This is a genomic window from Fictibacillus sp. FJAT-27399 (assembly GCF_001510655.1).
In the GTDB taxonomy this organism is placed as follows: domain Bacteria; phylum Bacillota; class Bacilli; order Bacillales; family Fictibacillaceae; genus Fictibacillus_C; species Fictibacillus_C marinisediminis.
The window spans coordinates 1,480,260-1,537,930 of sequence record NZ_LMVC01000002.1 but is presented as its reverse complement, the minus strand read 5'-3'; the positions used below and the strand labels follow the sequence as shown (position 1 = coordinate 1,537,930).

The window sequence follows — 57,671 nt, the reverse complement described above, 5'->3', positions numbered from 1 at the left end:
TGGTTGAACTCTCTGTTAAACCTTCAATCTCCTGGCTCATGGACAGCACACCATTTGGGATCAGCATGAGTGAGGTGATCACGTTTTGTGTGGTTTTGACGGAATATAATTTGTCCGGGCTTTCCGCGGCTTCTTCGACTGTAACTGAGATTCCCGGATCAGCTGTCCGCAGCTCATTTTTAAAAACATGTTCCCAGTTGGACACCAGCTTTGGCAGATCGATTGAAGCATCTGCAGGTAAATAGATTACAGCTTCGGCTTCCCGAGGGATCGCATTTGATTTCAGCCCTCCATTTATTGAATGAAGGCTGAAAGGGAACTGGACGGAAAGCTCATGCAGAATTCTTCCAAGGAGCTTGTTGGCATTGCCTCTTCCTTTTTGGATGGACATGCCGGAGTGGCCGCCGAAAAGCCCGCTCAACTGGATCTTGTAGCCTTTAAGCTCTTTTGGAGCAGTTTCCCATTGTATAGGAAGAGCTTGCATGGCAGTTATGCCGCCTGCACTGCTGACCAATAATTTGCCTTCTTCTTCTGAATCAAGATTAATAAAAATTTCTCCAGAAAAAATTTCAGGACTGGCTTCTAGCGCGCCTTTCATGGTTGTTTCTTCTTCTGTAGTGATGATGATTTCAAGGGCAGGATGAGGAATACCACTCGAATCTAGGATGGCGAGGGCATAAGCAACGGCTATCCCGTTATCCGCTCCGAGTGTCGTATTGGACGCATAGAGCATGTCATCTTTTAGCTGCAGAGAGATGGGGTCGAGTTCAAAATCATGGGCCGTTCCTTTGTTCTTTTCACATACCATATCCATATGGCCTTGCAGAATGATGGCAGGGACATGCTCATAGCCTTCTGAAGCGGTTTTTTTTATGAAAATGTTAAGCGCTTCGTCCTGTACCGCTTCAAGGTTCCTTTCTTTTGCAAAACGCAAGAGGTAATTACTGATTTCTTTTTCGTTGCCGGATCCGCGGGGAATGGCGGAAATTTCGGCAAAATAATGAAACACCGGGTGCTTTTTTACATCTTCAAGTGTTGTGTGCATATAATTCATCCTTTGCATGAATATTTTTGGACATGAACTTATGTATAAATATAGAGTAGAGAAAGAGGGTGAAATAATCAACCTGCTCAAACAAAAGGCTTTTCAAAAGGCTTGCAGTTTTGTATAATACACTTTGTTGACCATAAATCTTGGCTCCGTAGCTCAGTGGATAGAGCGTCGGTTTCCTAAACCGTGCGTCGCAGGTTCAATTCCTGCCGGGGCCGCCACTTTAATGATATCAACTGTTTCAAGGCTTTTTGTCTTACAGTTGCTTTACTAAAGGTACACGGTCTAATACCTGAATAATTACATAACCGAAGAACGTCTTCTTACGTTTTCTTGTCTGTTGGCAAGCATATGTAAGGAGGCGTTTTTTTATTTTGTCTAGATCAACCGTTAGAATAAAGATTGAAACTTCTCCAAAGCGTCCCATCCCTGTATGGTTGTCACTTTACAATGATTACCCCCCTTATTCTAGAAGATTGTATTAATGTCGTGTTATAAAAAAACAGCCCAATATTTAAAAAGGGCTGTTTATCTCAAAACTATTTTCATGACTTTTCCACGAACTGCCTATTGTTTGGCTGCCTTCACTGCTTCATACGCATTGACATACCCCGCGCCTGCCTCATATTCTTCATATCCGGACATTGGATCTGCAGTAGACTGCATCAGCTGCAGAACACGGTCTGGCTGAAGGGATGGATTGGCTTCCAGCATAAGTGCCGCTACTCCGGATATATGAGGTGTTGCCATGCTCGTTCCGCTTGCTGTTGTGTAATATGGTAAATGCTCAGGTGCAATGTAGGTGGCGTCTTTTTTGGTGCCGAGCAAGTTCATAACCATGCCTGTACTGGATTTTGTAGATACAATGTCTACACCCGGAGCGGTAATGTCAGGATGCAATAATGGATCCCCCTTTACGCCTCTTGAGGAAAAGTCAGCAAGTTGTTTGTCTTTTGTTCCAGCTGCTACGGAAATAACCCATGGGGCGACAGAATAAGGATTGATCGTATTTTCATCTGGACCTTCATTTCCTGCTGCAAAAGATACGACCATTCCTGCATCGTGTGCCTTTTTGCTCGCTACGTTGATCGGGTCTTTTGCTGAATACGTTCCAGTGGTTCCCCAACTGTTGCTGATTACATCAATTCCGTATTTCTGCTGGTTTTCAAGCGTATAATCAAACGCTTCAAGTGCCCAGAGGACAGAAATAGCTTCTCCTGTACCTAAACCTACGAGCTTGGCATCAGGAGCAATTCCTTTATACAAGCCATCGCTTTGAGTACCGTTGCCGGCAATGGTTCCTGCTACATGTGTACCGTGTCCTGAGGTGGTATCGGTATTTGGTATATTTTCTGCATACAGCGTTTTTGAAGATTCAAACAGGCTGTTCCCTGTCAAAAACTTCACATTTTGCACTACTTTATCACCAATTGGAAGATCCTTATGGGTAGCATCAATTCCTGAATCAATAACAGCAACGGTTGTCCCTTTGCCCGTATATCCTAATTCATTCCAAACCTTTTCAGCTCCGATTAATCCTCGGCTGTCTTTTAATTTGTACTCCAATTTTTTGTTATAGTATATGGATTCTGCACCCAGGTTTGCGTTCAATAACGAGTTGATGTCAGCTTTCGTGCCCTTTACTGCCACCATCGGAAGTTTATGGAAGGTCCTCGTCTGCAAACCTAAATCCTTCAATTGGTTAAGTTGAGACACACCAGGCATTTGACTGTAAGTGATGACACCATCTACTTGAACTGAGTCTGAAACCTTATTTAGCACTTGTGTTAATGCTGGATCCACCTCTAAAGTGGCCGCGCTAGCTTTTTCTGGTGTTTTAAAGTTGCCTGCTATTGTACTGATGAGCATCAACACCGCAAATATGGATAAAATCCGCTTCATTTTAATCCTCCTCTGAATTTTCTGACTATTTAACAATATAAAGTATAAGGTACATGCGTGGTCGTGCCTATGAACCATAAGAACGAATTGACACAGTACGACCTTATACGACTTTTATCTTAATAAAGACTTATAATGCTAGTACTAAGGCAGTGTGAAGGTTAGGTATATGATTGTTAGGAATCTCAAATAGTGCCCTATCCCAATGTTTATAAGATTCGATTGCAGTGGCTTATGAACTAAAGCTTATTGGGAAATAAATAGTTAAAGTGGTAACGAAAGGAGTATATACTTTGCTGACTTTAATCCTTAAGCTCACTGTTTCATTTTTTGCCGTTATGAATCCGCTTGGGAATATTCCCATTTTCATGTCTCTTACTAGCGGTTATTCTCTTAAAGAAAAACACCGAACCGCAAGAAAAGCAGCTATTATTTCGTTTATCATTCTTACTGTTTTTCTACTTTTAGGAAATTTAATTTTTTCGTTTTTTGGGATTACGATCCATGCATTTCGAGTAGCTGGGGGAATATTAATCTTTGGAATCGCATATAACCTGCTCCATGCTAAAACATCAAAAGCGCAAAGCCTTCATCACCAAGAACAAAAGGAAGCAGAGTTAAAGGACGATATTTCCATAACGCCTCTTGCGCTCCCCATCATAGCAGGCCCTGGAACCATAGCTAGTGTTATGGCACATACTTCCTCCCATTCTCTTGAAAATCTAGGGAGCGTATTTATTAGCTATATCCTTGTATTAGCAGCTACCTTTATCCTTTTTTTTTACTCAACCTCCATTATTACAAAGCTTGGAGAAAATGGTTTAAATGTTATTTCCCGACTAATGGGACTTATACTTGCCGTGATGGCGATACAAATGATCGCAGAAGGTGCCTATGGATTATTTCTACACTTGAAATAAATAATGGAGCATAGGTTGATGAAGATAAAAAATATATAACTATTGAGAGGGTATGTCGACGGTATGAAGCGCTATTTATAGCGCTTTTTTAAATGCTGAAAAATTAGAACAAACACCCCAAAAGTTAAGTTTTTACTCTAACTTTTGGGGTGCAGTATAAAATTGCAGTGCTTTTTTCACTTGCTAATTTATATGCGATTTACGATGTTTTTTAACTTTTTGTACTCCAAAAGTGAACCCGTTACCTTTTTAGGGAAGGTCTTTTAAATTAGCATTCTAAAAAGAACTTGCATTTTATTTAATAGATTTTTCCAGCTTGTCCAAACGGTTTACTAGATTTCTGCATAAGATAAAGTGAGAGACAAGGTTAAACCTTTTTTCTCAATTTATAACGTTTGGAGGGATTTTTTTGTCGTCCAAAAAGAAAAAACACTGTGGTTGTAAGCGTTCCTCTAAAACAGTCATGTTAAAATGTAAAAAAGTGAAAAAGCGCCGGTCCAGTTCAAGCTCAAGTTCAAGTTCAAGCTCAAGCTCAAGCTCAAGCCCACGTACACTATTCAATAGAGGATGCTGACAGGCCCTATAGTGGTGATCCCTGCAACTAAAGTATAATAATTCTCACAAAATAAACGCGAAGCAATTAGCTTTGCGTTTATTTTATTAATTGGTTGTTTCCCTTCTGTTTAATAGTATCGTCAACATTGAGATAACCGTTGTTAGTTGAACAACATGATAAAACCAACAATGTATACGAATACAGCCTTTTTAAAACACCCTAGACATTTCAATTTTTGGCGAAATTAATATGGAACATATGAAGAGGAAAGGGATAAATGAAGAAATTATTCAAGATGCTAATTATGATTGGTATAATCGCAGTGTCAAATAAATGTTTATTTCCGCTTGTCAAAAAATCTTCTTCAAACTACTGTTTGGATGTTAAAATTAATCTGCTAGATATTTATGTAACCAATCCTTCGATTATATTTCTCTTTTTTATTTCCTCATTGAATTACATATACAATGCCTTCTTTAGCAACAAACTTTGCGCCATTTTTATTTACTCTGGACATTGTGACTAATGCAGCAGTCTTTTAATAAACAATTAAAAACATATATGTTAAAAAATAGTAATCAATGATATTTTTTAATAAAAGGGATATTCAGGGGGAGGAGTAACATGGTTATAATTAGATTAATCTTTATTATTTTGAGTTTACTCTTTTTTTTAGTTGCATATTTCATCTGGAAAAAACAAAATTTTTCTTTACTAGCCGGATACACTAAGGATTCCGTAAGAGATGATGACAAACAAAGATTTGCAAAAGTTAATGGAGTGATGTTTGTAATTTACGGAATTCTGTTGTTTTTATATGCTTTCATTTATACAAAAGTTAACTTTTATGTAGCATTTGTTGGGTTCATCATTCTTTGCTTTATACATATTGCTGTTGTAAATATAAAATTTAAAAATAAGAATTTTTAAGTTGAAAACGGGGCTGTCCAAGAAGTCTGTAAGCTGTTGATTTCCGTTCCAGGCTGCTCGCTTTCCGCGGGGCGTGCGGTGAGCTTTACCGGCGTGAACGCCTACTTTTTGGTGCAAGCACCGGCGGGAGTCTCACCTGTCACGCTAGTCCCGCAGGACAAGGAAGGCTCCGGCAGCTTTTTATNGCTAGTCCCGCAGGAGTCTCGCATCTTCCACTTCAATTAACTTTTCATTGAAGATTTTTCAAGCCAAAAAGAGGCTGCCTGAAGGTCAATTTTCGACTTTCTGGACAACCCCGTTTTATTTTATCCTACAAGCGTTATCCTCGCAATTGCCTACTGGTACAATATTTCTTTTAGTCGCAAAATAGTCATATGCTTTATCTCCAACTTTTATTATTTGAGAGTAAACGGAAAGTGGCGCTTCTACAAGAACATACTAGATCAAGTCTAAGGGATAGAGCGATGGTAGAGACATTATATTCCACAGGTGTACGGGTAAGTGAATTAATAAATATCACCTTAGAAGAAATAAAATGGGAAACGAGACAGATTTGGATAAGGATAGGGAAGGGCAACAAAGAGCGCTTTGTCCTTTTTACACATGAATGTTATGAACGTATAAAAGCATATCTGAGCGACCGGGAAACGGATAGCAAGTACCTTTTTACGAATCGACAAGGAGGAAGGTTAAGCCGAGTTTTTATAGAGTATCAGTTTCGGCAATTTTCTGATGCTTTAGGATTTAGAATAACGTTTGCTGCTCATTTGGCAGAGAAGAATATGCCACAGAGATATATCCAGGAATTGCTCGGCCACGCCAATATCAATAGTACTCGTATTTATACACGCCTTATGGAATCCGCCCGAAAAAAACAATATGACAAATATCAATAGGAGGAAAAGAAATTGGACAAGTATTGGGAGATTACGACTTCTTTACCCAACTCTTCTAACACAGAAGTCGTCAACGACTTTTTGTTGAGTTTAAAATTAGCAAATAGTAGTCAAGGAACCATTCTTCAATATAGGTGTTTTTTAGAGCTCTTTTTTAAAAAAATAAAAGATTCATTCTCGTCTCTTTCCTCAGAAATGATCCATCATCTTCCTTTTACGTATTTTGCGTTCAAGAAGAGTATATAACGCAGGAGGGAGAAAGAAAGGGCTGTCATTGAGGTACTGGGAGTGTATTCAAGTTCTGTTGGGACATGAAAATCCGCATCAAACGCATTTGTATGCACGTCTATTTGATGATGCTCGAAAACATATATATGAGGAATTAATGTAAAATATTATTCTGTATAATTCATTTGGACAGGAAACCTTTGAAACACCATTAATGTGACATATAAAAACCGAAACAGCATAGCCTTTTCCGGTTTTTCTATTTTTTAGCTTTTTACTCTTGGTTTCCTTAATGCATAACAGAACATAAAGGGCCTTAATGTCTGAAACATACTCAAGCTTAAGTGTTTAATTGATTACCGTACCTCTTTGGGTTTTATTATCGAGCATACTAAAAATAAACAACTGGGCAAAAGGAGAATAGGTATGCAAAATAATAAAGATAATAAAGGTAGTAAATCTTTTTCCAAACCTTAGATTAAAAATAACTATAATAAGGAATTGATTGAACTAAAAAAAACCATTAATTTATATTTAAAAGAAAGGTAAATTAGAATAATCATCGTTGCGGGTCTATTCCATTAATGGATATTTTTGTATACAGCCGCTAGAACCCGTTATAATCAAATCAACTAGAGGGAACGGTGAATAAGAAGTGAATATGTGATGTAGCCGGAATAAACCGAACAAGCTACTCATCTTGCTTCAGATTTCATTTATAATCTGCCATTCTTCTCATTATTTTTGCGAAAGGAACAAACAAGACACTTTTAATATAGACCGTTATCCTGTATAATACAAAAGCGAACCAAAGAAAGTTAGATAATGCTGATATGGCAGTGCTTTCGGCTGGCTCCGTAGCTCAGTGGATAGAGCGTCGGTTTCCTAAACCGTGCGTCGCAGGTTCGATTCCTGCCGGGGCCGCCACTTATAAACAATACGATGGCAGCACGCGGCTGTCTTTTTTTATGTCTGACGAGATTTGAACGATTATTGAACAGTATAAGAACATAATGTGACATTTATCACAAACTAGTGTTAGGTCTGTTAAAATAGAGACATACTATATGATAGATATGAAAAGATGGTGATTTTATGGGTGAAAATGCTGCTCCAAGCATTTTAAAAGACTATATACAAATAACAAAGCCGGGTATTATCTTTTCTAACCTGTTAGGAACAATTGCTGGCTTTTGCATCGGTGCGAGAAATCTCTCTTCAAGCCTTAGCTTATGGGAGCTTTTCTTCTGGACAGTTCTAGGAACCGTTTTTGTGATCGGTTCATCTGCGATCGTGAATAATGTTTACGATGCGGATATCGATAAGTACATGGAACGGACAAAGAACCGGCCGATTACCAATGGGAGAATACCGAAACGAAATGCGATCTTAATGTCGCTCATTTTTATTATCATAGGTGAGGCCATTTTAGGCTTGATGGTAAATCCGGTTGCTGCGCTTGTAGGTTTTATTGGATTTATTTTCTATGGATTTGTTTATACAATTTCTAAAAGGGTGACAGTGATCAATACGGAAATCGGATGTATTTCAGGCGCTACACCTCCGATTATTGGCTATACGGCAGTTACCGGACACTTTGATTTGATCGCATTGCTCTTATTTGTATTCATGTTCGCATGGCAGCCTCCGCACTTCTTTGCACTGGCAATGAAACGGGCAGAAGAATACAAGAGTGTAAATGTACCGATGCTGCCAAACAAAGTGGGCTTTAAGCAAACGAAGGTTCATATTTTAATCTATACCATATTTGCGGTAGCAGCTTCTCTTCTCTTGTACTTTTTTAACGTACTGGGAATCTGGTACTTAATCGTTGCGGGTATTTTAGGAGCAGTCTTCCTTTACCGTGCGATCCAGTCCTTTAAGTACAAAGAAAAAGAAACGGAAATTGCGTGGTCAGGAAGAATGTTTAAATTCTCCATTATGTATTTAACGCTCATGTTCGTGACCATGATGTTTGCTCCGATTTTCAGCTAATAGCTTAACAATAAAAACCCCTATTGAAATGGTGCCTGGCACCGCCTCAATGGGGATTTTTTAATCCAGCTCCAGCGCCAAGGGCTGATCGTGGCGCTGGAGCTTTTTTTAATGGCTGATTTCTTTCGTTGATGAGGGAATTGGTTTGGATTTTACGGAAGGTGACCAATTTCTCTCGGAGACAAAACATAGTGTCTCTGCCAACAAGAAGGCAGCGAACACATCCAGTATGACATGCTGTTTAACCATCAGAGTTGAAACGATAATAATCACGGAAAAGTACGTAATCATACTTCTGTTCCAGGTTGTTGAGAACGGTGCCTTGCGCATTACCCGGACCAGCAGGTAGCTGGAAAAGCAATGGATGCTTGGAAAACAATTATAAGGGGCATCCATCTCGTAAACCCGGTTTACAAGAGATTCCAAGAATGAAGAGCCAGCAACGAGCGGCCTAGGAACGGTGGTCTGAAAAAGGCTGTATACCGTATAGCAGACCAGCAGGCCTGCAATGTAAACAAACAGTGTCTTGAAGTACGTCTTCTTATCTTTGAAATAGAAATAAATCAAGGTTCCGTAAATATATAAGGTCCACAATAGGTAAGGGATAATAAAAACAGCAGAAAATGGTATGTTCCTGTCAACGGTTGTAGCTAGGTTATGCACTTCGCTCCCGGGGTGATTGACCCAATCATAGATCAAGGAGCAAATCGGCAATAATCCTAAAGAAAGCAGCGGGAATAGGTTTTGCAGCGATTTCTTCATAATTTCCTCCATGGCAGCTAACTTCTTTTGCCATTTCCCTAGTATACATCAGCTCAAACAGAATAGGGCAAATGGAAAACAGTGCTTGCTAAATGATAAGGCTGCTGGTTTAAGGGTAAGCTAAAAAAGGTATTTATCCTGTAATCCAAGCATGTTCAGGAGGTACAATCCATGCAGATAAGTAAACCAGCAATTGTTCCGCGTTATACATTTTCTGAAATTTACGGTCCGAATCTCATTTTTAATCCGAGGCCTTCATTCGCTCATAATAAGTGGATTCCCGATTGTCCAGTAAAGCTTGATCTTCTGACGGGAAGCCAGTTTGCGGTATTGGGAAGCATGCCGGTCATCTGCAACCGGTCGGTAACTACCAAAAAAGCAACGGAGCTGTATGAACGGGCGGGTCTCCTGCTTCGTTTTCCTGTTCACGAATATTCGACAGAGGCGGGTTATCGAAACATTTTCGGCCGCTTAGAAAAAGAGCAGAAGAAGATGGTAGTTCAGCATATTCACCCAGAAGAAGAAATGTCATCAGAGAATTATTGGATCGATCCGCGCCTTGTTCAGTATTTAAACAATAAAGCGAATTTAGAAGAGCTGGTTCCTTCTGGACATGCTCCGAAACGAAAATCAACAACAGCTGCGGAACTTCATGATCAATTAGAAACCTTCCCATTTCCATGTGTGGTTAAGGCAGCGACAAATGAGGCAAATGCGGCAGGTTTTGATGTATTTATCTGCAAAAATCAGGAGGACATTGACAGGGCAGCAAACTTTTTCGCCTCCTGTGAAGGAATTGTCATAGAAGAGTACTTGGAGATCGAGCACAATTATTGCGTTCAGTTTGCCTGTACAGCAGATGACCGTCTGATTTATCTGGGCAGTACGGTCCAAAATATTACGGAAGACGGAAAATATAAAGGAAACTGGGTCGATAAAGAGTCAGAACCCGATGATGAGGTCATCAAGGTCGGGAGAAGAATTATGGAAGAAGGCTGTAAAAGAGGCTATAAAGGGATTGCAGGATTTGACATTGCGGTAACGGCTGATGGAAGGAAAATAGCCTTTGATTTAAATTATAGAGTCAACGGTTCTACCGCCGCACTTCTTATGAGAGACAGTGTTGAAGAACAGCTCGGTAAAAAGGTAATCAAATTCGTTTCCTGGGAATCCAAGGGCGGTATAGAACCCCTGTATGATGAAGTGAAACGGGGGATTGAAGATAGATATTTCATTCCGCTGTCGATCTATAATGGCAGTGAAAGCCCTTATGAAGATGCCGGCACGCTTATACAGGGCCTCGTACTGGGAGACACAAGGGAAGAGGCGGATCAAAAGGAATATATTTTTCAAAGAGCCGGTCTATCCTAAAAGAGAAAACCATCTAAAACTCCCCGGCATTTGGAGGGGAGTTTTCTTATCCTTATGATGACACCTGTTTACAGATATAGGGTTGGGGTAAATACTAGTAAATAAAATCAGACATTGATTAGGAGGCAATACATATGAGCAAAATGGTGATTGGAGTGTATGAAACAGAGAACGAAGCTGTTGATAGTATACAATCCCTGGTGAATCAAGGATACAATGCAAAGGACATCTCCATCCTTGCTAAAGATGATGGAAAGATGGATCGAGTTGCCGATAAAACGAATGTTTCAGAAGAACATCTGGACGAAGATGTAAACGAAGCCGCCTATGGAACCATTGCAGGTTTTCTGACTGGTATCGGCGGAGCCATCGCGGTGCCAGGCCTTGGTGTTCCCGGTATTGGTCCGCTGCTTGCTGCTGGTCCATTTGCATCCATGTTTAATGAGGATTCAGAGGATGATTTAAAAGAAGTTCTCATGTCCCTGGATCTTTCAGAACGGACCGCTGAGCGTTATGTGCAAAAAATAGAACAGGGCAGCATTATGGTTTTCTTAGAAAAAGATGCGGTGAAACTTTAACAATAGAGTAATTTTAAGAGGTGCCTGAACGCATAAAATAGTCCGTCACATGAAAGGATATGTACATAAAAGCAAGTTAAAGTGAGGGCGGATATGAAAAAAGAGAATATGGCAATTCTAAGCGGCGTTATGATAATGGGTATTGTAGCTTTAAGACTAATGAACAGGCTTCGTAATGATGATCATTGGATGAAACTTGACGGAATGGGAAGCTTGGCTATATTTTCAGCACGGGGCGGAGGTTTCGTGGATTTCTTTCTGAGAAGTTACTCTTTTCTTGGTTCTGGATTTCTGTTGATTCCTGCCACTATTTATTCTGCATACAGATACAGGAAAAAAGGAAAGAGAAACATTGTTTTTTTATTAATAGCCAACCTGATCGGATGCCGTTGGATTAACTCTGTTTGGAGAAAGAATTGGAAGCAGCGGCCTCCATCCACTAAACCTTTTTACATTAGGTATGGATATCCGAGTGCTCATGCGATGAATGCAACAGCGCTTTATGGTCTTTTTACACTCTTATCAAAAAAGTTTGTTAGAACGAAATTTTGTATATTGGCAGTGCACCTTGGATTTATTTGCTGGAGCAGAATTTATCTAGGCATTCACTATATTACGGATGTACTGGCTGGAGTTGCCGGAGGAGCAATGTGGCTGGCTTTTATGGCTTCAGTGTTTTTATTCCGATCAGAGAACTCCGAAAAAAGATTTGACATCGACTTAGATCATGGTATAAGATAGGTCACATCAAGTAAATATGAACGTGTTTCTTATCCAGAGAGGTGGAGGGATATGGCCTTGTGATACCTCGGCAGCGGGTTTTTCTTTTGAAAAACACTGTGCCAATTCCAGCAAGTTCTTTTAAGGGCTTGGAAGATAAGAAGAGCAGCTCGTTTCCTTATGGATACAAACATCTCTTCTTTCTTTAAGAAGAGATTTTTTTATTTAATTGAACATTATATTTGTTTCTTATCCAGAGAGGTGGAGGGATTGGCCCTTTGAAACCTCGGCAGCGGGTTCCCGGTTTAATGGGAATACTGTGCCAAGTCCGGCAAGCGATTAGCGCTTGGAAGATAAGAAGAGATCAGCCACTCATCTCGATGCGTCAGGCCTCTTCTTGTTTTCAAGAAGAGGCTTTTTTTGATGTTTTAACAATAGCGAGAAAGGAGATCACATCATTGATTCGATTTGAAGAGGTAACCAAAATTTATGAGAGTGGCAAAAGCCAGGTAAGAGCGTTAAACAATGTGAGCTTTGAGATAAAAAAAGGAGAGATCTACGGTGTTGTCGGATACAGCGGAGCAGGAAAGAGCTCCTTGCTGCGATGTGTGAATCTTTTGGAGAAGCCGACATCAGGGCACGTCTTTGTAGGAGAGGAGGACATGGCAAGATTGTCTCCGAAGGAACTGAGAAAAAAACGGAAAAATATCGGTATGATTTTTCAGCATTTTAATCTGCTGAACGCAAAAACGGTATTTGATAATATTGCGACACCGCTTTATCTTCTCGGCATGAAGAAATCATTCGTTAAAGAGAAGGTGAACGATCTGTTGGAATTTGTTGGCTTGTCCGAGCACGGGCATAAATATCCCGACCAGCTCTCCGGCGGACAAAAACAGCGGGTAGGCATTGCCCGGGCGCTCTCCACTGATCCGGAAGTGCTATTGTGTGATGAAGCAACATCGGCATTGGATCCGCAGACGACCTCCAGTATTTTAAAGCTTCTGAAAAAAATCAATAAGGAATACAACATTACGATTCTGATCATCACGCATGAGATGAACGTCATTCGTGAGATATGCGATTCCGTCGCTGTTATGGAGAGCGGAGAAGTGATTGAGAAAGGGAGCGTTTTTGATGTATTTGCAAGGCCACAGACTGAGACGGCAAGGCGCTTCGTCAGTTCAGTTCTTCAGGATGAATTGCCTGAGTCCCTTAAAGACCTATTGAAGAAGCAGGACAGGAATCATCAGATCTTCAGGATTGTATTTACCGGAGCATCCACAGGACAACCGCTGCTGTCACAGATTGCCAAGAAATTCAACGTGGACGTCAGCGTTCTATACGGCCATGTCACAGAACTTCAAGACGTCCCTTTCGGAAACCTTGTTGTTCAATTGATCGGCGACGAACAGGAAATCAGAAGAGCGATCTTTTTCGTGAACCTGAGTGAAGTCGAAATAAGGGAGGTTGCACCTTATGCAAGTTGATTGGAGTACATTTTGGGTCGACATTTTAAATGCGGCCGGTGATACCTTAACGATGGTTGGATTTTCCTTATTGTTCTCGGCTGTAATCGGCATTCCGCTTGGCGTCGTACTCGTAGTCACGAGGAAGGGGCACATTCTTGAAAACCTGGCCGTCTTTAACGTTTTGAACGCGATTGTAAACGTTCTGCGTTCGATACCGTTCATCATCTTAATGGTGGCGATTATCCCGTTTACAAGATTAGTAGTCGGTACCTCTATCGGGACATCGGCCGCGATTGTGCCATTGATTGTATATGCCGGCCCCTATATCGCAAGGCTCGTGGAAAACAGCCTGCTTGAGATCGATCCGGGCATTGTAGAGGCCGCAGAAGCCATGGGAGCTACTCCTTGGCAGACCATCTTTCGCATACTGCTGCCGGAAGCATTCAGTTCACTGATCCTGTCGTTTACGATCGCAACGATCGGCCTGGTCGGAGCTTCGGCGATGGCAGGGGCTGTTGGTGGAGGAGGCTTGGGCGATCTGGCCATTGCCTACGGCTATCAGCGATTTGATACAGACGTGATGATTGTCACCGTCGTTCTGCTAGTCATCCTTGTTCAAGGCTTGCAGAGCACAGGAAATATACTGTCCAGAAAAATTAGAAGAAGATAAAAAGAGAAAAGGGAGAAGGAAAATCGTATGAAAAAATATTCATTGATCATTTTAGTCATCGGGGTTTTAATGTCGGCATTCTTGAGCGGGTGCAGCGGCGGAGATAAAAAAGGCCTTGAAAAAGTAAAGATGGGCATCAGCGGATCTGACAGTGACGTGTGGAAGTATATCGCTAAAAAAGCAGAAAAAGAAGGCATCGATTTGGAAATCGTAGAGTTTTCCGATTATGTCCGTCCGAATCAGGCATTGTCTGACGGGGATATTGACGCTAATGCGTTTCAGACCATCTCTTACTTCAATTCGTTTAAAAAAGAACATAAATTGGATTTAGCACCGATTGCAACAACCGTCATTGCGCCTATGGGCGTTTACTCAAAAAAATACAAGAACATCAAGGATATCCCGGCTGGATCAACCATTGCTTTGCCGAATGAAGCTACGAACATGGGCCGTGCATTGCTTCTTCTGCAGAGTGCCGGGCTAATCAAACTGGAAAAGAACTTTGATGGGAATGGTGATCTGAAAAAAGTGGTGGAGAACAAAAAACACTTGAAGCTTAAACCAGTAGTTGCAGGCCAGACACCACGGGTGCTTCCTGATGTGGCCGCTTCAATCATTAACAATGGCGTTGCTGTCGACGCTGGAATGAATCCGAAGAAAGATTCGATCTTCCTTGAAAGCAAGACTGCAAAGCCATATATCAATATCATTGCAACAAGAACTGAAGATAAAAATAAAAAATCGCTGAAAAAAATTGCGAAGATCTATCAATCAAAAGATACAGCCAAGAAGATTAAAGAAATCTATAAAGGTGCAACCATTCCTACGTTTGTACCACTAAGTGAAATTGGAGAGTAATAGAGAGAGAAAGGATCTGAGATCATGACTGTAATCAGCAGAACTGCCCGAGAAATCCAGGAACAAATCCGTACGAACATTGATGTAAACCAAGCGGCTTACATTCAAACTTCTCACGAGATCCATGATAATCCAGAAATCGGAAATGAAGAATTGTTTGCATCCAGCCTGCTGGCATCGCTGCTCGAAAAAGAGGGGTTTCAGGTAGAACGCGGAGTGGCCGGTCACGAAACGGCATTTGTTGCCCGTAAGCGTTCTATTCTAGATGGGCCATCCGTTGCCTTTTTAGCAGAATATGATGCCCTTCCCGGCATCGGTCATGCATGCGGCCATAATATCATCGGTACATCAAGTGTGGCAGCGGCCATCGCTCTTGCTTCCGTTATCGATGAGATCGGAGGAGAAGTAGCTGTTTTTGGAACGCCTGCTGAAGAAGGCGGAGAGAACGGAAGTGCGAAGGGAAGTTTTGTGAAACACGGTTTGCTGGACGGCATTGATGCTGCGTTAATGTTCCATCCAGGTAACGCTAACCGCATTACCGGGACATCGCTTGCCGTTGATCCGCTGGATTTTGAATACATCGGAAAGCCCGCTCATGCGGCTGCGGCACCGGAAAAGGGAATCAATGCACTTGATGCAGTTATTCAGTTGTTTGTCGGGATTAACGCACTGCGCCAGCATGTGGCGGACGATGTGAAAATTCATGGCATCATTACACACGGGGGAGACGCTCCTAATATTGTGCCTGAATATGCGAAGGCCCGTTTTTACATTCGTGCTTCCACAAGAGCAAGACTGGATGAGACAACGAAAAAAGTAAAAGCCATTGCAGAAGGTGCTGCCCTTGCAACAGGCGCAAAGCTTAATGTTATTGCTTTTCAGAATCAGGTGGATAACCTTTTATTAAATCGATCGTTTGATAAAGTGTTTCAAGAACAGCTGGAGAGTCTGGGTGCAGAAGTAGATACCTCACACCGATGCGGACTTGGTTCGACTGATGCCGGTAACATCAGCCAGGCCGTGCCGACGATTCACCCTTACCTTCAGATCGGGCCGGATACGTTAATCGGGCATACGGATGAGTTCAGGGAGGCGGCAAAGTCAGAGCAGGGCGACCAGGCGCTTATTCTCGGTGCAAAAGCACTCGCTTTGACCGGTTTTCAGCTGCTCACTAACGGTGAAGCGCTGGCTGGCATCAAGAAGGAATTTGAATTGAATAAAGCTAAGGAACTTGCTTCGGTCTAAAGAGCGATTTTGTCGATATTGAGCTTATTTTTGATTAATTGAGCCGAACTCAACATTTTTGAGCTAAACTTCAATTAATTGAGCCAAATCAGAAATAATTGAGCCTAACTTCAATTAATTGATCCTATTTCATTATTCAGACTTCTTTGCAAGATTTTTGTTAACTCTTAAAAGCCCTCAATCTCCCTGGAGGGCTTTTTTTTTAGCACTTTTTTTCATTTTCTCCAGCCAAGTGGTACCATACAAACAAGGAGGCGGTACATATGATAAAAAGTATTTCTGATACAGCTGTATTACAAAACGGTTTAAAGATGCCATGGCTGGGTCTTGGGGTATATAAAGCAGAAGAAGGCCAAGAGGTTATTGACGCAATTAAACATGCGGTCGCCGCCGGCTACAGAAGCATCGATACAGCTTCGTTCTATAAAAATGAAGAAGGTGTAGGAGAGGCTGTTAAACAGGTGGATGTCCCGCGTGAAGAGCTTTTTATTACGACCAAGGTCTGGAATACAGAACAGGGATATGAGGAGACGCTGCGCTCATTTAAAGAGAGCCTGAAAAAGCTTGATATGGATTACGCAGACCTGTTCCTTGTTCATTGGCCGGTGTCTGGCAAGTATAAAGAGACGTGGAAAGCATTAGAAACGCTTTATAAAGAGGGTAAGACAAAAGCGATTGGTGTTTGTAATTTTAAAATTCACCATCTGGAAGACCTTATGAAAGACTGTGAGATTAAACCGATGGTCAATCAAGTGGAGTACCATCCCCGCCTTACACAAAAAGAACTGTTGGCTTTCTGCAAAGATCATCAAATCCAGCTGGAAGCATGGAGACCGCTGTTAAAGGGTGAAATCTTTGATGAGCCGATCCTGATGGCATTGGCAGAAAAGCATAATAAAACGGTAGCACAGGTTATTCTCCGCTGGGATCTTCAGAATGGAGTAATTACCATTCCTAAATCAGTGAATGAAAACCGTATTAAGGAAAATGCCGATATCTTTGATTTTGAATTAAGCATGGAAGACATGGAGCAGATTGATTCATTGAATAAAGATCTTCGAAACGGCCCAGATCCGGACGAGTTTTAAGAAAAACTAAATTAGACAATGAGGTTTTATTAGGGTGAAAGGGAATTGAATAGCCATTTGAAAAGCAGACAGGGATCAGCTCGCTGATCCCTGTCTGCTTTTCAGACTTTTCATTTGTTTCACAAATCAGCTGGCTCAAAAAAGAGCCAGCTATTCCCTCCTTCGGTGTTTGTATGTAAAAGACTTGAGGGCTGCTTTCAAGCAACAGTGTGCGATGTCCGTTACGAACGAAAATCAATCTTCGGCTTTAGCAAAACTTAAGAGTTTGATAACTAAATATTTGCAGACTTTCAGTAAAATCGTCCTTAGTAAGGTCCTCTGTTATAGAACAGAGGACCTATTTTTATTTTTTTTAAAAAAATGTGTTGCACAAATTATCTAAACTGTTATATATTATTTTACAAGATAAATATCTGTTTTATAACAGAAACCCCATCTCGTAATAAGGAGGAGAAATCGTGATGAATTGTGCCAGCTGCCATGGGAATGGTGAAGAAACATGCTTAGAGTGCAACGGATCAGGAATGCATCAAAATGGAAACTGCCCGGATTGCATGGGCGAGGGATGTGTCTGCTGCAAGCGCTGTAATGGAAACGGAATCATTGACTGAACAGGAGGTTAACACATGGATAATTCGGTAGTAACATCTAAAACACAAACTGTTGCAGTACAGGGAGGTGTGGACCATGAAATACTGTCAGCAGAAGCCATGGCTTTTCTTGAAAAGCTTCATGATCGTTTTCAGAATGCAAGATTGCAACTCTTGCAGAACAGGGTAAACAGACAGAAAAAAATAGATCAAGGTGAGCTTCCAGATTTTTTGCCTGAAACAAAGAAAATACGGGAAAGCAATTGGTCTGTTGCAGATGTGCCTGATGATTTGCAGGATCGAAGAGTAGAAATTACCGGGCCAGCTGGTGATGCAAAGATGGTCATCAATGCTTTGAACTCAGGAGCCAAGGTCTTCATGGCAGATTTTGAAGATGCCAACTCTCCGACGTGGGAAAACAGTCTGCTCGGACAGGTGTATTTGCGGGATGCGATTCGGGGAGAGCTGGAGTATACTTCTCTGCAAGGAAAAGAGTACCGCCTGCATGAGAAAACAGCGACTCTCGTTGTACGGCCCAGGGGCTGGCATCTTGAGGAGAAGCATCTGTCGTATAAAGGAGAGCCAATGTCTGGCAGTTTAGTAGATTTTGGACTTTATTTTTTTCATAATGCTAAAGCGCTGATCGAAAAAGGCTCCGGCCCCTACTTTTATCTGCCGAAGCTTGAGGGGCATCTGGAAGCCAGACTTTGGAACGAAGTGTTTGTCTTTGCCCAAGAGGAAATGGGAATTCCTCAAGGGACGGTCAAAGCAACTGTTTTGATTGAAACCATCCTAGCGACCTTTGAAGCGGAAGAGATTCTTTATGAATTACAAGAACACAGCGCGGGATTAAATTGCGGACGCTGGGACTATATTTTCAGCTACATCAAAAAGCTTAAGAATCATACGTCCTATCTGCTGCCCGACCGAGCACACGTCACGATGACGGTGCCTTTTATGAGAGCGTATACACAGTTTGTCATTAAGGTCTGCCATAAAAGAGGTGCCCATGCCATCGGGGGAATGGCGGCACAGATTCCGATCAAAAACAATCCCGAAGCCAATGAAGAAGCACTGCAAAAAGTAAAAACAGACAAAGAAAGAGAAGCGGCTGACGGGCATGACGGCAGCTGGGTAGCCCATCCCGGATTAGTGCCGGTCGTCCTTGAAGTATTTGACCGTCTGATGCCTTCGGCAAATCAATTGGAGAAACAGCGGAATGACGTAGTAGTAACAGCTGAGGATCTTTTGCAGCCGACGATCGGGCCGATTACTGAAAACGGCCTGAGGACCAATATCTCTGTAGGAATACAATACATTGCTGCATGGCTTACAGGCCGCGGAGCAGTACCGCTTAACCATCTGATGGAGGATGCGGCTACAGCTGAGATCTCCAGAGCTCAAGTCTGGCAATGGATCCGCCATACGCAAGGCGTCCTGGAAGATGGCAGACAGGTAACCCTTGAGCTTGTGGGACAAGTGACGGAAGAAGAAGTTCAGAAAATCAAAACAACACTGAATGAGCAGCAATGGGAAGATGGCCGGTTTGAAGAAGCCATTACTCTCTTTGAGCAGCTGGTTAGACAAGATGAGTTCATCGAATTTTTAACATTGCCTGGTTATACCCATATTAAATAAGGAGTGAAATAGAATGAATCAAAAAGATACGGCAGCACAAATTAATGAGAATTGGAAAGAAAAACGGTGGGAAGGAATCGAGAGGACGTATACGGCAGAAGATGTTGCCAAACTGAGAGGCTCGGTACAAATTGAACATACCCTGGCCAAAAGAGGAGCAGAACGGCTATGGAAATCACTCCAAGACGAAAATTATGTTCATGCGCTTGGAGCACTGACGGGAAATCAGGCAGTTCAGCAAGTGAAGGCGGGGCTTAAGGCGATCTACTTAAGCGGCTGGCAAGTGGCGGCCGATGCCAACCTTTCCGGACATATGTATCCTGACCAAAGCCTTTACCCTGCAAACAGTGTACCTAATGTCGTGAAAAAGATTAACCAGGCGCTGCAGCGTGCCGATCAGATTGAATGCTCCGAAGGAAAAACCGACATCGACTGGTTTGTTCCAATTGTCGCGGATGCCGAGGCAGGATTTGGCGGAGCGCTTAACGTATTTGAGATGATGAAAGCGATGATTGAAGCAGGAGCCTCAGGGGTTCATTTTGAAGACCAGCTTTCTTCGGAAAAGAAGTGCGGTCACCTTGGCGGTAAAGTGCTCCTGCCGACACAGCAGGCGGTGCGCCATCTGGTTTCCGCCAGGCTGGCAGCAGATGTGATGGGAGTAGATACCATCTTAATCGCACGTACGGATGCCAATGCCGCTAATTTAATCACGAGCGATGTGGATCCTTATGACCATCATTTTTTAACCGGGGACAGGACTACTGAAGGGTTTTACAGAACGAATGCAGGGATCGACCAGGCGATTGCCAGAGGGCTTGCTTACGCGCCGTATGCAGACCTCATCTGGTGCGAGACATCGGAACCAAATCTTGAAGAAGCGCAGAGATTTGCCGATGCCATCCACGAACGTTTTCCTGGTAAAATGCTAGCCTATAACTGCTCTCCGTCTTTCAACTGGAAAAAGAAGCTGGATGATGAGACGATTGCTACCTTCCAGCAGCAGATTGCATCGATGGGTTACAAGTTCCAGTTTGTTACTCTTGCAGGATTCCATACTCTTAACCATAGCATGTTCGAACTGGCAAAAGAATATAAAACTAGAGGAATGGCCGCCTATTCAGAGCTTCAGCAGAGGGAGTTTGCAAATGAAAAAAATGGATACACGGCAACTCGTCATCAGCGTGAAGTAGGCACAGGTTACTTTGATGAAGTGGCACAAGCTGTCTCCGGCGGGCTTTCCTCTACTACAGCACTTAAAGGTTCAACAGAAGAAGAACAGTTTACAATAGCTAAATAAAGTGAAGCAGCCTTTAATGAGGCTGCTTCCTTTTTCATATTTGTCTAGCTCCCTTTGTTTATAGACAAATAACGAGATTTGGACAATAATTAAGGAAAATGCAAGAAGAAGAAAGGAATTACGCAAAAATGCTGCAGCAAGCTCTTGATCGAAGCGATATTGGAATTTATATGATTGACAAGGATTATAAGACCGTTTTTGTAAACAAAAAATGTGAAGAAATGTTAAACATAAATAGAGAAGATGCCATAGGTGTACATATTGATGAATTTTTAAGCCGAATTGATGGCTATCGCAGGTTTCTTTCGCTGTCACTGGAAAACAGAGAGGAATATGAAAAAAGCCGTTTTGAATATATTTGGAATGGAGAAACCCGAATCTTTACAGCCAAAACAAGAATTTTAAAAGATGGTGATACGATCATCGGAGCTTATGTGGAGTTCATTGAGGTGACCAGCCAGGTCCTAAAGGAAAGGGAACTGGGGCGGATCATTAAAGAGCTTTCTTCCAATATTATTCCTGTCATGGATCGGATCGGGGTCCTTCCGATGCAGCCGACAGTTGGAAATGACCAGATATTTTTGCTGACTGATTACACATTAAACCGCTGTTCTGAATTAAGGATTGAACATTTAATCATTGATTTAACCGCTATATATTCGATAAATGACAGCCTTGTATCGGAACTTACACAGCTGATTGCAGCTCTTCAATTACTGGGGACTGAGGTATATGTCAGTGGAATTCAGCCAATGGTTTCAGCCGCGATCGTTTCTTCGGGTTATGCTTTTCCTGTTAAAGATGGCCGTACTTTTGCTCATTTGAGCCAAGTTTTGAAGGAACTGGGTAATGATTGAAGCTGAACAAAGGCATTACTTTGATTGAAAAAGGTGGGGATACAAATGTCCGCTGAAGTCAGCCTGTCTTTCTATCAGCCTGAGCATAATCAGGAGTTGAGTACATTTGAACTTCCAAAAGAGCAGCTGCGATTTACGGCACTTCCGTTAACGGCATTAAAGGTCTGCGAAGAAGACCAGAGCAGACATCCGGTGGTCATTTTGTACGAGGGGAAGCCCGCCGGTTTTTTTGTGCTCCATCATGGACCGGGCATCACCCCCTTTACAGAAAATCCGAACGCCCTTTTCATCCGTGCACTTTCTGTTCATCCGGAATACCAGGGGAAACGGGTAGCAAAACGGGCGATGCTGGCCCTGCCTGGCTTTGCCTCCGTCCATTTTCCATTTTGCGATGAGCTCGTGCTGGCGGTAAACAAAAAGAACATTGCCGCACAGCAGCTGTATTTTAAAACGGGCTTTGAGGACAGAGGACAAAGAAGGGCTGGCAATATTGGCATTCAATATATTTTGCAGCTGCCCTTATAAAGGAGTATTTTTCCGAACAGCTAGCTGGTTTTTTATCGTATGCGAGAGGGGCCTGTCCTATGGGGATAAGGGCTTTTTTTTATAGTTTTTGACTGTTTGATATTTCCATTTTTATGTGAGAAAATATAAAAGATATTTTATTAATATGCTAGGATGGTAACTTTTTGTACTACATAAGGGGGTTTTTAGCTTGGCATTGGAGCTGCAGTATCTGCATAAATCTTTTAGGCATACAAAGGCAGTGTCTAATCTTTCACTTACTTTGCCGGCCGGGGAAGTACTTGGGCTTTTAGGAAGAAATGGTGCTGGTAAGACGACAACCATTAAAATGATTCTCGGCCTTCTCGTACCTGATCAGGGGGAGATTCTGTGGAAAGGCAGCCTGCTCGACCGCAGCCAAGTTTCGATCGGCTACTTGCCGGAAGAAAGAGGACTCTATCAAAAAAGCAAAGTTTCTGATCAGCTTCGATATTTTGCAGAGCTTGAGGGGATGGACAGACAAAGCGCCAATAAAGCTATCGATTATTGGCTTGAAAAACTGCAAATTCCGGAACACAAACATAAAAAGGCTTCCGATCTTTCCAAAGGAAATCAGCAAAAAATACAGCTGATCGCCACACTTATTCATGATCCGGAGCTTTTGATACTGGATGAGCCGTTCAGTGGTCTCGATCCTGTTAATGCGAATATGCTGTCTGCGATTATAGAAGAACAGGTGAAAAAGAAAAAAACAGTGATCCTTTCCTCGCATCGTATGGAGCAGATTGAATCATTCTGTGAAAATGTTTGTCTGATGAAAGATGGGCAAGCGGTTATACACGGCAGGCTTAGCGAGATTAAACAGAACTACGGATACCGCAATCTCACGCTGTTTAATCATGAAGATATGGAAGAGAAGCTGAAGGCATGGAAGGTTTCCTACGAGAAGAAGATGAACGACTTGCTTGTAAAGGTAAAGGATGATTCAGAAGCCTTCGAACTGTTTAACCGGCTACATCAGGCGAACGTTCCCATTCGATATTTTAAAATGCTCGAACCTACACTGAATGAAATCTTCCTGGAAAAGGTGAGATAAGATGAAAAAGTTTTCAACCGTATATAAATTTCATTTAAAAGAAAACCTGACTTCCAGGGTTTTCAAAATATCAACAGCCATCATCTTTGTGGCCATTCTGGCTTTTCTTGGCTACTCCAACTGGGCAAACAGCTCTGATAGCGGCAATAAGGATAAGATCTCGCTGATCAATGAAACGAGCAACGAGATTAATATTCAGGCATTAAATAAAACGCTAGAAGAAACAAAGCTGAATAAAGCCGGCCAAAGCCAGGGGAAAAGCTTAAGAAAGAAGGTAGAGCAAGGAGATCTGGATGGAGTTTTAATTGTTAAAGATCAAAAAGGTGTACCAGGTTTGACCTATATTTATAAAAACTTCCCGAATAATGAAGTTGTTCCTGTCGTATCTCAGGCATTGCAACAAGCATATATATCGAATACGATCACCAAAAATAAAATTAATGCAGAAACGGCTTCTTCTTTGCTGGCAACAGTACAAGTGAAGGATGAAGTATTAAAGGATACGAGCAACACGTTTGGAATTGTTTATCTCTTTGTATTCTTTATGTACATATTTATCATGGGGTTCGGCCAGATGATTGCAACGGCCATCGCAGCGGAAAAATCCTCGCGCGTCATGGAAATCATGATTCCAAAAGTAAAGCCGATCATGATGATGTATGCCAAAATAGCCGCTATCCTGACAGGTGCAATTGTTCAGATTGCGTTTATCGGAGGGGCTGGCGGAATTGCTTACTTGGCAGGCTGGCTTAATGCCGATCAATTGTCGATTTTCGGTGCAGCTATCGATCTATCGAATTTAACACCGGGCGTCATTACAGCTTTCATTTCGTATTTTGTACTGGGGTATTTATTGTACGCCATGCTTTATGCGGCAGTCGGGTCAATGGTAAGCAGGACAGAAGACTTGGGCTCATCTCAGTTTCCGATCATTATCCTGATCATGGGAGCATTCTTTATCGGTATGCGCTCATTGTTCGATCCCTCCACTACACTTGTTGTTGTCAGCTCGTACATTCCGTTCTTCTCACCGATCGTTACATTTTCAAGAATTGTAGCGGGAGAAGCGGGAGCGATGGAGATAAGTATTACAATCGGAATACTTCTTGTTTCATTATGGATTATCAACCGGATTGCAGGGCGCATTTATGTGCATGGTGTGATGCATTACGGCGGCAAAGTGAAACTGAAAGATATGATCCAAGTCGCTAAAAATAGTTAATAAAGTGAAGCCGGCTATTGAAAACCGGCTTTTTTTATGTCCTCAAAAAAGAGTGATACAATCAAAAGGACTTCGATTTGAGAGGGAGGCGCACAATGTTAATCAATTGGAAACAAGAACACAAGGATCAGGCCATCCGAGATATTCAGCAGTTTTTTTACGATGAACGCGGGGAGGAAATAGGAATTATCGCAGCAGAAAATTTTCTTGATTTTTTCGCGAAGCAGATCGGATCTCATTTTTATAATCAGGGAGTCAGAGATTCACAGAATGTCGTAAGAGACAGACTGGCTGCTGTAGAAGATGATCTATATGCACTTGAAAGGAAATAAAAATAGGCCAGGCACCCATGCCTGGTCTATTTTTAATTAGCGAGCCTTACGATTGCAAGAAGTTTGAAGGAATCGCTCATCCGTATTCTGCCGGCTTGCTCTGTTGATGCATACAAGGTATACCGGGCAACCTCCAGGTTTTCGGTTAATTCCTCCGATCCAGTAACGGTCGCCGTGTTCTGCTGCTGAAGGTCCTGAGTCGTCTGAGAGTTCTGTGCCACAACAACTTCTTGATTGCGCCTGACGGTCAGTGTAATTTCTGCTGGTTCACAAGGGAAGCCAGCCGTCCACCCGGCTGATGCCGTTAATTCTACCTTATCCCCTTTGGAGAGCTGGGTAAATTGCACGTAAAGGAGCGGAACCTCTTCATTGGCTGGCAGAAAATCACTCGGGCTGTTCAGGTCCATTTCCTTGTTGATTGAAAGCTTCTTTTTAAACGTACTGTATTTTTTCGCATCCGTTTTCCCGTTGCCAAAATTAAATTTCATCCATTTACCTCATTCAAAGTGTTGTGAATTATGGTATGCGGTGTGGGGGACAGAGGCTTGGACGGGTGGATGTGGTGCCTGGCATCTAAAGAAGAAGGATTCATCGTTGGAAAGTGGAAGAATAATCAGTCTGTACAAAATATGGAGGTGAGTGGTTATGCAGATTTTATTAATAAGGCATGGGCAATCAGAAGCTGATATCCTTAATGTTCATGAAGGAAGGGCGGATTATCCCCTTACAGGCTTGGGCAGAGAGCAAGCACGTCTGATGGCAAAAAGGGTGACTGAAGACTTTAGACCGGATGTCATATACGCAAGTACGCTTTGCAGGGCATCGGATACACCATCCATTTTGTCAAAAGCATCTGGTGCACCATTAAATTTTGAAGATAAGCTTCGTGAGCATGATAATGGAGTGCTCGCAGGAGTTCCATTTGAGGAAGAAAAAAAGTATTTTATCCCTAAAACCATGTATGAAAGGTTTGAAAAAGGAGAATCTGCCATCGAATTTCGAATGAGGGTGGAAAGTATCTTTTCCAACTGGTGATACGGGCATTCATTTGCTTGAGATAAAAGGAGCCAAACGAATTATTCATTTTCTAAATGATACGTCTCACACTGCGGCAATACCATCAACAGTAAAATAAAGGGTTAGCAACGTCTTTCCTCATGGATCGACGTTTATTTTTTTGAAGGAAAAGGAATAACTACGGGTGCAGGAGAGAACAAGCATATTCATTGAAATAAAAAGAAAAAGTAAGTATCTTTTAAAACATACTTTCAAAAGGAGTGAAGCAATTGTCTGCTAAAAAAGTATTAATCGTTGTGACGAGCCATGATAAAATCGGTGATCATAAAACGGGACTATGGCTTGAAGAGTTCGCAGTTCCTTACAATGAATTCAAAAAACAAGGATACGATATTAAGATTGTCAGCATTGAAGGCGGAGAAGTGCCTCTCGATCCTTACAGCCTTGAAGGAGATAATGGAGATTTTGAAGAAGCGAAATCGCTGCTGAAGGATACACCACCTCTAACAAGGGAAGAAGCACACGGTTTTGATGCAATTTATCTTCCAGGCGGGCATGGTACCGTTTTTGATTTTCCGAACAGCAGGGATCTTCAAGTGGTTGTTTCCCAATTCGCACAAGACGATAAAGTAATTGGCTCCGTTTGCCACGGTCCAACAGGGCTCGTGACAGCAGCCTATGAAGACGGAACGCCTATTGTTAAAGGGAAAAAAGTATCAGCGTTTACCGATTCTGAAGAAAGAGAAATGAAACTGACGGAAGAAGTTCCATTTCTTTTGGAAACAAGGTTGCGTGAACTTGGAGCTGAATTTGTGAATGGCGGCAACTGGACAGACTTTGCGGTTGTGGATGGCAAGCTTGTAACAGGCCAGAATCCCCAATCCAGCCTCAGTGTAGCGCGAAAAGTAATTGATGTGCTGGAAAGCTAATTTTATAGTTTTATTTTGATTGCCGGGTATTTTAAAATACCCGGCAATTTTTTATGTGCAAAAAACCTTCAGCACCTATTTTGGGGGAAGATAGGTGAACAATGATGCACTTTAGTTGGGGTGGAATAAGATGTATGGACAAAGGAGGAGTAATTTTGAACATAGACAAAGATATAAAAGCAACAGAATATTCGATGCCATCTGCTCCATCAGTAGGAAAAGAAGGTTCCCATCATCATTATTATCTATTATGCCAGCATTTTGTTGGACAACATATTGAGCTTGAAATGATCGATGGCAAGATTTATCATGGCAGGCTTCAAACCTATGACAATGAGAATATGTATATGGTAATGCCGTTGAGAAGTGACGAAATGGCGGACAGCCGTTTTCCGATTTTATCAGGCGGAGTGTTTCCAGGATACGGCTTGTACGGTTTTCCTTTTTATGGGATACGGCGATTTCGGCCTTTTTGGTAAAGTTTAAACGTTTACTGACTTAGTTGGAAGCGATGCTTTTTCATTCATAATGGGGGTTAAGGAATGAGGAATTGTCTGTTTGCGGGTGTTGCAGTAGCTGCCATCATTATATTATTTGCCTGGTTTACGGATCGATGGATATTTATATTAGAAGTTGCAGGACCTGTAGGATTTGGAGCCTTTTTGTTATCAGGCATTATGCTCTGTCTCTTTCTTGACGGGAAAATGATTAAGAAACATCCAAGAAAGAAAAAATGGAAAGAATGCAGAAGTGATTATTCGTTTCATATTTTGTTATTCGGATTACCAAGCGCTGCTGCTGCTATTCTTTATTTGATGAGATAGAATTCACACTCTTAAACGCATAAAGGCCTCTTATCAGGATTTTGAAGATCTGATAATCGGCCTTTATGTTTCTGCTGATTCAATTTTTCCCATTTTGTTTTAGTTTTTCTCGTCCTCAAATCTTTGAGTGCATAGATACCGCGATTGTCCAAAGGATTTCTTCTTCCGTCCCTTATTAGTCGTTCTCTTTGTTTTCTTGCTTTGCTTTTGCTCATTGTAAATCACTCCTTTTCTTTATTATACGATAAATAAAACGAAAATGATTTTGCATCTGTCGCCAGCTCTTAACATTTTCCGGGAAATAATTCATTTTTCGTGTCGGATTTTATCAAAGCAAGCAATATATAAGGGGGATTCCGCTAAATTGGCGATGAAAGCTGCCGGAAGCAACAATGAGCTATCTTCACTGACAACCTTCTCGTCTGTCCAGGAGGCGGTAAAAAGTTTTCAAAAAAATTAATAATTTCAATAAACAAAGCGGCAGCCATATCGGCCTGCCGCTTTTATACTATTTGATATACATCATACGGTTTGTCATTGCCATACCTTTAGGATATTTAAAGCCGATTACCATCCAGGAAATAAATAGAGCAAAGGACAGAAAGATAAATATAACCAAGAAACTGTTCCAAAATAGTTTGCTTTTTTCTTGTTTGAATTTATATTCGATGTGCCATTTGCCGTTGCCCATTCCGAGTGTATCATTTACTTCCTTTCCAGCAGTCGAGAAAACATAATCAGGAGGGCGTTTTTCCGATCTTTCTGTTCCTTGTTTTTCTGAAAATACAGCCAAATATTCCAATCCATTAATTTCAGAAGCCAATGAGGTGATCTTTTCTTTAACAGCGGGTGTCAGCGCCTCCGCATTCTGATTCTTCAGCAACTGAAAGATTTCGTCCGGGTTATGTGATAATAAGGTTGTGTGTTTAAAATCCTGCCACATGAATACACCGAAAATAAGCATGCTAGCCGTAATAAACAGAAGTGTAAGACGGAGAAGCAGGCGGGCAGGACCTGCTTCTTTACGCTCTTTTATTCGTTTCCTTCTTATATAATCCGAAAGAAGAATGACTTTCTGATGATCAGCAGACATGGCAAATTGTCCTCCCTTTTAAAAAATGTATAAAACTCAGCAACAAAAGACCTAGAGTGCTCTGCTGCTGCCTTTTTGCTTCAAATAAAGAGATTACTTATGTATTCTTCAAAATTCCGAATATTCCTACGATTAATTTTGATTTTATTGGGGTAAATACTTCATAGGTATATCGTTTGATAAACGTGGATGATTCTTTGGGAAGAGCACCAAGAGGAAAAAATTGCATGAAATTCTACCCAGTATAGTACAAACTCTCTAGTACTCTTGTAGCTAGTATTTAATTTTTTCTCACGTTACCATTGTATTATTCAGAACTATCAAACAATACTAAAGGAGGAAAAGCAGTGAAAAAGTTCTATTTGCCAGTACTACTAATAGTCGCAATGGTTTTGTCGGTTGCCGGCTGCGGGTCCTCAACTTCCAAAACAAAAAGTGGAGATGAAGTGGAGCTGAAGGAAGATGGAGTATTTTCGTTTGTCGTATCAGGGGAGTTTTATCCTTTCAGCTACTCGGATAAGAACGGGAAACTTGATGGATTTGATGTAGCGGTAGGAAAAGCACTCGCAAAGGAAATGGGATTAAAAGCAAAAGTGGACAAACAAAAATTTCACGGAATAGTTACAGCGGTAAAAACCAATCGCTTTGACGCTGCGGTTGCGAGCCATACCATTACTCCTGAGAGGAAGAAAGCTGTTAATTTCAGTACGCCATATTATTATTCTGGTCCGGTATTATTTGTTAAGAAAGACAGCTCCATTAAAGGAGTCAAAGACATTAAAGGCAAAAATATTGCTGTTGCTAAAGGATCTACATATGAAAGCGAAGCTCAAAAATATACTAAAGACATATCGGTGTATGACAGTGATGTCACAGCTTTGCGTGCCCTGAGTGAAGGAAAGCACGATGGAGTTATCACAGATTCCATTACGGGCAAACAAGCGATTAAAAAAGGATTTAAGGTTTCAGAAGCAGAAACGCTGGGGACGAGTGAACAGGCGATCGCTGTATCCAAAAAAGATAAAAAGCTTTTGAAAGCCATCAATAAAGCGCTCGAAGAACTTAGAAAAGATGGAACATTAGAGAAACTGAGCAAAAAGTATCTCGATATTGATATTACAAAAAAATCATAATTCACTTAAAGAATGTGTGAGCATGCGGCACATTCTTTTCTTTCAGAAGGAGCTGAACCTGTTTGCCAAATATCGGACATTTTTTTCACGTGTTCATCGACAGCTATCCGCTCTTTATGAAGGGATTGCTGCTGACCCTGCAGATTACAATCGTTTCTATTTTAATAGGAACAGTAGTAGGATTGCTGTTTGCTTTTTTTAAGCTCTCGAGCAGCAAAGTTTTAAATGCGATCGCGAACGTTTACATTGCAATTATCAGGGGGACACCGCTGATCGTGCAGATTTTCTTCTTTTATTTTGGATTGGCAGAGCTCGGTATTTCGCCATACTGGTGTGCCACGCTTGGGCTTGCCTTGCATAACAGTGCATATATCGCGGAGATTTTCAGAGGATCGATTCAGTCTATCAATAAAGGGCAGCTGGAAGCTGGGCGTTCGTTAGGGATGAGTACGTCTCTTGCCATGAGGCGCATCGTATTGCCACAGGCATTCCGGCGTGCGCTTCCGCCCCTTGGTAACCAATTTATAATCGGTTTAAAGGATTCCTCGCTGGCTGCTTTTATCTCTTCTTCAGAACTGTTCAACGTGGCGACAACTCAAGGATCACGGACGTTTGAAGAAATGACCTATCTTCTGATTGTTGCTATTTATTATTTAGTTCTGGTTCTTTTGTTTACCCTTTTGGTGAACAAACTGGAAGGTAAAATCGCCGGAGGAGACGAGTAGAGGGGGAGTGTCATGGAACAGAGAAAAGTTATGATTAACGTTAATGATTTAAACAAATCATTCGGTGATCTACACGTTTTAAAAAATGTGAATCTTGAAGTGCACGAACAGGATGTTGTCGTCTTGATTGGCGCCAGCGGTTCAGGAAAAAGTACGCTGCTTCGCTGTTTAAACTATTTAGAGTACAAAGAAAGCGGCACGATTACGATTGATGGCAAAGTGGTGGAACCCGATAAGACCGACCTGAACAAGATCAGACAGGAAGTAGGAATGGTTTTTCAGCATTTTAACCTTTTTCCACATAAAACCGTATTGGAGAATGTCATAGAGGCTCCGCTGATGGTAAAAAAGGTGCCGAAAGATCAGGCCGTTCAAGAAGGCAGAGCGCTCTTGAAAAAGGTTGGACTGGCCGATAAAGAAGATGTGTATCCTTCAAAACTCTCTGGGGGACAAAAGCAGAGGGTGGCTATCGCTAGATCTCTCGCAATGAAGCCTAAAATCATGCTTTTTGATGAGCCGACTTCTGCTCTTGACCCCGAACTTGTCGGTGAGGTTCTAGCCACGATGAAGGACCTCGCGAGAGAAGGGATGACGATGCTCGTTGTAACCCATGAGATGGGCTTCGCTAGAGAAGCCGCCGACACGGTTGTTTATATGCATGATGGTAAAATTGTTGAAAAGGGTACCCCGAGCCAGATCTTTTCTGAGCCGCAGCATCAGCGCACAAAAGATTTCCTCAGCACAATACTATAGTTTTTATAAAAAAGGTGCCAGGCACCGTCTTTTGACAATTGTCAAAAAGCGGTGCCTGGCACCAAGTTTTTTACGCTTTTCTTTTCAAGTAAGAATCAAAGACAAAAGGGCCGAATGGAAGGACTGAGGCGACAAGTGCTCCCATGACCAATGTGAATGGCCAGCGATTTTTAAAGGTGACATTCGCGAGGGCAATTAGGTAAAGTACAAAGAACAGCCCGTGCAGTGAGCCGGCAATCATAACGGCTATGGGATAACCTGCAAAATACTTCAGCGGCATGGCGATGCCAAGCAGAACGAGGAAAGATATTCCTTCAAGTGTTCCAATTAATATAAATCGTTTGAGGGATGGATTCATACCTGGTAACCTCCTGTATCTCATTTCCCTATTAATTTACCATATCGAGGGGAGGTGTTGAGGTAGAATCATGGACGATATGTGAACCCTTTTTGTCTATTTGGAGAGATTAAAGCAAGTATTCCGATTCCATTTCCTTGTTCAAATAGCGGGCCATCGCGGTTTTTGCCATTTTTAATCCCGCTTTCCGATAGAATTCCTCATTTCCAGTTGTTGAGATTAAGTGGACACAGGAAACATCTTGTAGCTGAGCAAGCAGATCTACTACAATCTCTCGTCCAAGCCCAAGGCCTTGATAATCGGGGGAAACGATAATATCATAGATGGCTGCATTGAATACGCCATCTGAAAGGGCTCTTCCCAGCCCGGCCAGTTGTCCATCCACATAAGCAAAAGAGGTATGGGTGGTGCTGTTATATATTTTGATTATGTTTTCCGCATTATGCTTGCTCCAGCCAACGGCGTGATAAAGCTTTAGAACATCGTTCCAGATCACGTTTGATCGGCCTCTCTCAATGTGTGCCACAAAAACATTCCCTCCATTCACTCATCATTATTTTTTTATTTTACAACTGAGAAAAATGGAATGGAATAACAAAAAAGCAGTCGGGAGATAAATTTCCCGACTGCTTTTGTAAGAGTTTATTTACTGAAAGAGGCCATCCAACGGTTTTAATAGATTTGGCAGCAGTTTTAGTGTTGAATGTTTTTTCATCTCCTTTTCCATTTTCTCAAAAAGATCAGGAGAGGCGAGTTCTTCATGATCTTTCAGCAGAGAAAGCAGATCAAGATTTTTTAACAGCTGGTTTTGAAGCAGCTTCAGTTGTTTTTCCGCTTTGTCATTTTCTGAACAAAGATCTGTCAGCGGTACTTTTTCATTTTGGGCGGCATGGATTAAATCCAACCCAAGCTGTTTGGGAACTTTTCCATCCATTTTGGCTGCGTCCTGGCAGAGCTGCTGTTTTGTCCGCATCAGATGTTTCTTCACAGGCTCTGTGACTTGTTGCGCCGTTTTTTCTGTGCGGTGAACCACTTTAGGGACGGTGTCTGTCACTTTTTTCACTGGTTTTTTAACGGTATCTACGGTATCAGCTACCGGTTTCTTAATTTTTTTCAACGGTTCTGTTGTATGGTCAATCGTATCCTTGACCGGTTTAGTTACCTCGCCAACAGTATCACTTACTGGCTTAACGGCATCCTCAACCGGTTTTTTAAGTTTCTTATCAATCGGCTTTTTAGAATCAGGCAAGAGCGGATCTGTTCCTTTGTCTGCAGACTGATCTTCCTTTGACTTGTCTTCACACGTAAGCGGAAGGTGACCCTTCATGAGTGAGCCAATCGCATCTTTCGCTTCTAACAAAGGTAAAGAAGAGAGATCCTGAAGAACCTTTGGCGCATCGGGCCTCTGTAGATCATGATTGCCTTTTACGGTTGAAAGCTGAAGCCGCGAAAGCTCCCCTTGATCGGCTTTCATCTGATGAACGAGCATCGTTACATTCTTAAGACCAAGCTCAGGAACAGATTCACCTGCGTTCAAACAGGCTCCTTTTAAAGAAAAGGCGGAAGCATCCACGGTCATGTTCGTCAGGTGAACTGGTCCGTTTGCCTTCATGATGATGGTGATTGGGCCTTGATTAGTTGACAGTACTTTCGTCAGTTTCATCCCATAAAGTGTAGCATTGCGGTACTGAAAACGAATCATGGGTTTTTGTTTTTGGGCTGAAGTTTCCCCCATGACCACTTGAGGAAGCATGGTGCCCCCATCGACCCGATCTGCACTGATGACAAAGCCTTCCAACTTTTGGCCGTCCGTCTCTGCTTTTGCCTGAGAGGGGCTAAAAAAACTTGTCAGCCCTAAAAGACAGGTGATGGCCATCAGTGTTCGAACCATCATTTTGCTTGCACCATCTTATGAGGAACGTAGATTTCTTCCTCCGTTTCCTCTGAAGGCTGTTCGCCTGCCCGACGGTCAGAGGCAGGCGGACTCCAGGCAACCATCAAGGATCCCCCGGTAATACCAAGTAGGGTTCCTACAATAAAGCCGCCAAGAGCACCGATGATGGACAGGATGGATAAAAAGATGGCAACAATACCAAATACTTTAGAAAACTGGGGAAAGAAAAGCCCCATGATGCCGATTAATAGCACCAAGCCCCCGAATAGGATTCCAATAACGGATACTGTGCCTGGCAGGAAGGCTTTGACGATCAAATTTAAGGGAACCCACAAAATAAGTGCCCCGCTGAGAAGTGTCAGAATCGATCCAAGAAAGGGACGTTCCTGCTTCCATTGTCTTACGCTCATATTCTTCACCTCCCATTTTAGTTGCCCGGTTTGTTGATGCGTTCAACTGTTACTTTCATACCGTTCATGACAATCTTTTCTTGAAAAAGGTAGTGGGTTTTCAATTTTGCATGATCAAGCTGGATGGTAGACGACATTTGCTGAAATTGTTTTTGCCAGTCATTGCTATGTTTTTCCTGTAGAGCAAGGTTGCTGAATTTGGCATCGGCATTAATGACAGAAGCATCTTGCTGCAGCCCTGAAATATGCACGGGTTTGCTTGCCGTGATCTTTACACGAATCCATTTATCGCCGCTGATGTTGAAATCTTTGTAGAGCTGAAGGTTATTGATGGTAAGTTCTTTAATCAGGTTGGTGCCTTGCGGTGTGGATTTTTCCTTGCTGGATTCTCCCATTTTCGGATAGAACGTATAGCCCTTTCCTTCTAGGTGATCAAAAACAACGTAAAAGTCACCGACACCAGCCATCGGAATGGCGTAAGCCGTACCCGAGATCCCCATAAAACTAAGGAGGGCAATCAGAACAATCATTCCGGAACCAAAAGCTTTCCAGAAGACTTTCTTATTGGTTCCTCCTTTTTTCATAGCAGGCTTTAACTGAACCGTTTTTTCATTCATCAACGCCACCTCTTTCATAATTATGAAAACGCTTTAATATACACTTACTTTACTTTTAGGACAGTAAACTGACAATTCCGATAAGTATCGTAATCAAGTTTTCTTACCCGACAAATGTAGGGGGGAATGGGTCATATATTGTAAAAATATTTCGAAAAATATGAAATATAAGAGATTATGGCAAAAATAGAGGGAGGAATTCGGATGGAGGAGCTTTTTTTAAATGGTATGGCTCTCCTGACAAGATATGGGGGAGACATCTTAACAAACTGGAAACGGGTGAAAAGTGAACTGTCCACTCAGCAAGACGACCTCATCTCTGAATTTGACGGCATGATGACCTATTCATTTGAAGAACTGCTGAAGAAAAATGACTATGAACATATTAATCAGCTGATTCTTGCCATGTTATCCCAATGGAGAGATCAGTACTCCATGGACATAGATTACAGCCAGGTGATTTATTTGCTATCCGCGATTGAAAATATGATTCATCATATTCTGGAGGAGCAGGAGAACCCGAGTATTATTGACCATCAATCGATTCAGTATATCTTCAATAAGCTGCTCGACCAGGTTCTGATTCCATTGACAACAGAAACGAGCGGACATAAATGGCTGGATACAATGATAACTTCCAACATTATTCCGCTTCACTGGGCTGCGCTTTTACGAATAGAAGATTTCGAGTACAAACTGATTGAACTGAGAAGTGTCGATTCTTCGAAAGAAACGAAGTCTATTATTGAAATCTGTATGACGATGTCTGCCCATACAGCGGAACAGCTTTCTCTCGCTCTATGCCGTCTCATGAATCCGGGAGAGACGCAGCCTAGAGTCATTCCGATTTCGTTTGCAAAAGAGACCCTGCTGCTTTGTCTGAAATCAACAGACGCTTCCAGCATCTCTTCTCAAAGGATTGAGCTCATTTCCAATATGTACAAACGGCAGATCAAGATGAATACACTGGAGAGCGAAAATGAATGGAAGGATGCTGCTCTCTTATATACTCTCAGGCTGCTCATGGCACAAACCTGTTCAGATACATTAAAAACAGTGGCTGATGGCTTTGTAGATTATCTATCCTATAAACGAAGCGCATTGTTTCTCTATTCACCTAAAGTGGAGAGTGCTATTTTTGCCGCTCATAAGAATTTGGGTAAGGATGTACAGAATATAAAGGTAGAATTCTCGGAAGTCTCATTTTTGAAAAAGTATCTGCAGAAAATTCTGCAGTCAAAGCCGGTTTACCTTGAAGAGGCAGCAGAGCATATTCCAAGGCGGCTGGCGGATGAATATCAGCTGGCTTCTCTTGTCGCCGTGCCGATCTTTACACCAAGAAAGGGAAGGCTGCTCGGACTGATTCTGTTAGATCAAGATGGGGAATGGTTTGAAGAGCCAAAACCAAATCAGCAGGCAATGCTCATGAAGTTTGGCCATTATGCAGGTGAAGCGCTCTATAAACAGTGGGGAAGCATTATCCAGCAGCTGGATGTCGGATCACCCTTGCTTACTCCGAGAGAAAAGGATGTATTGAAGCTTATGGCGCAGGGCGAAACGATCCAATGCGCTGCTGAACATCTTCATCTAAGCCCGTATACCGTCCGGGATTATGTAGCAGCCATCATTAAAAAATTAAAGGTGAAAAACCGGACAGAAGCCGTCGTAAAAGCCATCCGTCTGAATTTGATAGAATAAAAAATGGTGCCAGGCACCGCTTTTTGACATGTGTCAAAAGCCGGTGCCTGGCACCAAAACGTTAATCTTTTTTCTCTAAAGCGGACTTCAAGGCGTCGGCAAGGCTGTTCCCCATTGGAGCTTCTTCTTGTTTCGTATACTTTTTCATCAGTTGGCGTTCTTCACGCTTCGTAACCGTTTTTTTCCGGTCCTCAGCTTTTTCCACGACGTTGCATGGACGGCATTGGAAGTAAGTTCCTGCTTTACCGTTGTGGATCTCCATCTTTTTATGGCATTGAGGACAGCGGCGGTTGGACAGCTTCGGATCCTTTCGCTTCCTGAATCCGCATTCCCTGCTGGAGCAGACGAGCATTTTTCCGTCACGCCCCTTGACCTCTTTCATCAGTTCTCCGCATTCAGGACATTTGGAGCCGGTGAGGTTATGCGCTTTGTACGTTTGCTCGCTGCCTTTAATCTCCTGTACAAGCTGTTTTGTCTGCTTGCGGATATTATCAAGAAAGGCTTTCGGATTTCCTTTTCCTCGTGCAATGTCTTCTAGTTCTTTCTCCCACTTTGCTGTCAGTTCAGGAGATTTTAATTCACTGTTGACCAATTCAATCAACTGTTTTCCTTTTGGAGTAGGATGAAGGCGGTTGTTCTGGCGGTCGATGGCCTCTGTGCTCAAAAGGCGTTCAATGATATCGGCGCGGGTAGCCGGCGTTCCAAGGCCGAACTTCTCCATGCGGGCCAGCAAGTCTGCTTCATTGAAACGGGCAGGCGGCTCCGTCAGTTTCTTCTGCAGGCGGGAATCTTTTACACTGAATTCCTGTCCAGTTTTAACTGCACCGAGCTGCTTCGTATCAGAACTGTCTTCATCTTTTCCTGTAACTTTCTTAAATCCGGCATCTACAATTTTGGTTTCTCTGGCAGAGAACATCTCGCCTTTTACATCAATGACTGCATGAATGGTCTCCGTCTGATAAGGTCCGTAAAATAAAGCAAGAAAGCGGCGGACGATGATATCGTACAGCTTTCGTTCATCAGTGGAAAGGTCGCCAAGATGAGGAGTTTCATCTGTTGGTATAATGGCGTGGTGATCCGATACCTTACTGTTGTTAAAGACCTTCTTCGCGGCCACTCTGCCTTTATTCCTTAACGCAGGCTGAACCTCATCCCGATAGGCAGAGGAGAGGGCCTGCAGCCGATCGTTCATCGTCTGCTCCATATCGGCAGTTAAATATTTGGAATCTGTTCGTGGATAGGTCACGAGCTTGTAGCGCTCATACAGGTTCTGCAGCACACTTGACGTTTTTTTCGCTGAGAATCCGAAGCGCCGGTTGGCGTCACGCTGAAGTTCTGTCAGGTCATAGGGCATCGGCTGCTGTTCAGACTTTGCCTTCGTTTGAACAGATGCGACAGTACCTTTCTCATTTTTGACCAGCTCAACGACCTTTTCAGCTTTGGAGCGGTCAAAAATTCTTCGTTCCCCATTATTCTCCCAAGCCGCATCAAGCGGTCCAATCTTGGCATCGATTGTAAAATACTCCTTTGGAACAAAAGCTTTGATCTCCGCTTCCCTATCTAAAATCATGGAGAGGGCAGGGGTCTGAACACGCCCTGCTGACAGCTGTTCGTTATATTTAGTAGTCAGCGCTCGTGTTACATTCAATCCGATGAGCCAGTCAGCTTCTGAGCGGCATACGGCAGACTGATACAAAAAGTCATACTCTTTGGCAGGTTTTAAATTGCGAAACCCATCCTTGATCGCCCTATCTGTCTGTGATGAGATCCAAAGGCGCTTCACCGGTTTCTTCCAGCGGAGTTTTTCCAGGATCCAGCGGGCGACAAGCTCACCTTCACGCCCGGCATCCGTGGCGATAATAAATTCCCCAACATCTTTTCGTCTGGCCAGGTGTTCGATTCCTTTAAATTGGTGGCTTACCTGGCGAATAAGCTTTAGGCCCATTTCATTAGGAATGATAGGCAGATCTTCCATTCGCCATGTTTTATATTCTTTGTTATAGTCCTCAGGCATCTTCAGCTCAACCAGATGGCCAAGCGCCCAAGTGACAATGTACTTTGGTCCTTCTATATATTGTTTTGTTTGCTGACTGCAGCCAAGTACACGGGCCAGGTCTCTGGCTACACTCGGCTTTTCGGCAAGAACAATGGATTTCATGTAATGAAAAGCTCCTTTCTCGTTCAGGCAGTTTGATTGAACTGCGTCCTTTACCAGTATAGCCGAAAGCAGGTTTCTTCGAAAATGTTTTGAAGCCTGGTAAAGAATACTTTGTATTTTCCGATATAGAGAGTAGCTAAAATAAAGAGGTGCATCTAATGAAAATACGAAACAAGTTATTCATTCTAATCGGGACGGCCATTTTTGCCCTGATTGTAGCTGGAGGTTTTTCATACTTCCATAGCTACAGGCAGGAACAGATGAGCGGGGAACTGCAAGACAAACAGGATCTGCAGACATCTTTAAAAGATCTGCAGTTTTACATTGCTGGCTACTCCAACGATGAGCGGGCGTATTTGCTGACCGGCGACAAAAAATACACAGCTGAAATGGCAGATAAAAAGAAGAGCATTGTGAGCCTTGCCAAACCGCTTCTGCCGCTGCTGGATGAAAAAATCCGCAAAAAATCGGAAGCGGGTCTAACCGGTTATTTTAATTCCAGTGAACGAACAATAAAAGCGTATGACGGCGGCGGAAAAGAACTTGCGATGACGGTTCACTTCGGCGATGAACGGAACATTCGCAAAGAAGTACTAAATCCGGTCATTGAAGGCTTGGATAAAAAGCTTGAAAAAGAAATTGCCACTGCAAAAGCAGACAACAAAAAAGCCATGATGATTCAAAATACGGTGTTCTCAGGTCTATTGCTTTTGCTGATGATCGGAAGCGTAATCTTCGGCACCCTGATTGTTCGTTCTATTATTCGTCCCATTCATCTTCTTAATCGTAATCTAAAAGAGATTGCAGAGGGAGAAGGGGATCTGACCAGACGAATCCAGTTAGATACGAAAGACGAACTCGGAGTCCTCGCCGGCACATTTGATCAATTTACAGAAAGTTTGCAGTCAATGATTTTACGAATCTCGGAAACAACCTCGCAAGTAGCAGCTTCATCACAGCAGCTGACAGCAAGCGCGGAGCAAAATAGCCATGCGGCAGGGCACATTGCACAAAGCATTCAGCAAGTCGCAACAGGCGCAGATATCCAGATGGAGAAATCAGCTGGCAGTGCAGAAATGATTGAGGAAACTGTTCAGCAGCTGGACGTTATTTCTGCGAATGCCTCCCATGCGGGTGAACTGACAGGCACCGCTTCTGGACAGGCTGAAGAAGGAAAAAAATACGTAAGCCGAACTGTAGAACAAATGAAACAAATCGAAGAATCGGTAAACATTACCCATGAGGGGATCGATGAACTAAGAGGACGGTCACAATCCATTGGAGACATCGTATCCATTATTACCGATATCTCGAATCAAACGAATCTTCTTGCTCTGAATGCATCCATTGAGGCTGCACGGGCGGGTGAAAGCGGAAGAGGGTTTGCTGTGGTCGCTGAGGAAGTAAGAAAGCTTGCCGAGCAATCCGGCCAATCGGCTCAAGAAATCAAGAGTATTATTGAACAGATTCAGCATGAAACTGGGGCTTCAAGCCAGTCAATCGAGAACGTAAAAGAAAATGTTTCAGTGGGATTAACGGTTGTCCAGGAAACAGAAAAACAATTCCATCTGATCCAGGAGTCCGTCATGGATGTTAATGAAAAAATCATGGAAATTTCGGGCGCGATCCAGCTGCTGGCAAATGGTTCTAACTCTATTTCACAATCAGCCGATGAGATGGCGGCAAGCGCCAAAGAATCTTCAGAAAGCGCACAAAGCATAGCGGCTTCGACGGAAGAGCAGCTTGCTTCCATGGAAGAAATAACAGCTTCTGCACAGTCATTATCCTATATGGCAGAAGAGCTTCAGGATATGATCTCGAAGTTTAAAATATGAACGAAGCAATTAAAAAGGGACCCCTGAGGGTCCCTTTTTTAGATTGATGTTACTTGTATTTAATATCGGACGCCAGCCGGTTTTGTTTACGTTTTTTCATCTTTTTTTTAAATGAAAATCAGTTTGTCAGCATAAGGTATAGAAAGTATGAAAAACGGGGGAAGGACGATGATTCATCTGGATGAAGGAACGGTGCTTGCGAACGGGGTAAACATGCCTTGGGTCGGGCTGGGCACCTGCAAGCTTCGGCACCCGCAAGCGGTTGAAAGAGCGGTGCATGCCGCTCTTGATGCCGGGTACAGGAGCATAGATACGGCCGCAATCTATCAAAACGAAACAGAAATTGGAAGCGCTTTACAAAAAAGTACAGTCTCAAGAGAACTTCTTTTTATTACAACAAAACTATGGAATGCGTCCCACGGATACAATAATACGCTTGCAGCCTTTGATGAGAGCCGGCGAAAACTTGGTGTGGATTATATTGATCTCTACATGATTCACTGGCCGGTTAAAGGGCAGATCAAGGAAACGTGGAGAGCGCTCGAGATCCTATACAACCGTGGAGATGTAAGAGCAATTGGCGTTTCCAATTTTGGTGTATCAGATTTGGAAGAGTTGATCAGGCATTGCGAGATTAAGCCTCAGGTCAACCAGGTAGAGTATCATCCGAGGCTCTCTCAGAAAAAGTTGATGCATTTCTGCCATCAAAACAATATTCAAGTGGAAGCATGGAGCCCGTTGATGCAGGGAGAGATTCTGCATGAGAGCCTTATCCTGCAGATTGCAGAGAAACACGGGAAAACTCCGGCTCAGGTGGTATTGAGATGGGCGCTTCAAAACGGAATTCCTGTCATTCCTAAATCAGCGACACCTCACCGCATACGTCAAAATATTGATGTTTTTGATTTTGAACTGCCGATTGAAGATATGGTGAACATTCATTTTTTGAATGAAAACAGGAGAATCGGACCTGATTCCGGCCTATATTTTTATGACTGACCATACAAACATCCAGCGATTTATTGCTGGGTGTTTTTTGTTTTTTCTCATGAAGGATGGACGTGATTTTGAATAGAATTCCGCTGACAGGGTATCCAAAACTATAAATAACCAAACGGAAGCCACTTAAAGATTAAGTTAGACTTTAACTGGGTAATGTAGAAATAAGAGGTGAATGACAGCATGGAATCAATAACAGATTGGTTAAAAGACATACTATTATTCTTAGGCGGATTCTTGAACGTTAGTATCTTACTCATTATCATCATTGTCATTTTAGTGGTACGTTCAGCAAGACGCAATAAAAGGAATAAAAACCATAAAGATTATCTCGATGATTAATCGAAAAAAAGATAAGGCTGGTTCTGTTGAAGAACCGGCCTTTTTAATGGATTTTCTAGCTCCAACCATATATGATGAAAAGACTGATCATGAAATATGGGGGAGGCAAAATGAAAGAAGTTAATCAGCTTGAAAAAGCAACGTTTGCCGGAGGCTGTTTCTGGTGCATGGTAAAGCCCTTTGATGAACTGCCGGGCATCCACGGCATCCTTTCAGGGTATACTGGGGGCCATGTTGAGAATCCGGCATATGAAGAAGTCAAAAAAGGTACGACCGGCCATTATGAAGCGGTTGAGATTACCTTCGATCCCGTTCTATTTCCTTATCAAAAGCTATTGGACCTTTACTGGCCTCAAATCGATCCAACCGATGACGGTGGACAATTTTTTGACAGAGGAAGCCAATATAAAACCGCAATTTTTTTCCATAATGAAGAACAGCGGGAACTAGCCGAGCGCTCAAAACAAGAAGTTGCCAGCAGCGGCCGTTTCAACAAGCCAATTGTAACGGAGATTCTGCCGGCTTCAGCATTTTATTCAGCAGAAGACTATCATCAGGGTTTCTACAAGAAAAACCCTGAGAAATATAAGCAGGAACGCATAGATTCCGGAAGAGATACCTTTATTGAAGAAAACTGGACAAAGAAAGACAGCTGATAAACAGCTGTCTTTTTTTATTTGTTTGACGATATCCCTGAATCGTAAATGGTCTCTCCGTTAATCAGCGTCTTTTCAACAGTGCTCCGCGCATCGAACGGATCTCCGCTCCAAACCACTACGTCGGCATCCTTACCAGGTTCAAGAGAACCGACCCTCTCATCGACACCCAAATGTTTTGCGGCATTGATTGTAATAGCCTTCAAGGCCGTTTCCTCGCTTAAGCCGTGTTTCACCGCGGCAATAGCGCTTAAAATAAGGCTGTCGATACCTACAACAGGATGATCAGTGGTAATGGATACGGGAACACCTGCCTGATCCAAAGCATTCAGCGTGTGCCAGCCTTTATCGGCAAGCTCTATCTTGCTCCTTGTAGATAATGTAGGCCCGACCGAAACTCGGACATTATGTTCTGCAATATAAGAGGCAATTTGGTGCCCCTCTGTACAATGCTCAATCGTCACTTCAATGTTAAATTCTTTGGCCATCCTTAGGATCGTAGCAATATCATCCGCACGATGTGCGTGGGCGCGAATGGGAATGACACCTTTCAGCACATTAATGAGCTGTTCTGCCCCAAGGTCAAAATCAATCACCTCTCCATTTTCAAGCTTTCGCAGATAATCTTGCGCACGTTTCATCTCTTTTCGAAACAACGCTGCGATCCCCATACGGGTAACTGGAGTTTTTCCTTTGCTTCCATAGAAATGCTTCGGGTTCTCACCAAAGGCCGCTTTCATGCCTGAAGGGCTGCGGAGGACCATTTGATCGATGACAATGCCGGCTGTTTTTAAAACAGCCATCTCTCCGCCGATGACATTGGCGCTGCCCGGCATCACCTGCACGGTCGTCACACCTGCTTTTCGAGCATCCTCAAAACCTTTTTCGTTAGGATTGATGCCGTCGATAGCCCTGACATAAGGAGTTACCGGGTCGCTCGTTTCATTATAGTCATGTCCTGCCAGCCCGATTCCTTCTTCATGAATACCGAGATGTGTATGTACGTCGATAAGCCCTGGCGTTACAAACTTTCCCTCCGCATCAAGCACTTTTGTCCGATCATCCGCTTTGAGATTTTCCCCGGTCTTTATAATTTTTCCACCGTCGATCAAAAGATCTCCTTTCCCTATACTTCCGGTTCCAATGATCAGTGTTCCGTTTTTAATGAGCAACATATATTACACCCACTTTTTCAATTTTTTTGAAAAAAACACTTGAATAAATATTCTGAAAAAATTATACTATGTTAAAATTACTAAACACAATACTTTTATTTTGATTTAGTAATGTAATAAGGTACTAAATAACTATAAATAGTACTAATTTAGTAATTTTTTTATTTTTTTGTACTGAAAGGTGGAAGTTTAGTGTCTGTCGAAATCATAGACCAGCTGGACAAGGGAATTATTAAACTCCTTTCCAAAGATGGGAGGATGTCCTTTACTGAAATTGCCCAGCGATTGAATGTAACGGAAAAAACGGTAAGAACCCGCTACAATAATTTAGTTGAAAATAATATTCTTGAAGTTGTTGGTGTCGTTAATCCAATTTCTCTTGGAGTAAAGGTTGGTGCTATTATCCAGATCAGTGCCGTACCTCCGTGGATGGAGGATACAATTAAAAAGCTGCAGGAGATTGCCGGTATCCGTTTTATTACCCTTACTTCGGGAGAATATCAGCTTCTAGTACAGGCGAATGTCCGCCACTATGAAGAAATTACTGAAATTGTCAAAAGCATTCATCATATCGAAGGCATCAACAAAACGAATGTCATTCTGCAAATGGATATCTACAAAAATTCATTTGAATATATTTAAGACCCGCGGGTCTTTTTTATATAACTAAAACGTTCAGAAAATTCCGTATCCTTTTGGGGGGGGATTGAATTAATGTTTCAGTTGATTAAAGAACTTACTGGGCTAACCGGGCCATGCGGACATGAGCAGAATGTAAGCAAATACATAAGAGATAAGGTTTCAAGTCTGTCTGACGATGTACAAGTTCCATTTTCATTTATCTAAAAGGAGGAGAACAATGAAAATTTTTATTTCGGCAGATATGGAAGGAATCTCAGGTGTAGCTACAAACATGCAGCTTAAGAAAAATGACGAATATCAGCGGTTCAGAAAATTAATGACACAGGACGTGAACGCAGCGATCGCGGGAGCATTTGAGGGCGGTGCGACAGAAGTTACAGTGGCTGATGGCCATGGCAACATGTCAAACCTGCTGGTTGAGGAACTCGATGAAAGAGCCCGTCTTGTTTCTGGAAACAACAGGGTGCTCTGCCAGCTGACCGGACTGGATGAAAGCTTCGACGGCATTATGTTCGTAGGTCACCACGGACGTGAAGCGGGGTCAGAGCGTGCTGTTATCAGCCATACTTTGGCAGGTGTCGCGGTGGGTGAAATGAAGATCAACGGCAAGATCGTCGGTGAAACAGAAATGAATGCCGGTGCGGCTGGATCCTTCGGAGTTCCTGCCATTCTTGCTACTGGTGATGACGCTTATGTGGAAGAAGTCATGGAAACACTGCCGGATATCGAAGGAGCAGTGGTTAAATATGCAGTTGACCGTTTTGCTGCCGAGCTCATCCATCCTGTAAAAGCACGGCAGATCATTCGCGAGAAAGCCATGCGCGGAGTACAGAGAGCGAAGGAGATCCCTCCTTATACTGTAGAGGGTCCGATCACGTTTGAGATCGAGTTTAAAGGCACGAACCAGGCGTTAATGACGACTACCCTGCCGACTGTTGAACTGATCGGCCCAAAACGAATCCGGTTTACATGCGAGGATTACATAACCGCCTACAAGCATATGTGGGGAGCCGTCATTATCGGCATGGCGGCAACGAACGGCGTGCTAGGGCATGCCAACGCATAAGGTCAAGCCATATGAAAATAAGAGGGAGGGAAGATGATGATGTACGTTGTAAAACGGCTATTAACGATGCTGCTGACCATCTGGGTAATCACAACACTGACGTTTGTGATCATGCACGCGATTCCGGGCGATCCATTTGCCTCGGATTCAGATGTTCTTCCTGAAGAAGTGCTGAATAACATGCGAGCAAAATTCAACCTCGATCAGCCTCTGCCGGTTCAATATGTGCTGTATTTAAAAAATCTGGCATCCTTTGATCTTGGGCCGTCGATCGAATCAGAGACCAGAGATGTGAATACGCTGATTGCGGAAGGACTGCCCGTATCGGCATTGCTCGGGTTTCAGGCGCTGGTCATCGCTCTTTTCTTTGGAATGGCGCTCGGAATCATTGCTTCGCTTTTCCATAACCGTTCCGTAGATTATGCTGCCATGGGGGTTGCGATACTCGGAATCTCGATTCCAAGCTTTATTCTGGCGCCTCTATTAATCAAATTTTTTGCGGTCAAGTGGGGGATGCTGCCGGTAGCTTCATGGGGAACATGGCAGCATACCATCTTGCCATCTGTTGCACTTGCAGCCGGACCACTCGCTATTATCGCCAGGTTTACGCGTTCAAGCATGCTTGAAGTACTTAAGCAGAACTACATGAAGACAGCAGATGCCAAGGGATTGGGTACAGCAGGAATTGTTGTAAAGCATGGAATCCGGAATGCGGTCATACCGGTCATCTCTTTTATGGGACCGCTCGTCGCACATCTTCTTACCGGAACGTTTGTCATTGAAAAAATATTCGCCATTCCGGGCCTCGGCAAATACTTTGTGGACAGCATCTTTAACCGTGATTATCCGGTAATTCTGGGGACTACAATATTTTTCAGTGTTGTGCTGATCGTCACGCTTTTTCTGATCGATCTATCGTACAGGCTCATTGATCCGCGAATCAAACTAACGAGCAGGGGGGAATGACATGCTGGAAAAAGCATCTCAAGACACACTCTTCCGGCAGCTTCAGAAAGACCGGCTGCGGAAAGACGAGATAAAGCGCCCGAGTGTCAGCCAGGCAAAAGAAAGCATTAGAAGGGTGATAAAGAACAAGCTGGCTTTGACCGGTACCATTCTCTTATTGTTCATCCTGTTCTTTGCCCTTTTCGGACCAAAGATGGTTCCTTACAGTTATTCGGATCAGAGCCTTGCTAACGGAAATCTTGCTCCGGGCGGTAAGCACTGGTTCGGAACCGATGACCTTGGACGCGACATGTGGGCGAGAACGTGGTACGGAGCCAGGATATCACTAACGATTGGAGTTGCTGCGGCTCTTATTGACCTCGTCATCGGACTCCTTGTCGGCGGAATTTCGGGATACATGGCTGGCCGCGGAAAGTTCGGAGACCGGGTTGACAGTCTGCTGATGAGACTCGTTGAAATTCTATACAGTATACCTTACCTGCTTGTCGTTATTTTGCTGCTTGTCGTCATGAAGCCTGGTTTATGGACGATTATCATTGCTCTCTCCATAACAGGCTGGGTGTCAATGGCGAGGGTAGTAAGGGGACAGATCCTTCAGATCAAACAGCAGGAGTTTGTAGCCGCAGCACAAAAGCTTGGAACTTCTCACCGCACGATTATTCTTAAACATTTGTTCCCCAACATGCTGGGTATTATCATTGTCAATCTTACTTTCACGATTCCGCAGGCCATTTTTGCAGAAGCTTTTCTCAGCTTTATCGGACTAGGTGTACAGGCGCCGATTGCAAGCTGGGGAACGATGGCCAATGATGCGCTCGGTGTCATTCTGAGCGGACAATGGTGGAGGCTGTTTTTTCCAGGGCTCCTCATCTCATTGACGATGTTTGCGTTTAACGTGTTTGGTGATGGACTGCAGGATGCGCTTGATCCGCACCAGACAAAAGATTAGGAGGGAGACGATGGGACAGTTATTAGAAGTCGAGAAGTTAAAAGTTTCGTTTCGCTCCCATGGAGGCGAAGTTCAGGCAGTCAGGGGAGTAAGCTTTGAAATTGAGCAAGGCGAGGTTTTGGCCGTCGTCGGAGAGAGCGGATGCGGAAAGTCAGTTACCGCACAGGCGATCATGAAACTCCTTCCCAAAAGGGGATGCACCATAGAGGAAGGCTCCATTTTTTTTGAAGGAAAAGATCTATTAAAACTTTCATCCAAAGAGATGAAGCAGCTGAAAGGCTCACAAATCAGTATGGTGTTTCAGGATCCAATGACGTCCCTGAATCCGACGATGAAGATCGGCCCCCAGATTGCGGAAGGAATTATTAAGCATAAAGAGTTGGACAAAAGAAAAGCGAAAGCCAGGGCACTTGAACTGTTAAAGCTGGTGGGGATTCCGAATCCGGAGGCCCGCTATGAACAGTATCCGCATGAGCTAAGCGGCGGCATGAGACAGCGCGTACTGATCGCCATCGCACTGGCGTGTGATCCGAAATTGCTCATTGCTGATGAACCTACGACCGCACTTGATGTGACGATCCAGGCTCAAATTTTAGATTTAATGAAGGACCTCCAGCAGGGGTTCGGCACATCCATTATGCTCATTACCCATGACCTGGGGGTAGTTGCAGAGATGGCTCAAAAGGTAATCGTCATGTATGCAGGGATTGTAGTGGAGAGCGGGACGGCCGAAAATATTTTAGAAAATCCTAAACATCCGTATACCCTTGGTCTGCTGAACTCTCTGCCAAACTATGAAACCGTGGAAAAAGAACGGCTGATTCCCATTGAAGGCACACCGCCGGATCTATATGCGCCGCCTCCCGGATGTCCGTTTGCGGCAAGATGCGACTACGCGATGGAAATATGTGTGGAGGAAATGCCAGCTCCTTTTGAAGCGGAGAGGGGGCATCATTCCAGATGCTGGCTGAATGATCCGCGGGCGCCAAAAGTGGCCGAGTTTGCCGCGGCAGGGAGGGATGAATCATGACACAGGCCATGCTGGAAGTGGAAAACCTGAAAAAATATTTCATGGTCGGAAAACGGTCGTTAAAAGCGGTAGATGAAGTTACCTTTTCTGTGAAAAAGGGAGAGACACTGGGTCTTGTCGGGGAAAGCGGAAGCGGGAAATCAACGCTCGGAAGAACGATTGTCGGCCTCAATGAAGCGACAGGCGGAAGGATACTCTTTGAAGGAAAGGACGTCCGGCATCTAAACAAAAGGGAAAAGAAGAACTACAACCGTATTGTCCAAATGATCTTTCAGGATCCTCATGCTTCCCTCAATCCAAGAATGGAGGTGGGCGACATTATCGGTGAAGGGATTGACGCCCACCGGCTTGCGTCAGGGAAGGAACGGATGGAGCGCATCTACAGCCTCCTTGAGAGGGTTGGGCTCCAGGCTGATCATGCGAAACGTTACCCGCACGAATTCAGCGGCGGGCAGCGCCAGCGTATAGGAATTGCCCGGGCATTAGCGGTAGAACCAAAATTTATTGTAGCTGATGAGCCAATCTCCGCTCTTGATGTATCCATTCAGGCCCAGGTCGTTAATCTGATGGAAGATTTGCAGCGCGACATGGGGCTTACCTTTCTCTTTATAGCTCATGATCTTGGAATGGTGAAGCATATCAGCGACAGGATCGGCGTGATGTACCTGGGCGGCTTTATGGAACTGGCGGACAGCGGTGACTTATTCAGTGAGCCGCTGCACCCTTATACACAGGCGCTCCTCTCGGCGATTCCTGTACCTTCAACAGCAAAAGGATCGAGAAGGGAAAGAATTATTTTAAAAGGCGACCCGCCAAGCCCAATCTCTCCTCCATCCGGATGCCGGTTCAGGACCCGCTGCCTGCATGTGATGGATGTATGCGCGAGTGCGGTCCCGGAATGGAAGGAAGTAAGGCCAAAGCATTGGACAGCTTGTCATTTATACTAAAAAATGGGGGTATAGGATTATGACGAAAACATTGAAAAAGCGGTTTACTGGTCTGCTGGTTTTTATGCTTGTTATGTCAGTGCTCTCTGCCTGCTCTGGCGGAAGCAAAACCTCATCTACTGAAGGCGTGAAGCAGGAAATCACGTTAAACGCTCTGAGTGAGCCGCCTTCTCTTGATCCTGCACTTGCGACAGATACGACTTCCGGGTGGATTCTTGATCATTTATACGAAGGGCTGTACATGAAAAACAAAAGCGGTGATTCGGTCAAAGGCCTGGCGAAGGACGTAAAAGTATCATCCGATAAAAAAGTCTATACTTTCAAACTCCGTGATGATGCGAAGTGGTCTGATGGAGATCCTGTAACTGCCGGTGATTTTGAATACGCGTGGAAGCATGTGCTGAATCCTAAAACAGGTAGCTCTTTTGCTTTTTATATGTATTACATAAAAGGAGCTGAAGCGTATAACAAGGGCAAAGGCTCTGTGGATGATGTAGGGGTAAAAGCTCTAGACGACAAGACCCTCAAGGTTGAGCTCGCGGCACCAACTGGATTCCTTGAAAAGCTTCTTTCTTTCTGGGTGTATTACCCTGTGAAAAAAGATTCAGCGGAAGGAAATAAAAACTGGGCAGGAGAAGCAAAAGATTATGTGAGCAACGGACCTTACAAACTAACAGAATGGAAGCATAACCGATCCGTAGTCATTGAGAAGAACAAGAATTATTATGGAAAAGACGATGTGAAGATGGAAAAGGTGACGTGGAAGATGGTGAATGATGCCACAACCTATTATCAAATGTACAAATCAGGTGAACTCGACCTGATTCAAACCCTTCCATCCGATGTGATCGCACAGGAAAAAGATAATAAGGAGTACAAAGTAACACCTTATTTCGGAACGTACATGTACATGTTCAATATCGACAAAGAACCATTTAACAACCAAAAAGTGCGTGAAGCCTTCAACCTGGCGATCGACAGAAAAATGATTACAGACAAGATCACGCAAGCTGGAGAAAAACCGGCTATGGGCTTTGTGCCATATGGAGCAGAAGTAAACGGCAAAGACTTTAGAAAAGAAAAAGAGCAGTATTTTAAAGAAGATGTGAAAAAGGCGAAACAGCTGATAAAAGAAGCGATGAAGGAAGAAGGATGGAGCAAGTTCCCTGAAACTGAGCTGACCTACAACACCCTCGAAAGCCATAAGAAGATTGCCGAAGCAGTTCAGGAAATGCTGAAAAAGAACTTGGGCGTCGATGTGAAATTAACAAACCAGGAATGGAAAACATACTTGGACACTACAAAACAAAAGAACTTCCAGATGGCGCGTATGGGTTGGATCGGCATCTACGTGGATCCGACACCAATTCTTGATTACTATCTAGGAGACAGCCCGAACAACAGAACAAACTGGGTCAATCCAAAATATGATCAGCTTCTCGCACAATCCAAAACAGAACAGAATGAAGGAAAACGAATGGAACTGCTTCATCAGGCAGAAGATGAACTTATGAAAGACCTTCCTTTTCTTCCGGTATACTATTACTCTAATAACTATTTAACTTCCAATAAGTTTAAAGGAATTGTCTATCCAATTAACCGTTATCCGTATGTCCGTTGGGCAGAAAAAGTGTCTGAATAAACAGAATGGAGGACAGTCTGCCCCATTGGCAGACTCCTCCTCTTTTGCTTCGATGGAGGTGTTTATACATGAGGTTTTTAGCTGCGGGACTTTTATCTGCAGGAGCCTGGAAGGCATACATGCTTCTGTTTGATATAAAAGGTATAGAAGCTATAAATCAATCATTTTTACTGGGGCTATTATTTCTAGTGGGCGGTGTAGGCGCAATCATATCAGGAACAGGTTTTCTACATCCGCTGACAAAAGTAGTCAGAGCAGCTAACCCAGTGTTTTTCCGCAAACACTATGCGGTGAGTGCAGCAGAGAAAGAAATGGCAGCTTCAATAAAAGAGAGGACGTTGTCAAATCCGGCAATCTTCTTATTAGGTATTGGCACGGGATTAAGTGTTTGCTCTATTCTACTGTTAATCTTAGTTTATTAGCATTTTAATAGAAAGAAGGAAACTCACATGTTACCGGGAATAAGTGCAGAAGATTTATACAGGCTCAAATTTGTAAGCGACCCTCAAGTGTCTCCGGACGGGGAAAAGGTTGCCTATACCGTAAAAAGGATCAATAAAGATAAAAACTATGAATCTCATCTTTATATTTGCACATTGAGTTCAGGGGCTACTGTTCAATGGACGAGAGGAAGCCACAATGATACCAGTCCAAGATGGTCGCCTGACGGTAAGCTGCTATCATTTGTTTCAGACCGAAGCGGCAAGAACCAGATTTGGCTGATTTCTGCAGAAGGCGGGGAAGCCGAACAGCTGACTTCAAATGAGGGCAGTGCTTCTAGCCCGGTTTGGTCTCCAGATGGAAAGTCTTTGCTTGCGGCGATTACCGTGAAGAAAGAGACGGATGGAGTGAACAGGCTGCGGCCGCTGGAAGTAACTGAGCTTCAGTACAAAGCAGACGGAAGAGGCATGCTGAAAGGCGAGTATTCTCAGCTCTTTCTTATCGATAGGGAGACAAGAAACGAAACAAAGCTGACATCAGGGCTGAACGACCATTTTGGTGCGGCTTGGTCACCAGACGGCGATAAGATTGCTTACAGTAAGAGCAGGGCAAATGAAGATACGGTTTCTTATGCATCTGATCTGGTGATCCAGCAGCTGGGAGGGGAAGAAAAAATCGTCAGCCATGGAACCGGAGCATTTACTGATCCGGTATGGTCAGCAGATGGCGAATACCTGGCCTATTTCGGCCAAACATTTGAGCATGGCAGCGCGACCCTCGGTAATTTGCATGCTGTACATCTGGATAGCAGCGTAACGATATGTTTGACCAAGAATTTTGATGAACATGCCGGTGACGCTGTGATCGGCGATATGCACTACGGACACGCAGCACCAAAGGCTGCCTGGTCAAAGGATAGGAAGGGACTTTATTTTATCGCCACTTTAAACGGAAACTCTTCGCTGCACTATGCCACGCTTGAAGGAGTGGTTTCGCAGATCACAAATCAAGACTGTCATCTGTATGGGTGCGCGGTTGATTCAGAAAATGACTATGCAATCTTTGCTGCAAGCTCACCGGTCATCCCGGGGGATTTATTTTATGCTTCTCTGTCCAATTTAGCCGAAGAAGTAAGGCTGACGGATGTAAACAGTGAGGTACTATCCGAAATCGTTCTATCACATCCAGAGGAATTCAGATTTACAAATGATGAAGGCAATTCGGTTCAGAGCTGGCTTTTGAAGCCTCCCGGATTTGAAGAAGGAAAAAAATACCCCCTCGTGCTGGAAATCCATGGCGGCCCGCATGGGATGTACGGCAATACGTTCTTCCATGAGCTGCAGATGCTGGCAGCATCCGGCTATGTGGTCCTTTACAGCAATCCGCGCGGCAGCTACGGCTACGGCCAGCAGTTTGTCAAAGCATGCATGGGGGATTACGGCGGCGGAGATTACCGTGATCTGATGGCTGCTGTAGATTATGTTTTATCACATTATGATTTTGTGGATATGGAACAGCTTGTCGTTACTGGAGGAAGCTACGGAGGCTTTATGACGAACTGGATCATCGGCCGCACATCCCGGTTTAAAGCTGCTGTTACCCAGCGGTCCATCTCCAACTGGCTGAGTTTTTACGGAGTCAGCGATATTGGATTTTATTTTACGAAATGGGAGGTCGGGTACCATCTTTTTGAGGACCCTGAAAAACTGTGGCAGCACTCGCCCTTGCGGCTGAGCAGCAGGATGGATACGCCGCTTCTCATCCTGCATGGCGAAGAGGATTACCGCTGCCCGATCGAGCAGGCAGAACAGCTGTTTATCGCTTTAAAACAGCAGGACAAAAAGGTGAAGTTTGTCCGTTTTCCAAAGGCTGATCATAACCTTTCACGAAATGGCGATCCTGGGTTAAGGGTTGCGCGGCTTCAGTATATCGTGAGCTGGTTTGACCAACAGCTGGAAGAGCTTGAGAATAAGGGGGGGGCGATTCTTGAAAACGCTGCTGCTGACCGGGTTTGAGCCATTCCTGGATCATCCTTTTAATCCGACAGAATTTATTGCAACCGAGCTAAACGGCAAAGTCATTGGAGGATATGAGGTAAAAGGGCGGGTGCTCCCTGTGGAGTACGGAAGGTCTGCTAACGAGCTGATTTCCCATTATGAAGAACTGCAGCCCGATGCGGTTATCATGCTCGGGCTGGCCGCTGGCCGCAATCGGATTACCCCTGAGCGGGTGGCCATCAATGTGAATGACGGGCCAATCGATAATAGCGGAGAAGAGATGTCTGACATGCCGATTATCGATGGAGGACCAGCGGCCATTTTTTCGACTCTTCCCGTCAGAAAATTTGCGAAAATTTTAAATAAAAGAGGTATTCCTGCAGAACTATCGAATACTGCAGGTGCCTACCTTTGTAATAATGTCATGTACAGTATGCTGCATCACTTGGAAAAATCAAAACTCGATATACCTGCTGGCTTCATTCATGTTCCTCCGTCCTATGAGCTGGCTGTGAACGACCGGTCCATTTCCGGATGGCCAAAGGAAACACTGCTGAACGCTATTGAAGTCGTGATTGATTCACTGGATAAAAAAATAACGGGAGATGAGCAGAAGTGGAAAAATTATATGACCGATTAAAAGAATTGTATCCAGAAATGGTGAAGATCCGCCGGCATCTGCATGAAAATCCCGAGCTTTCGTTTGAGGAAGTAGAAACACCGAAATATATCGCAGCCTATCATGAAGCGTTGGGACACGAAGTACGCAGAAATGTCGGGGGAAGAGGAATCGTTGCTGTGCTTCGCGGCGGCAAGCCTGGCAAAACGGTAGCTCTTCGTGCGGATTTTGATGCACTGCCGATTCAAGAAGAAAATGATGTGGAATACAAATCGAAAGTCGATGGTGTCATGCATGCCTGCGGACATGACGGTCATACTGCCACATTGCTTGTCCTGGCTAAAGTGCTGAACAGCCTGAAGGATGAGCTCGAAGGAACGATCGTTTTTATCCATCAGCATGCGGAAGAACTTGCTCCTGGAGGGGCGATTGCCATGATTGAGGATGGTTGCCTGGATGGCGTAGACGTTATTTTTGGCACCCATCTTTGGGCGGTTGCACCGTTCGGCTGCATTGAACACCGGATAGGTCCTTTTATGGCAGCGGCCGATAAGTTTGATATTGTTATCCAAGGAAAAGGAGGCCACGGTGCACAGCCTCACCTTACAAAAGATGCGGTGGTAATAGGTTCACAGCTTGTTATGAACCTGCAGCAGCTTGTCAGCCGCCGTGTCAATCCGCTGGAGGCAGCCGTCCTGTCAGTTGGCACTTTTGAAGCGATCAACGCCTTTAACGTTATTGCGGATACAGCTAAAATTACAGGCACTGTCCGTACGTTTAAAGAAGATGTCAGGGCATTGATGGAGCGGGAAATTGAACGAGTTGTGAAAGGAACGTGCATGTCTGCTGATGCGGGCTATAGCCTGTCCTACAAGCGCGGATATCCACCAGTCGTCAACCATAAAGAAGAAACTGATTTTATAGCAAGGATTGCAAAGGATGTTCCTGGCGTTACAAAGGTTGTTGAAGGTGAGCCGCAAATGGGCGGCGAGGACTTCGCCTATTTTCTGGAGCATGTGAAGGGAACGTTCTTCTATACAGGTGCACAGGATGAAAGCAAGAGTGAAACGTACCCTCATCATCACCCGAAATTTAACATTGATGAAAGAGCCATGCTCGTTGCGGCCAATACATTGGGAGCTGCATCATTGACCTTTTTGAAGGAAGCAGCAAAGAAAGAAGAGGCTGCTGTAACAAAATAGAAAGAGAACGAGAGCTGGTTCCGCACAGGCAAAAACGACAAGCCGGACCAGCTTTTTAAATGTTTAGGCGACACCTCTTCGTTTAGACAATTTTTGCAAGGATGCCCCAAAAATAAAGGGAATACTTTTATATTACAAGAATGAGAAAAGAGAACATTTCTTATCCTTGGAAGGAGAAAATACTAATGGAACAGTATGAGCAAAAGAAGATTACTGACTTTATCATCCTGCACAGAGAAGACTTTCAAAATAAGCTGTTATCCGAGGCTGTAGAAGTCGCAGCGAAAATAAATGATATTTTACAATCAGGAAATATTGATCTTTTGAAAAACGCTGAGAAGCTGGTAACGTATGTCGTGGAAAGGAAAGAAACTGAACTTACTTCCTTTGCTCAGCAAGAGGGGGTGGCTTGGGCAAAGCATTCTTTAACCCTTACTCTTAAACTGGAGTGGGTACATGCAATTAGAAGGACGCTGTGGCACTATCTGTTTGAATATGATCAACAGAACACATATGGACTCAGCATTTCAGACTATAGAGAAACGTTTTTTCAGATGGAGAAGCGGATCAATGACGGCATCGATAAATTTCTTAATAGTTTTTTCATAAGCTATTCGGCTTATAAAGATGAATTAATCAACGCTCAGCGAAAAATGGTTGAGCATTTATCGGTTCCTATTATACCGATCAATCCTCATATAGCGGTTCTTCCTTTAATCGGGGTTATTGATGTATACCGTGTGCATACCATTGAAGAAAAAGTATTAACGGACATTTCGAATTTAAAAATACGAACGTTAATTATGGATCTATCAGCCATTACAGATATGGATATTGATGTGATCCACCATTTTCAAAGAGTACTGAGCGGCGTTTCATTGATGGGATGTGAGGCGGTCATTACGGGTCTGCGTGCGGAACTCGTCAGGAAAATGATTCATTTGGATGTTTCGTTTGATGAGCACGCGGCAACTAAAGGTACGCTTCAGCAAACGTTAGCCGAATATTTTAAAGACGGTCTGCATTCATAAATTATTTCTAGTAGGGGGTATCACATTGAAAAAAACAATATCCAGGCTGCCGATTCCTGCTGGTCTAAGAATAGAACTTTCCAGAGCAGCCGGACTGGATAACGAAACACTGTTTCGCGCACTGAAAGAAAAAGATGTGAAAGCCTTACGGCCAGCGGGAGAAAACTTGAACTGGGAGTACATGTTTTCGTATGCTGAACAGCATGAAGAAGAAGTAAAAGCAGCGATCTATCATGGCTACGAATTTAAATTCCTGACGATCAATGGATTGAGGAACTATTTGAAGATACGCTTTGGTTTAAAGGATGGCCATGAATTTGATGTCAGTGAAGAAGGAGTTGTTTCACTGAAAATCAATGCGGAAGATGTAAAAGAGCTGGAGGGCGCACTGCCAAGTCACTGGAATCTTTCAACGCTGGATGTGCCAGAAGAAAAAGATGGCCGAAGAAAGATCCAGATCAAGCCAGCCGCTCTTGAGCAAAACAAAGCAGCAGGAAGCTAAAGAACGCTTGTAACTTAATGAAAAAATAGGGTAGCGGCAGAATATCATGTTCTGCCGCTTTTTGTTGTTTTTGGTGCCAGGCACTGCGATTACACAAGTGTCAAAAGCCGGTGCCTGGCACCAATAAAATAAATTTACATATACTGTATTTACAAACGTAACAGTGTTATGTTACATTGATATCAGAAGAGAAAGGGGCCGGTAACTTGATCAATGAACTGATATCAAAAAAAGACCTGTTGGATTTGGCTGGAATTTCTTATGGACAGCTGTACCGCTGGAAAAGGAAAAACCTCATTCCTGAAGAGTGGTTTGTGCGTAAATCAACGTTTACAGGGCAAGAAACATTCTTCCCGAAGGATAAAGTGCTGGAACGGATCGACAAGATTCAATCGATGAAGGAAACGCTTTCGCTCGATGAACTTGCAGAACGGTTCTCACCTTCCGTAAAAACGGAAACCAAAATCACTAAAGAAGAACTGCTGCAGCGAAACATTGTTTCGAAAGCGGTCCTTGATCTGTATTTGAATGAAAATGGAAATATCGAGCAGTTTCAGTTTGATGAACTGCTGGAAGTGTTTATCTTAGATAAGCTGCTGACTTCCGGAGACATCAGTCTCGACGAAGGAAAGATGCTCCTTCAAGTCCTTAAGGAAGCCCGAGGTTCACTCAGCAAGAGCAGATACGAACTTTTGTTTATCCGAAAGCTTGGCGTTACTTCATGCCTGCTGCTGTCAGGAGCAGAAAGTATAATGGTTGACCAGGGATCAAAAGTGACAGTTAGGTTTTCCGTAACGAGCTGTGTAGAAGAGCTAAAAACAAATTTGTAATGGAGGATGATTATGAAAAGCGGGATCAAAGGAAATCTCACCATCAATGGATACGGATCATCGAATGGAGGACATTTCGAGCAGGTCAAACTGAATGGCAGAGGCATAGTGAACGGCAATATTGAATGTGTCCGGTTTGAGTGCAATGGGTCGGGAACTGTACATGGTCATTTAAAAATGCAAGATGCAAAAATCAGCGGAAGCGGAAAAGTTAAAGGCGCAGTGGAGGGAAACGATTTTGTCATTGAAGGGCACGGCTCAGTGTCCGATAGCGTCAGTCTAACCAACAAAATGAAATTATCAGGTTCAGGAAAAATTGGGGGCAGTCTTAAAGCCGATGAAATCAAGATCAATGGAAAAGCAACAATTGCAAACGATTGTGAAGCTGAAACCTTTAAAGCGGACGGCCAGTT

58 protein-coding genes, 2 tRNA genes, 1 pseudogene and 2 riboswitches (2 of these 63 cut by a window edge) are annotated in these 57,671 nt (G+C 43.3%); of the genes and pseudogenes, 48 read left to right on the top strand and 13 right to left on the bottom strand.

Annotated elements, in window-relative coordinates:
• A protein-coding gene (locus AR335_RS12815; protein ID WP_062236290.1) for an aminoacyl-histidine dipeptidase crosses the window boundary here: on the bottom strand, positions 1-1,045 show its 5' portion. Its footprint begins 428 nt before the window's first position; 1,045 of the gene's 1,473 nt are visible here — the first part of the coding sequence; the start codon lies at positions 1,043-1,045; the stop codon falls past the left edge of the window.
• A gap of 151 nt (positions 1,046-1,196) precedes the next feature.
• Between AR335_RS12815 and AR335_RS12810 the strand changes: the two genes are divergently transcribed.
• Positions 1,197-1,272, top strand: a tRNA-Arg gene (locus tag AR335_RS12810).
• 346 nt (positions 1,273-1,618) lie between these two features.
• Here AR335_RS12810 and AR335_RS12805 read toward each other — a convergent pair.
• Complete coding sequence (locus AR335_RS12805; protein WP_062236287.1) at positions 1,619-2,953, bottom strand: S8 family serine peptidase; 1,335 nt, start codon at positions 2,951-2,953, stop codon at positions 1,619-1,621.
• A 293-nt stretch (positions 2,954-3,246) separates the two neighbouring features.
• Between AR335_RS12805 and AR335_RS12800 the strand changes: the two genes are divergently transcribed.
• The 5 genes from AR335_RS12800 (at position 3,247) to cyoE (ending at position 8,478) form a co-directional block, all read left to right on the top strand.
• Positions 3,247-3,873, top strand: a complete 627-nt coding sequence (locus tag AR335_RS12800) for a MarC family protein (protein ID WP_062236284.1) — start codon at positions 3,247-3,249, stop codon at positions 3,871-3,873.
• Between the two features lie 1,180 nt (positions 3,874-5,053).
• Positions 5,054-5,359, top strand: a complete 306-nt coding sequence (locus AR335_RS12795) for a DUF3784 domain-containing protein (protein WP_053355391.1) — start codon at positions 5,054-5,056, stop codon at positions 5,357-5,359.
• Positions 5,360-5,733: 374 nt separating this feature from the next.
• Entirely contained in the window at positions 5,734-6,255 is a 522-nt protein-coding gene (locus tag AR335_RS12790) for a tyrosine-type recombinase/integrase (RefSeq protein WP_082683482.1), read from the top strand.
• Between the two features lie 1,079 nt (positions 6,256-7,334).
• Positions 7,335-7,410, top strand: a tRNA-Arg gene (locus AR335_RS12780).
• A 168-nt stretch (positions 7,411-7,578) separates the two neighbouring features.
• Complete coding sequence (gene cyoE / locus AR335_RS12775; protein ID WP_062236274.1) at positions 7,579-8,478, top strand: heme o synthase; 900 nt, start codon at positions 7,579-7,581, stop codon at positions 8,476-8,478.
• Between the two features lie 108 nt (positions 8,479-8,586).
• On the opposite strand, the gene AR335_RS12770 is transcribed toward cyoE, so the two are convergent.
• The gene (locus tag AR335_RS12770; protein ID WP_062236271.1) at positions 8,587-9,240 is read right to left on the bottom strand and encodes a phosphatase PAP2 family protein; all 654 of its coding nucleotides are present in this window, start codon (positions 9,238-9,240) and stop codon (positions 8,587-8,589) included.
• Positions 9,241-9,411: 171 nt separating this feature from the next.
• Between AR335_RS12770 and AR335_RS12765 the strand changes: the two genes are divergently transcribed.
• The 15 genes from AR335_RS12765 (at position 9,412) to AR335_RS12695 (ending at position 24,778) form a co-directional block, all read left to right on the top strand.
• The gene (locus AR335_RS12765; RefSeq protein WP_062236268.1) at positions 9,412-10,611 is read left to right on the top strand and encodes an ATP-grasp domain-containing protein; all 1,200 of its coding nucleotides are present in this window, start codon (positions 9,412-9,414) and stop codon (positions 10,609-10,611) included.
• A 134-nt stretch (positions 10,612-10,745) separates the two neighbouring features.
• Positions 10,746-11,189 (top strand): general stress protein, encoded by a 444-nt coding sequence (locus AR335_RS12760; RefSeq protein ID WP_053355382.1) that lies wholly within the window; start codon positions 10,746-10,748, stop codon positions 11,187-11,189.
• Between the two features lie 93 nt (positions 11,190-11,282).
• The gene (locus tag AR335_RS12755; RefSeq protein WP_062236264.1) at positions 11,283-11,930 is read left to right on the top strand and encodes a phosphatase PAP2 family protein; all 648 of its coding nucleotides are present in this window, start codon (positions 11,283-11,285) and stop codon (positions 11,928-11,930) included.
• A gap of 26 nt (positions 11,931-11,956) precedes the next feature.
• A riboswitch (SAM riboswitch) is annotated at positions 11,957-12,072 on the top strand.
• 83 nt (positions 12,073-12,155) lie between these two features.
• A riboswitch (SAM riboswitch) is annotated at positions 12,156-12,269 on the top strand.
• 98 nt (positions 12,270-12,367) lie between these two features.
• Positions 12,368-13,399, top strand: a complete 1,032-nt coding sequence (locus AR335_RS12750) for a methionine ABC transporter ATP-binding protein (protein WP_062237090.1) — start codon at positions 12,368-12,370, stop codon at positions 13,397-13,399.
• Positions 13,389-14,051, top strand: coding sequence for a methionine ABC transporter permease (locus tag AR335_RS12745; RefSeq protein ID WP_053355379.1), 663 nt, complete (start codon positions 13,389-13,391; stop codon positions 14,049-14,051). The genes AR335_RS12750 and AR335_RS12745 overlap by 11 nt, the downstream gene beginning before the upstream one ends.
• A 27-nt stretch (positions 14,052-14,078) precedes the next feature.
• Positions 14,079-14,909 carry a MetQ/NlpA family ABC transporter substrate-binding protein gene (locus tag AR335_RS12740; protein WP_062236261.1) on the top strand — a complete coding sequence of 277 codons (831 nt, stop codon included), beginning with the start codon at positions 14,079-14,081 and terminating at the stop codon, positions 14,907-14,909.
• A 24-nt stretch (positions 14,910-14,933) separates the two neighbouring features.
• Positions 14,934-16,154 carry a M20 family metallopeptidase gene (locus AR335_RS12735; RefSeq protein WP_062236258.1) on the top strand — a complete coding sequence of 407 codons (1,221 nt, stop codon included), beginning with the start codon at positions 14,934-14,936 and terminating at the stop codon, positions 16,152-16,154.
• A gap of 263 nt (positions 16,155-16,417) precedes the next feature.
• On the top strand, positions 16,418-17,242 hold the full coding sequence (locus tag AR335_RS12730) for an aldo/keto reductase (RefSeq protein ID WP_091007276.1): 825 nt from the start codon (positions 16,418-16,420) through the stop codon (positions 17,240-17,242).
• Between the two features lie 626 nt (positions 17,243-17,868).
• A complete protein-coding gene (gene aceB / locus AR335_RS12725) occupies positions 17,869-19,470 on the top strand; it encodes a malate synthase A (protein WP_082683480.1) in 1,602 nt (533 codons plus the stop codon).
• Between the two features lie 13 nt (positions 19,471-19,483).
• A complete protein-coding gene (gene aceA / locus AR335_RS12720; RefSeq protein WP_053355376.1) occupies positions 19,484-20,767 on the top strand; it encodes an isocitrate lyase in 1,284 nt (427 codons plus the stop codon).
• Between the two features lie 128 nt (positions 20,768-20,895).
• Entirely contained in the window at positions 20,896-21,624 is a 729-nt protein-coding gene (locus tag AR335_RS12715; RefSeq protein ID WP_199805081.1) for an STAS domain-containing protein, read from the top strand.
• Between the two features lie 45 nt (positions 21,625-21,669).
• Entirely contained in the window at positions 21,670-22,149 is a 480-nt protein-coding gene (locus AR335_RS12710; protein WP_062236253.1) for a GNAT family N-acetyltransferase, read from the top strand.
• A gap of 190 nt (positions 22,150-22,339) precedes the next feature.
• Positions 22,340-23,224 carry an ABC transporter ATP-binding protein gene (locus tag AR335_RS12705; protein ID WP_062236250.1) on the top strand — a complete coding sequence of 295 codons (885 nt, stop codon included), beginning with the start codon at positions 22,340-22,342 and terminating at the stop codon, positions 23,222-23,224.
• A 1-nt stretch (position 23,225) separates the two neighbouring features.
• Complete coding sequence (locus AR335_RS12700; protein ID WP_062236247.1) at positions 23,226-24,446, top strand: ABC transporter permease; 1,221 nt, start codon at positions 23,226-23,228, stop codon at positions 24,444-24,446.
• 95 nt (positions 24,447-24,541) lie between these two features.
• On the top strand, positions 24,542-24,778 hold the full coding sequence (locus tag AR335_RS12695; RefSeq protein ID WP_062236244.1) for a DUF2164 domain-containing protein: 237 nt from the start codon (positions 24,542-24,544) through the stop codon (positions 24,776-24,778).
• Positions 24,779-24,810: 32 nt separating this feature from the next.
• Here the strand turns inward: AR335_RS12695 and AR335_RS12690 are convergent, their stop codons facing one another.
• Entirely contained in the window at positions 24,811-25,266 is a 456-nt protein-coding gene (locus AR335_RS12690) for a hypothetical protein (RefSeq protein WP_062236240.1), read from the bottom strand.
• Positions 25,267-25,423: 157 nt separating this feature from the next.
• Between AR335_RS12690 and AR335_RS12685 the strand changes: the two are divergent.
• The 4 genes and pseudogenes from AR335_RS12685 to AR335_RS12670 all read left to right on the top strand — a co-directional run bounded on the left by AR335_RS12685 (position 25,424) and on the right by AR335_RS12670 (position 27,548).
• A pseudogene (locus tag AR335_RS12685) lies at positions 25,424-25,913 on the top strand (histidine phosphatase family protein).
• A 151-nt stretch (positions 25,914-26,064) separates the two neighbouring features.
• Positions 26,065-26,724, top strand: a complete 660-nt coding sequence (locus tag AR335_RS12680; protein ID WP_062236235.1) for a type 1 glutamine amidotransferase domain-containing protein — start codon at positions 26,065-26,067, stop codon at positions 26,722-26,724.
• A 155-nt stretch (positions 26,725-26,879) separates the two neighbouring features.
• Positions 26,880-27,203 carry a hypothetical protein gene (locus AR335_RS12675; RefSeq protein ID WP_156418959.1) on the top strand — a complete coding sequence of 108 codons (324 nt, stop codon included), beginning with the start codon at positions 26,880-26,882 and terminating at the stop codon, positions 27,201-27,203.
• Positions 27,204-27,266: 63 nt separating this feature from the next.
• A complete protein-coding gene (locus AR335_RS12670) occupies positions 27,267-27,548 on the top strand; it encodes a DUF5316 family protein (RefSeq protein ID WP_062236228.1) in 282 nt (93 codons plus the stop codon).
• Positions 27,549-27,559: 11 nt separating this feature from the next.
• Here the strand turns inward: AR335_RS12670 and AR335_RS12665 are convergent, their stop codons facing one another.
• Both AR335_RS12665 and AR335_RS12660 read right to left on the bottom strand, forming a co-directional pair.
• Complete coding sequence (locus AR335_RS12665; protein WP_062236225.1) at positions 27,560-27,763, bottom strand: hypothetical protein; 204 nt, start codon at positions 27,761-27,763, stop codon at positions 27,560-27,562.
• Positions 27,764-28,056: 293 nt separating this feature from the next.
• On the bottom strand, positions 28,057-28,641 hold the full coding sequence (locus AR335_RS12660) for a hypothetical protein (protein WP_062236221.1): 585 nt from the start codon (positions 28,639-28,641) through the stop codon (positions 28,057-28,059).
• Between the two features lie 347 nt (positions 28,642-28,988).
• Here AR335_RS12660 and AR335_RS12655 point away from each other — a divergent pair, with 347 nt between their 5' ends.
• From AR335_RS12655 to AR335_RS12645, 3 genes are all read left to right on the top strand, one after another.
• Positions 28,989-29,774 (top strand): transporter substrate-binding domain-containing protein, encoded by a 786-nt coding sequence (locus tag AR335_RS12655; RefSeq protein ID WP_231689148.1) that lies wholly within the window; start codon positions 28,989-28,991, stop codon positions 29,772-29,774.
• A gap of 62 nt (positions 29,775-29,836) precedes the next feature.
• Positions 29,837-30,499 (top strand): amino acid ABC transporter permease, encoded by a 663-nt coding sequence (locus AR335_RS12650; protein ID WP_053355363.1) that lies wholly within the window; start codon positions 29,837-29,839, stop codon positions 30,497-30,499.
• A 12-nt stretch (positions 30,500-30,511) separates the two neighbouring features.
• Entirely contained in the window at positions 30,512-31,252 is a 741-nt protein-coding gene (locus AR335_RS12645; RefSeq protein ID WP_053355362.1) for an amino acid ABC transporter ATP-binding protein, read from the top strand.
• 70 nt (positions 31,253-31,322) lie between these two features.
• Here AR335_RS12645 and AR335_RS12640 read toward each other — a convergent pair whose 3' ends face one another.
• From AR335_RS12640 to AR335_RS12620, 5 genes are all read right to left on the bottom strand, one after another.
• The gene (locus AR335_RS12640; protein ID WP_062236218.1) at positions 31,323-31,610 is read right to left on the bottom strand and encodes a DUF3817 domain-containing protein; all 288 of its coding nucleotides are present in this window, start codon (positions 31,608-31,610) and stop codon (positions 31,323-31,325) included.
• A 109-nt stretch (positions 31,611-31,719) separates the two neighbouring features.
• Positions 31,720-32,136, bottom strand: coding sequence for a GNAT family N-acetyltransferase (locus tag AR335_RS12635; protein WP_062236214.1), 417 nt, complete (start codon positions 32,134-32,136; stop codon positions 31,720-31,722).
• Positions 32,137-32,256: 120 nt separating this feature from the next.
• The gene (locus AR335_RS12630; RefSeq protein ID WP_062236210.1) at positions 32,257-33,504 is read right to left on the bottom strand and encodes a hypothetical protein; all 1,248 of its coding nucleotides are present in this window, start codon (positions 33,502-33,504) and stop codon (positions 32,257-32,259) included.
• Complete coding sequence (locus AR335_RS12625; RefSeq protein WP_053355358.1) at positions 33,501-33,914, bottom strand: DUF6114 domain-containing protein; 414 nt, start codon at positions 33,912-33,914, stop codon at positions 33,501-33,503. The genes AR335_RS12630 and AR335_RS12625 overlap by 4 nt, the downstream gene beginning before the upstream one ends.
• Positions 33,915-33,931: 17 nt before the next feature.
• Positions 33,932-34,531 carry a DUF6230 family protein gene (locus tag AR335_RS12620; RefSeq protein ID WP_062236208.1) on the bottom strand — a complete coding sequence of 200 codons (600 nt, stop codon included), beginning with the start codon at positions 34,529-34,531 and terminating at the stop codon, positions 33,932-33,934.
• A gap of 204 nt (positions 34,532-34,735) precedes the next feature.
• Here AR335_RS12620 and AR335_RS12615 point away from each other — a divergent pair, with 204 nt between their 5' ends.
• On the top strand, positions 34,736-36,229 hold the full coding sequence (locus AR335_RS12615; RefSeq protein ID WP_062236205.1) for a helix-turn-helix transcriptional regulator: 1,494 nt from the start codon (positions 34,736-34,738) through the stop codon (positions 36,227-36,229).
• Positions 36,230-36,290: 61 nt separating this feature from the next.
• Here the strand turns inward: AR335_RS12615 and AR335_RS12610 are convergent, their stop codons facing one another.
• Positions 36,291-38,387, bottom strand: a complete 2,097-nt coding sequence (locus AR335_RS12610; RefSeq protein WP_062236203.1) for a DNA topoisomerase III — start codon at positions 38,385-38,387, stop codon at positions 36,291-36,293.
• A gap of 158 nt (positions 38,388-38,545) precedes the next feature.
• On the opposite strand from AR335_RS12610, the gene AR335_RS12605 reads away from it, so the two are divergent.
• The 3 genes from AR335_RS12605 (at position 38,546) to msrA (ending at position 42,219) form a co-directional block, all read left to right on the top strand.
• Entirely contained in the window at positions 38,546-40,222 is a 1,677-nt protein-coding gene (locus AR335_RS12605; RefSeq protein WP_062236200.1) for a methyl-accepting chemotaxis protein, read from the top strand.
• A gap of 168 nt (positions 40,223-40,390) precedes the next feature.
• Entirely contained in the window at positions 40,391-41,221 is an 831-nt protein-coding gene (locus AR335_RS12600; protein WP_062236198.1) for an aldo/keto reductase, read from the top strand.
• A 452-nt stretch (positions 41,222-41,673) separates the two neighbouring features.
• Positions 41,674-42,219 (top strand): peptide-methionine (S)-S-oxide reductase MsrA, encoded by a 546-nt coding sequence (gene msrA / locus AR335_RS12595; protein WP_062236196.1) that lies wholly within the window; start codon positions 41,674-41,676, stop codon positions 42,217-42,219.
• Positions 42,220-42,236: 17 nt separating this feature from the next.
• Here msrA and AR335_RS12590 read toward each other — a convergent pair whose 3' ends face one another.
• Positions 42,237-43,394 (bottom strand): amidohydrolase, encoded by a 1,158-nt coding sequence (locus AR335_RS12590; RefSeq protein ID WP_062236194.1) that lies wholly within the window; start codon positions 43,392-43,394, stop codon positions 42,237-42,239.
• Between the two features lie 192 nt (positions 43,395-43,586).
• Between AR335_RS12590 and AR335_RS12585 the strand changes: the two genes are divergently transcribed.
• The 16 genes from AR335_RS12585 to AR335_RS12515 all read left to right on the top strand — a co-directional run.
• A complete protein-coding gene (locus AR335_RS12585) occupies positions 43,587-44,036 on the top strand; it encodes an Lrp/AsnC family transcriptional regulator (RefSeq protein ID WP_062236192.1) in 450 nt (149 codons plus the stop codon).
• 72 nt (positions 44,037-44,108) lie between these two features.
• A complete protein-coding gene (locus AR335_RS25205; RefSeq protein WP_255357575.1) occupies positions 44,109-44,240 on the top strand; it encodes a hypothetical protein in 132 nt (43 codons plus the stop codon).
• 13 nt (positions 44,241-44,253) lie between these two features.
• On the top strand, positions 44,254-45,102 hold the full coding sequence (locus tag AR335_RS12580) for a M55 family metallopeptidase (protein WP_062236191.1): 849 nt from the start codon (positions 44,254-44,256) through the stop codon (positions 45,100-45,102).
• A 39-nt stretch (positions 45,103-45,141) separates the two neighbouring features.
• Positions 45,142-46,068, top strand: a complete 927-nt coding sequence (locus AR335_RS12575) for an ABC transporter permease (protein WP_062237083.1) — start codon at positions 45,142-45,144, stop codon at positions 46,066-46,068.
• Between the two features lies 1 nt (position 46,069).
• The gene (locus AR335_RS12570) at positions 46,070-47,017 is read left to right on the top strand and encodes an ABC transporter permease (RefSeq protein ID WP_062236189.1); all 948 of its coding nucleotides are present in this window, start codon (positions 46,070-46,072) and stop codon (positions 47,015-47,017) included.
• A 10-nt stretch (positions 47,018-47,027) separates the two neighbouring features.
• Positions 47,028-48,047, top strand: a complete 1,020-nt coding sequence (locus AR335_RS12565) for an ABC transporter ATP-binding protein (RefSeq protein WP_062236187.1) — start codon at positions 47,028-47,030, stop codon at positions 48,045-48,047.
• Entirely contained in the window at positions 48,044-48,994 is a 951-nt protein-coding gene (locus AR335_RS12560; RefSeq protein WP_062236185.1) for an ABC transporter ATP-binding protein, read from the top strand. The genes AR335_RS12565 and AR335_RS12560 overlap by 4 nt, the downstream gene beginning before the upstream one ends.
• 31 nt (positions 48,995-49,025) lie before the next feature.
• A complete protein-coding gene (locus AR335_RS12555; protein ID WP_062237082.1) occupies positions 49,026-50,636 on the top strand; it encodes a peptide ABC transporter substrate-binding protein in 1,611 nt (536 codons plus the stop codon).
• Between the two features lie 68 nt (positions 50,637-50,704).
• The gene (locus AR335_RS12550) at positions 50,705-51,058 is read left to right on the top strand and encodes a DUF3899 domain-containing protein (protein WP_062236183.1); all 354 of its coding nucleotides are present in this window, start codon (positions 50,705-50,707) and stop codon (positions 51,056-51,058) included.
• A 27-nt stretch (positions 51,059-51,085) separates the two neighbouring features.
• Positions 51,086-53,092, top strand: a complete 2,007-nt coding sequence (locus AR335_RS12545) for an alpha/beta hydrolase family protein (protein ID WP_062236180.1) — start codon at positions 51,086-51,088, stop codon at positions 53,090-53,092.
• Positions 53,064-53,714, top strand: a complete 651-nt coding sequence (locus tag AR335_RS12540; protein ID WP_062236177.1) for a pyroglutamyl-peptidase I — start codon at positions 53,064-53,066, stop codon at positions 53,712-53,714. Before AR335_RS12545 ends, AR335_RS12540 begins: the two co-directional genes overlap by 29 nt.
• Positions 53,690-54,895 carry a M20 family metallopeptidase gene (locus AR335_RS12535; protein WP_062236174.1) on the top strand — a complete coding sequence of 402 codons (1,206 nt, stop codon included), beginning with the start codon at positions 53,690-53,692 and terminating at the stop codon, positions 54,893-54,895. The genes AR335_RS12540 and AR335_RS12535 overlap by 25 nt, the downstream gene beginning before the upstream one ends.
• A gap of 185 nt (positions 54,896-55,080) precedes the next feature.
• Positions 55,081-55,926 carry an STAS domain-containing protein gene (locus AR335_RS12530; protein ID WP_053355350.1) on the top strand — a complete coding sequence of 282 codons (846 nt, stop codon included), beginning with the start codon at positions 55,081-55,083 and terminating at the stop codon, positions 55,924-55,926.
• A 25-nt stretch (positions 55,927-55,951) separates the two neighbouring features.
• Positions 55,952-56,428, top strand: a complete 477-nt coding sequence (locus AR335_RS12525; protein ID WP_062236171.1) for a hypothetical protein — start codon at positions 55,952-55,954, stop codon at positions 56,426-56,428.
• A gap of 206 nt (positions 56,429-56,634) precedes the next feature.
• A complete protein-coding gene (locus tag AR335_RS12520; protein ID WP_062236167.1) occupies positions 56,635-57,258 on the top strand; it encodes a YhbD family protein in 624 nt (207 codons plus the stop codon).
• A 12-nt stretch (positions 57,259-57,270) separates the two neighbouring features.
• On the top strand, positions 57,271-57,671 hold the 5' portion of the coding sequence (locus tag AR335_RS12515) for a polymer-forming cytoskeletal protein (RefSeq protein ID WP_062236164.1). 322 nt of this gene lie beyond the right edge of the window; 401 of the gene's 723 nt are visible here — the first part of the coding sequence; it begins with the start codon at positions 57,271-57,273; the stop codon falls past the right edge of the window.

Excerpts from the sequence above, each read along its gene's own strand:
- AR335_RS12590 (WP_062236194.1), bottom strand. The coding sequence starts at position 43,394 with ATGTTGCTCATTAAAAACGGAACACTGATCATTGGAACCGGAAGTATA.
- AR335_RS12760 (WP_053355382.1), top strand. The coding sequence starts at position 10,746 with ATGAGCAAAATGGTGATTGGAGTGTATGAAACAGAGAACGAAGCTGTT.
- AR335_RS12660 (WP_062236221.1), bottom strand. The coding sequence starts at position 28,641 with ATGTCTGCTGATCATCAGAAAGTCATTCTTCTTTCGGATTATATAAGA.
- AR335_RS12550 (WP_062236183.1), top strand. The coding sequence starts at position 50,705 with ATGAGGTTTTTAGCTGCGGGACTTTTATCTGCAGGAGCCTGGAAGGCA.
- AR335_RS12730 (WP_091007276.1), top strand. The coding sequence starts at position 16,418 with ATGATAAAAAGTATTTCTGATACAGCTGTATTACAAAACGGTTTAAAG.
- AR335_RS12605 (WP_062236200.1), top strand. The coding sequence starts at position 38,546 with ATGAAAATACGAAACAAGTTATTCATTCTAATCGGGACGGCCATTTTT.
- AR335_RS12765 (WP_062236268.1), top strand. The coding sequence starts at position 9,412 with ATGCAGATAAGTAAACCAGCAATTGTTCCGCGTTATACATTTTCTGAA.
- AR335_RS12710 (WP_062236253.1), top strand. The coding sequence starts at position 21,670 with ATGTCCGCTGAAGTCAGCCTGTCTTTCTATCAGCCTGAGCATAATCAG.
- AR335_RS12690 (WP_062236240.1), bottom strand. The coding sequence starts at position 25,266 with ATGAAATTTAATTTTGGCAACGGGAAAACGGATGCGAAAAAATACAGT.
- AR335_RS12560 (WP_062236185.1), top strand. The coding sequence starts at position 48,044 with ATGACACAGGCCATGCTGGAAGTGGAAAACCTGAAAAAATATTTCATG.
- cyoE (WP_062236274.1), top strand. The coding sequence starts at position 7,579 with ATGGGTGAAAATGCTGCTCCAAGCATTTTAAAAGACTATATACAAATA.
- AR335_RS12790 (WP_082683482.1), top strand. The coding sequence starts at position 5,734 with ATGCTTTATCTCCAACTTTTATTATTTGAGAGTAAACGGAAAGTGGCG.
- AR335_RS12610 (WP_062236203.1), bottom strand. The coding sequence starts at position 38,387 with ATGAAATCCATTGTTCTTGCCGAAAAGCCGAGTGTAGCCAGAGACCTG.
- AR335_RS12740 (WP_062236261.1), top strand. The coding sequence starts at position 14,079 with ATGAAAAAATATTCATTGATCATTTTAGTCATCGGGGTTTTAATGTCG.
- AR335_RS12575 (WP_062237083.1), top strand. The coding sequence starts at position 45,142 with ATGTACGTTGTAAAACGGCTATTAACGATGCTGCTGACCATCTGGGTA.
- AR335_RS12735 (WP_062236258.1), top strand. The coding sequence starts at position 14,934 with ATGACTGTAATCAGCAGAACTGCCCGAGAAATCCAGGAACAAATCCGT.
- AR335_RS12530 (WP_053355350.1), top strand. The coding sequence starts at position 55,081 with ATGGAACAGTATGAGCAAAAGAAGATTACTGACTTTATCATCCTGCAC.
- aceB (WP_082683480.1), top strand. The coding sequence starts at position 17,869 with ATGGATAATTCGGTAGTAACATCTAAAACACAAACTGTTGCAGTACAG.
- AR335_RS12770 (WP_062236271.1), bottom strand. The coding sequence starts at position 9,240 with ATGAAGAAATCGCTGCAAAACCTATTCCCGCTGCTTTCTTTAGGATTA.
- aceA (WP_053355376.1), top strand. The coding sequence starts at position 19,484 with ATGAATCAAAAAGATACGGCAGCACAAATTAATGAGAATTGGAAAGAA.
- AR335_RS12640 (WP_062236218.1), bottom strand. The coding sequence starts at position 31,610 with ATGAATCCATCCCTCAAACGATTTATATTAATTGGAACACTTGAAGGA.
- AR335_RS12615 (WP_062236205.1), top strand. The coding sequence starts at position 34,736 with ATGGAGGAGCTTTTTTTAAATGGTATGGCTCTCCTGACAAGATATGGG.
- AR335_RS12715 (WP_199805081.1), top strand. The coding sequence starts at position 20,896 with ATGCTGCAGCAAGCTCTTGATCGAAGCGATATTGGAATTTATATGATT.
- AR335_RS12670 (WP_062236228.1), top strand. The coding sequence starts at position 27,267 with ATGAGGAATTGTCTGTTTGCGGGTGTTGCAGTAGCTGCCATCATTATA.
- AR335_RS12700 (WP_062236247.1), top strand. The coding sequence starts at position 23,226 with ATGAAAAAGTTTTCAACCGTATATAAATTTCATTTAAAAGAAAACCTG.
- AR335_RS12570 (WP_062236189.1), top strand. The coding sequence starts at position 46,070 with ATGCTGGAAAAAGCATCTCAAGACACACTCTTCCGGCAGCTTCAGAAA.
- AR335_RS25205 (WP_255357575.1), top strand. The coding sequence starts at position 44,109 with ATGTTTCAGTTGATTAAAGAACTTACTGGGCTAACCGGGCCATGCGGA.
- AR335_RS12695 (WP_062236244.1), top strand. The coding sequence starts at position 24,542 with ATGTTAATCAATTGGAAACAAGAACACAAGGATCAGGCCATCCGAGAT.
- AR335_RS12745 (WP_053355379.1), top strand. The coding sequence starts at position 13,389 with ATGCAAGTTGATTGGAGTACATTTTGGGTCGACATTTTAAATGCGGCC.
- AR335_RS12625 (WP_053355358.1), bottom strand. The coding sequence starts at position 33,914 with ATGAGCGTAAGACAATGGAAGCAGGAACGTCCCTTTCTTGGATCGATT.
- AR335_RS12580 (WP_062236191.1), top strand. The coding sequence starts at position 44,254 with ATGAAAATTTTTATTTCGGCAGATATGGAAGGAATCTCAGGTGTAGCT.
- AR335_RS12665 (WP_062236225.1), bottom strand. The coding sequence starts at position 27,763 with ATGAGCAAAAGCAAAGCAAGAAAACAAAGAGAACGACTAATAAGGGAC.
- AR335_RS12565 (WP_062236187.1), top strand. The coding sequence starts at position 47,028 with ATGGGACAGTTATTAGAAGTCGAGAAGTTAAAAGTTTCGTTTCGCTCC.
- AR335_RS12805 (WP_062236287.1), bottom strand. The coding sequence starts at position 2,953 with ATGAAGCGGATTTTATCCATATTTGCGGTGTTGATGCTCATCAGTACA.
- AR335_RS12755 (WP_062236264.1), top strand. The coding sequence starts at position 11,283 with ATGAAAAAAGAGAATATGGCAATTCTAAGCGGCGTTATGATAATGGGT.
- AR335_RS12645 (WP_053355362.1), top strand. The coding sequence starts at position 30,512 with ATGGAACAGAGAAAAGTTATGATTAACGTTAATGATTTAAACAAATCA.
- AR335_RS12630 (WP_062236210.1), bottom strand. The coding sequence starts at position 33,504 with ATGATGGTTCGAACACTGATGGCCATCACCTGTCTTTTAGGGCTGACA.
- AR335_RS12545 (WP_062236180.1), top strand. The coding sequence starts at position 51,086 with ATGTTACCGGGAATAAGTGCAGAAGATTTATACAGGCTCAAATTTGTA.
- AR335_RS12600 (WP_062236198.1), top strand. The coding sequence starts at position 40,391 with ATGATTCATCTGGATGAAGGAACGGTGCTTGCGAACGGGGTAAACATG.
- AR335_RS12620 (WP_062236208.1), bottom strand. The coding sequence starts at position 34,531 with ATGAATGAAAAAACGGTTCAGTTAAAGCCTGCTATGAAAAAAGGAGGA.
- AR335_RS12795 (WP_053355391.1), top strand. The coding sequence starts at position 5,054 with ATGGTTATAATTAGATTAATCTTTATTATTTTGAGTTTACTCTTTTTT.
- msrA (WP_062236196.1), top strand. The coding sequence starts at position 41,674 with ATGAAAGAAGTTAATCAGCTTGAAAAAGCAACGTTTGCCGGAGGCTGT.